The organism is Salmonella sp. SAL04162 (assembly GCF_046551535.1).
GTDB lineage: Bacteria > Pseudomonadota > Gammaproteobacteria > Enterobacterales > Enterobacteriaceae > Salmonella > Salmonella enterica.
In genome coordinates this window covers 123,845-179,448 of record NZ_JBGDVX010000010.1, presented here as the reverse complement: position 1 = coordinate 179,448, position 55,604 = coordinate 123,845, and the positions used below count along the sequence as shown (strand labels likewise).

Annotated in this window: 49 protein-coding genes and 2 tRNA genes; 34 read left to right on the top strand and 17 right to left on the bottom strand. The window is 52.2% G+C overall.

Going from position 1 to position 55,604, the window contains the following annotated elements; genetic code table 11:
* Positions 1 to 37 precede the first annotated feature (37 nt).
* The 5 genes from ACLJRH_RS19350 (at position 38) to ACLJRH_RS19330 (ending at position 8,719) form a co-directional block, all read left to right on the top strand.
* Positions 38 to 583 (top strand): recombinase family protein, encoded by a 546-nt coding sequence (locus ACLJRH_RS19350; protein ID WP_410958101.1) that lies wholly within the window; start codon positions 38 to 40, stop codon positions 581 to 583.
* A 962-nt stretch (positions 584 to 1,545) separates the two neighbouring features.
* Entirely contained in the window at positions 1,546 to 2,661 is a 1,116-nt protein-coding gene (iroB, locus tag ACLJRH_RS19345) for a salmochelin biosynthesis C-glycosyltransferase IroB (RefSeq protein ID WP_001221110.1), read from the top strand.
* Positions 2,662 to 2,741: 80 nt separating this feature from the next.
* On the top strand, positions 2,742 to 6,398 hold the full coding sequence (gene iroC, locus ACLJRH_RS19340) for a salmochelin/enterobactin export ABC transporter IroC (RefSeq protein ID WP_023136562.1): 3,657 nt from the start codon (positions 2,742 to 2,744) through the stop codon (positions 6,396 to 6,398).
* Positions 6,399 to 6,507: 109 nt separating this feature from the next.
* The gene (locus tag ACLJRH_RS19335; RefSeq protein WP_023136561.1) at positions 6,508 to 7,752 is read left to right on the top strand and encodes an esterase family protein; all 1,245 of its coding nucleotides are present in this window, start codon (positions 6,508 to 6,510) and stop codon (positions 7,750 to 7,752) included.
* 31 nt (positions 7,753 to 7,783) lie between these two features.
* Positions 7,784 to 8,719, top strand: a complete 936-nt coding sequence (locus tag ACLJRH_RS19330) for an alpha/beta hydrolase (protein WP_000274358.1) — start codon at positions 7,784 to 7,786, stop codon at positions 8,717 to 8,719.
* 41 nt (positions 8,720 to 8,760) lie between these two features.
* On the opposite strand, the gene ACLJRH_RS19325 is transcribed toward ACLJRH_RS19330, so the two are convergent.
* A complete protein-coding gene (locus ACLJRH_RS19325; RefSeq protein ID WP_023136560.1) occupies positions 8,761 to 10,935 on the bottom strand; it encodes a TonB-dependent siderophore receptor in 2,175 nt (724 codons plus the stop codon).
* 1,043 nt (positions 10,936 to 11,978) lie between these two features.
* Positions 11,979 to 12,971 carry a type III secretion system effector PipB2 gene (pipB2, locus tag ACLJRH_RS19320; RefSeq protein WP_023136559.1) on the bottom strand — a complete coding sequence of 331 codons (993 nt, stop codon included), beginning with the start codon at positions 12,969 to 12,971 and terminating at the stop codon, positions 11,979 to 11,981.
* A gap of 516 nt (positions 12,972 to 13,487) precedes the next feature.
* Between pipB2 and ACLJRH_RS19315 the strand changes: the two genes are divergently transcribed.
* Both ACLJRH_RS19315 and ACLJRH_RS19310 read left to right on the top strand, forming a co-directional pair.
* Positions 13,488 to 14,417, top strand: a complete 930-nt coding sequence (locus ACLJRH_RS19315) for a VirK family antimicrobial peptide resistance protein (protein WP_000178742.1) — start codon at positions 13,488 to 13,490, stop codon at positions 14,415 to 14,417.
* Positions 14,418 to 14,710: 293 nt separating this feature from the next.
* Positions 14,711 to 15,607 carry an antimicrobial resistance protein Mig-14 gene (locus ACLJRH_RS19310; RefSeq protein WP_000701508.1) on the top strand — a complete coding sequence of 299 codons (897 nt, stop codon included), beginning with the start codon at positions 14,711 to 14,713 and terminating at the stop codon, positions 15,605 to 15,607.
* Positions 15,608 to 16,328: 721 nt separating this feature from the next.
* Here the strand turns inward: ACLJRH_RS19310 and ACLJRH_RS19305 are convergent.
* The 3 genes from ACLJRH_RS19305 to tctD form a co-directional block, all read right to left on the bottom strand.
* Positions 16,329 to 17,342 (bottom strand): HoxN/HupN/NixA family nickel/cobalt transporter, encoded by a 1,014-nt coding sequence (locus tag ACLJRH_RS19305; RefSeq protein ID WP_001059351.1) that lies wholly within the window; start codon positions 17,340 to 17,342, stop codon positions 16,329 to 16,331.
* Between the two features lie 132 nt (positions 17,343 to 17,474).
* Positions 17,475 to 18,890 (bottom strand): sensor histidine kinase, encoded by a 1,416-nt coding sequence (locus tag ACLJRH_RS19300; RefSeq protein ID WP_000872340.1) that lies wholly within the window; start codon positions 18,888 to 18,890, stop codon positions 17,475 to 17,477.
* Complete coding sequence (gene tctD / locus ACLJRH_RS19295) at positions 18,877 to 19,551, bottom strand: transcriptional regulator TctD (RefSeq protein ID WP_001237934.1); 675 nt, start codon at positions 19,549 to 19,551, stop codon at positions 18,877 to 18,879. Before tctD ends, ACLJRH_RS19300 begins: the two co-directional genes overlap by 14 nt.
* A 154-nt stretch (positions 19,552 to 19,705) precedes the next feature.
* Between tctD and ACLJRH_RS19290 the strand changes: the two genes are divergently transcribed.
* The 9 genes from ACLJRH_RS19290 to csiR all read left to right on the top strand — a co-directional run bounded on the left by ACLJRH_RS19290 (position 19,706) and on the right by csiR (position 30,245).
* On the top strand, positions 19,706 to 20,683 hold the full coding sequence (locus ACLJRH_RS19290; protein ID WP_000744413.1) for a Bug family tripartite tricarboxylate transporter substrate binding protein: 978 nt from the start codon (positions 19,706 to 19,708) through the stop codon (positions 20,681 to 20,683).
* 11 nt (positions 20,684 to 20,694) lie between these two features.
* Positions 20,695 to 21,129 (top strand): tripartite tricarboxylate transporter TctB family protein, encoded by a 435-nt coding sequence (locus tag ACLJRH_RS19285; protein ID WP_077905333.1) that lies wholly within the window; start codon positions 20,695 to 20,697, stop codon positions 21,127 to 21,129.
* A 10-nt stretch (positions 21,130 to 21,139) separates the two neighbouring features.
* Positions 21,140 to 22,654 (top strand): tripartite tricarboxylate transporter permease, encoded by a 1,515-nt coding sequence (locus ACLJRH_RS19280; protein WP_000382034.1) that lies wholly within the window; start codon positions 21,140 to 21,142, stop codon positions 22,652 to 22,654.
* A gap of 302 nt (positions 22,655 to 22,956) precedes the next feature.
* Complete coding sequence (gene glaH / locus ACLJRH_RS19275) at positions 22,957 to 23,934, top strand: glutarate dioxygenase GlaH (RefSeq protein WP_015406327.1); 978 nt, start codon at positions 22,957 to 22,959, stop codon at positions 23,932 to 23,934.
* Positions 23,935 to 23,959: 25 nt separating this feature from the next.
* Positions 23,960 to 25,228, top strand: coding sequence for an L-2-hydroxyglutarate oxidase (gene lhgO / locus ACLJRH_RS19270; RefSeq protein ID WP_023136556.1), 1,269 nt, complete (start codon positions 23,960 to 23,962; stop codon positions 25,226 to 25,228).
* Positions 25,229 to 25,249: 21 nt separating this feature from the next.
* Positions 25,250 to 26,698 (top strand): NADP-dependent succinate-semialdehyde dehydrogenase, encoded by a 1,449-nt coding sequence (gene gabD / locus ACLJRH_RS19265; RefSeq protein ID WP_023136555.1) that lies wholly within the window; start codon positions 25,250 to 25,252, stop codon positions 26,696 to 26,698.
* Positions 26,699 to 26,712: 14 nt separating this feature from the next.
* Positions 26,713 to 27,996 carry a 4-aminobutyrate--2-oxoglutarate transaminase gene (gene gabT, locus ACLJRH_RS19260; RefSeq protein ID WP_023136554.1) on the top strand — a complete coding sequence of 428 codons (1,284 nt, stop codon included), beginning with the start codon at positions 26,713 to 26,715 and terminating at the stop codon, positions 27,994 to 27,996.
* A 129-nt stretch (positions 27,997 to 28,125) separates the two neighbouring features.
* Entirely contained in the window at positions 28,126 to 29,526 is a 1,401-nt protein-coding gene (gene gabP / locus ACLJRH_RS19255; RefSeq protein ID WP_000531288.1) for a GABA permease, read from the top strand.
* A gap of 41 nt (positions 29,527 to 29,567) precedes the next feature.
* Positions 29,568 to 30,245, top strand: a complete 678-nt coding sequence (gene csiR / locus ACLJRH_RS19250) for a DNA-binding transcriptional regulator CsiR (protein ID WP_000126152.1) — start codon at positions 29,568 to 29,570, stop codon at positions 30,243 to 30,245.
* Between the two features lie 21 nt (positions 30,246 to 30,266).
* Here csiR and lysM read toward each other — a convergent pair whose 3' ends face one another.
* Complete coding sequence (lysM, locus tag ACLJRH_RS19245; protein WP_000522406.1) at positions 30,267 to 30,716, bottom strand: peptidoglycan-binding protein LysM; 450 nt, start codon at positions 30,714 to 30,716, stop codon at positions 30,267 to 30,269.
* A gap of 99 nt (positions 30,717 to 30,815) precedes the next feature.
* Positions 30,816 to 30,974 (bottom strand): YqaE/Pmp3 family membrane protein, encoded by a 159-nt coding sequence (locus ACLJRH_RS19240; protein ID WP_000508175.1) that lies wholly within the window; start codon positions 30,972 to 30,974, stop codon positions 30,816 to 30,818.
* A 182-nt stretch (positions 30,975 to 31,156) separates the two neighbouring features.
* Here ACLJRH_RS19240 and ACLJRH_RS19235 point away from each other — a divergent pair, with 182 nt between their 5' ends.
* From ACLJRH_RS19235 to ACLJRH_RS19225, 3 genes are all read left to right on the top strand, one after another.
* Positions 31,157 to 31,456: an ArsR/SmtB family transcription factor gene (locus tag ACLJRH_RS19235; RefSeq protein WP_000137434.1), complete on the top strand. Its 300-nt coding sequence runs from the start codon at positions 31,157 to 31,159 to the stop codon at positions 31,454 to 31,456.
* A 9-nt stretch (positions 31,457 to 31,465) separates the two neighbouring features.
* Positions 31,466 to 31,993: a rhodanese family protein gene (locus tag ACLJRH_RS19230; RefSeq protein ID WP_000022011.1), complete on the top strand. Its 528-nt coding sequence runs from the start codon at positions 31,466 to 31,468 to the stop codon at positions 31,991 to 31,993.
* A gap of 77 nt (positions 31,994 to 32,070) precedes the next feature.
* Positions 32,071 to 32,250: a hypothetical protein gene (locus ACLJRH_RS19225; RefSeq protein WP_000494936.1), complete on the top strand. Its 180-nt coding sequence runs from the start codon at positions 32,071 to 32,073 to the stop codon at positions 32,248 to 32,250.
* Positions 32,251 to 32,339: 89 nt separating this feature from the next.
* On the opposite strand, the gene stpA is transcribed toward ACLJRH_RS19225, so the two are convergent.
* Positions 32,340 to 32,741, bottom strand: a complete 402-nt coding sequence (stpA, locus tag ACLJRH_RS19220) for a DNA-binding protein StpA (RefSeq protein WP_001051100.1) — start codon at positions 32,739 to 32,741, stop codon at positions 32,340 to 32,342.
* A gap of 900 nt (positions 32,742 to 33,641) precedes the next feature.
* On the opposite strand from stpA, the gene alaE reads away from it, so the two are divergent.
* Positions 33,642 to 34,091 (top strand): L-alanine exporter AlaE, encoded by a 450-nt coding sequence (alaE, locus tag ACLJRH_RS19215; protein ID WP_000492669.1) that lies wholly within the window; start codon positions 33,642 to 33,644, stop codon positions 34,089 to 34,091.
* Positions 34,092 to 34,125: 34 nt separating this feature from the next.
* Here the strand turns inward: alaE and ACLJRH_RS19210 are convergent, their stop codons facing one another.
* Positions 34,126 to 34,476: a DUF2002 family protein gene (locus ACLJRH_RS19210; RefSeq protein ID WP_000281304.1), complete on the bottom strand. Its 351-nt coding sequence runs from the start codon at positions 34,474 to 34,476 to the stop codon at positions 34,126 to 34,128.
* Between the two features lie 161 nt (positions 34,477 to 34,637).
* Here ACLJRH_RS19210 and ACLJRH_RS19205 point away from each other — a divergent pair, with 161 nt between their 5' ends.
* Complete coding sequence (locus ACLJRH_RS19205; protein ID WP_001519557.1) at positions 34,638 to 34,964, top strand: DUF883 domain-containing protein; 327 nt, start codon at positions 34,638 to 34,640, stop codon at positions 34,962 to 34,964.
* Positions 34,965 to 35,047: 83 nt separating this feature from the next.
* Here the strand turns inward: ACLJRH_RS19205 and ACLJRH_RS19200 are convergent, their stop codons facing one another.
* Complete coding sequence (locus tag ACLJRH_RS19200) at positions 35,048 to 36,382, bottom strand: PLP-dependent aminotransferase family protein (protein WP_023223176.1); 1,335 nt, start codon at positions 36,380 to 36,382, stop codon at positions 35,048 to 35,050.
* 88 nt (positions 36,383 to 36,470) lie between these two features.
* Between ACLJRH_RS19200 and ACLJRH_RS19195 the strand changes: the two genes are divergently transcribed.
* The 12 genes from ACLJRH_RS19195 (at position 36,471) to emrB (ending at position 49,822) form a co-directional block, all read left to right on the top strand.
* Positions 36,471 to 36,902, top strand: a complete 432-nt coding sequence (locus tag ACLJRH_RS19195) for a carboxymuconolactone decarboxylase family protein (protein ID WP_000209816.1) — start codon at positions 36,471 to 36,473, stop codon at positions 36,900 to 36,902.
* A gap of 271 nt (positions 36,903 to 37,173) precedes the next feature.
* Positions 37,174 to 37,419: a glutaredoxin-like protein NrdH gene (nrdH, locus tag ACLJRH_RS19190; RefSeq protein ID WP_000028870.1), complete on the top strand. Its 246-nt coding sequence runs from the start codon at positions 37,174 to 37,176 to the stop codon at positions 37,417 to 37,419.
* The gene (gene nrdI, locus ACLJRH_RS19185; RefSeq protein ID WP_001275401.1) at positions 37,416 to 37,826 is read left to right on the top strand and encodes a class Ib ribonucleoside-diphosphate reductase assembly flavoprotein NrdI; all 411 of its coding nucleotides are present in this window, start codon (positions 37,416 to 37,418) and stop codon (positions 37,824 to 37,826) included. The genes nrdH and nrdI overlap by 4 nt, the downstream gene beginning before the upstream one ends.
* Positions 37,799 to 39,943 carry a class 1b ribonucleoside-diphosphate reductase subunit alpha gene (gene nrdE, locus ACLJRH_RS19180; RefSeq protein ID WP_024147810.1) on the top strand — a complete coding sequence of 715 codons (2,145 nt, stop codon included), beginning with the start codon at positions 37,799 to 37,801 and terminating at the stop codon, positions 39,941 to 39,943. The genes nrdI and nrdE overlap by 28 nt, the downstream gene beginning before the upstream one ends.
* A 10-nt stretch (positions 39,944 to 39,953) precedes the next feature.
* Entirely contained in the window at positions 39,954 to 40,913 is a 960-nt protein-coding gene (gene nrdF / locus ACLJRH_RS19175; protein WP_000777908.1) for a class 1b ribonucleoside-diphosphate reductase subunit beta, read from the top strand.
* A gap of 354 nt (positions 40,914 to 41,267) precedes the next feature.
* On the top strand, positions 41,268 to 42,470 hold the full coding sequence (gene proV, locus ACLJRH_RS19170; protein WP_000985529.1) for a glycine betaine/L-proline ABC transporter ATP-binding protein ProV: 1,203 nt from the start codon (positions 41,268 to 41,270) through the stop codon (positions 42,468 to 42,470).
* Positions 42,463 to 43,527: a glycine betaine/L-proline ABC transporter permease ProW gene (gene proW / locus ACLJRH_RS19165; RefSeq protein WP_000775021.1), complete on the top strand. Its 1,065-nt coding sequence runs from the start codon at positions 42,463 to 42,465 to the stop codon at positions 43,525 to 43,527. The genes proV and proW overlap by 8 nt, the downstream gene beginning before the upstream one ends.
* 69 nt (positions 43,528 to 43,596) lie before the next feature.
* Positions 43,597 to 44,592: a glycine betaine/L-proline ABC transporter substrate-binding protein ProX gene (gene proX, locus ACLJRH_RS19160; protein ID WP_001216613.1), complete on the top strand. Its 996-nt coding sequence runs from the start codon at positions 43,597 to 43,599 to the stop codon at positions 44,590 to 44,592.
* Positions 44,593 to 44,756: 164 nt separating this feature from the next.
* Positions 44,757 to 45,941 (top strand): MFS transporter, encoded by a 1,185-nt coding sequence (locus tag ACLJRH_RS19155; protein WP_000165775.1) that lies wholly within the window; start codon positions 44,757 to 44,759, stop codon positions 45,939 to 45,941.
* A 496-nt stretch (positions 45,942 to 46,437) separates the two neighbouring features.
* Positions 46,438 to 46,968, top strand: a complete 531-nt coding sequence (gene mprA, locus ACLJRH_RS19150) for a transcriptional repressor MprA (protein ID WP_000378431.1) — start codon at positions 46,438 to 46,440, stop codon at positions 46,966 to 46,968.
* A 126-nt stretch (positions 46,969 to 47,094) separates the two neighbouring features.
* Positions 47,095 to 48,267, top strand: a complete 1,173-nt coding sequence (gene emrA / locus ACLJRH_RS19145; RefSeq protein ID WP_001275603.1) for a multidrug efflux MFS transporter periplasmic adaptor subunit EmrA — start codon at positions 47,095 to 47,097, stop codon at positions 48,265 to 48,267.
* Positions 48,268 to 48,283: 16 nt separating this feature from the next.
* Positions 48,284 to 49,822 (top strand): multidrug efflux MFS transporter permease subunit EmrB, encoded by a 1,539-nt coding sequence (gene emrB, locus ACLJRH_RS19140; RefSeq protein ID WP_001187298.1) that lies wholly within the window; start codon positions 48,284 to 48,286, stop codon positions 49,820 to 49,822.
* Positions 49,823 to 49,870: 48 nt separating this feature from the next.
* On the opposite strand, the gene ACLJRH_RS19135 is transcribed toward emrB, so the two are convergent.
* From ACLJRH_RS19135 to yqaB, 5 genes are all read right to left on the bottom strand, one after another.
* Positions 49,871 to 51,241 carry a carbohydrate porin gene (locus tag ACLJRH_RS19135; protein ID WP_000645133.1) on the bottom strand — a complete coding sequence of 457 codons (1,371 nt, stop codon included), beginning with the start codon at positions 51,239 to 51,241 and terminating at the stop codon, positions 49,871 to 49,873.
* Between the two features lie 345 nt (positions 51,242 to 51,586).
* Positions 51,587 to 52,102, bottom strand: coding sequence for an S-ribosylhomocysteine lyase (luxS, locus tag ACLJRH_RS19130; protein ID WP_023136493.1), 516 nt, complete (start codon positions 52,100 to 52,102; stop codon positions 51,587 to 51,589).
* Positions 52,103 to 52,251: 149 nt separating this feature from the next.
* A complete protein-coding gene (gshA, locus tag ACLJRH_RS19125; protein ID WP_080187416.1) occupies positions 52,252 to 53,808 on the bottom strand; it encodes a glutamate--cysteine ligase in 1,557 nt (518 codons plus the stop codon).
* 76 nt (positions 53,809 to 53,884) lie between these two features.
* Complete coding sequence (locus ACLJRH_RS19120) at positions 53,885 to 54,310, bottom strand: YqaA family protein (protein ID WP_001279499.1); 426 nt, start codon at positions 54,308 to 54,310, stop codon at positions 53,885 to 53,887.
* Complete coding sequence (gene yqaB, locus ACLJRH_RS19115; protein WP_001528554.1) at positions 54,307 to 54,873, bottom strand: fructose-1-phosphate/6-phosphogluconate phosphatase; 567 nt, start codon at positions 54,871 to 54,873, stop codon at positions 54,307 to 54,309. Before yqaB ends, ACLJRH_RS19120 begins: the two co-directional genes overlap by 4 nt.
* A 239-nt stretch (positions 54,874 to 55,112) precedes the next feature.
* On the opposite strand from yqaB, the gene ACLJRH_RS19110 reads away from it, so the two are divergent.
* Positions 55,113 to 55,250, top strand: coding sequence for a hypothetical protein (locus ACLJRH_RS19110; RefSeq protein ID WP_153260283.1), 138 nt, complete (start codon positions 55,113 to 55,115; stop codon positions 55,248 to 55,250).
* Between the two features lie 6 nt (positions 55,251 to 55,256).
* Here ACLJRH_RS19110 and ACLJRH_RS19105 read toward each other — a convergent pair.
* Positions 55,257 to 55,333 (bottom strand) — tRNA-Arg (locus ACLJRH_RS19105).
* A 194-nt stretch (positions 55,334 to 55,527) separates the two neighbouring features.
* Positions 55,528 to 55,604 (bottom strand) — tRNA-Arg (locus ACLJRH_RS19100).

The window sequence follows — 55,604 nt, the reverse complement described above, 5'->3', positions numbered from 1 at the left end:
TGAATGGGTTCATGTGCAGCTCCATCAGCAAAAGGGGATGATAAGTTTATCACCACCGACTATTTGCAACAGTGCCCTTACTAGTGCAAATTGTGACCGCATTTTTGAGGACCGTATCAGTGGCAAGATTGCAAACCGCCCCGGCCTGAAACGAGCGCTAAAGTATGTAAATAAAGGCGATACTCTTGTCGTCTGGAAATTAGACAGACTGGGCCGCAGCGTGAAAAACCTGGTGGCGTTAATATCAGAATTACATGAACGTGGAGCTCACTTCCATTCTTTAACCGATAGTATTGATACCAGTAGCGCGATGGGGCGATTCTTTTTTCATGTAATGTCAGCACTGGCCGAGATGGAGCGAGAATTAATTGTCGAGCGAACCCTTGCCGGACTGGCTGCCGCCAGAGCGCAAGGACGACTGGGAGGGCGCCCTCGGGCGATCAATAGACATGAACAGGAACAGATTAGCCGGCTATTAGAGAAAGGCCATCCTCGGCAGCAATTAGCTATTATTTTTGGTATTGGCGTATCCACCTTATACAGATACTTTCCGGCAAATCGTATAAAAAAACGAATGAATTAAAATAAAAGTCACAACAGGATGGATATAACATTTTTGTAATACAGACGTATGGCATGAATAAACCGAAAGGGTATACGAAAAAGACAGCATCTAATAAAAAAGAGAAAAAATTCAACGCATTAACATATATAGTATAACACACTCACGATAAAGCCTATGTTATATCCAGCTATAGACGACATCGCTCAAAACACTACCAGACGCAGTGTTCACATAGAAAGGCTTTTTAATCAAACTGTTAGATGTAAGCATTTACGGATAGAAAAAGTAGTAAAGTTTATGCCTTAAGTGTCGATAACCTGGATGACACAGGTAAGCCTGGCATAACATTGGTTATCAAAAACCTTGGTTTTCAAGAACCAATAAATCGTGTGGCTGATGCGCTATAAAAATCGCAGAGCGGTGACGATATTCCGCATAAGGAGCTGTTCGTTCGCAACATTCGAACGGTGACGTTAAAGCCGGTTTTATTGGCTAATGAAGACGAAGGGGACAAAATTACTACAGAGTTGATACCACAGAGATAGTCCAGGCTCGCAGGTGATACGGGATTTAACGCCGGAAAGTCTGCACAGAACACGATCTGCCGCCGGATACCATTAAATTGCCCCGCAACGCGTTATCAATACTACTACCGACGTTTCCCGTTACCTTGTTGTCGGTACGCTTACCTCATTGTCTGAAAGGTTATTTACGAAGTTATGATTAATAATCAACGGGCGTCTGGTATGCGAATCCAGTTCCCCAATCCTGGCGCTTTGCCTGTGCGACCATACGCACATAAATAAGCCTGAAACCAAACTTCACCGCTTAACGCTCTCCTCTTTCCCGATTTTTACGCAAAAAATCATCACATGATCAAGTGTCGTATTAGTTATTGCATTTTACAAATGATATTGGTAATTATTATCATTCTCATTAACAGCTTGTTCGATTTATGACGTGGAGAGAGAGGATTTCTCATGCGTATTCTGTTTGTCGGTCCACCACTGTATGGACTGCTATACCCTGTGCTGTCCCTGGCGCAAGCGTTTCGTGTTAATGGCCATGAAGTACTGATTGCAAGCGGTGGAAAATTTGCACAGAAAGCAGCCGAAGCTGGGTTGGTGGTATTTGACGCTGCGCCTGGTTTCGATTCGGAAGCGGGTTATCGCCGTCAGGAGGCATTGCGAAAAGAAAATAACATTGGAACAAAAATGGGGAACTTCTCATTCTTCAGCGAAGAGATGACTGACCCGCTGGTCGCGTTCGCCGGGCAGTGGCGACCAGATCTCATCGTCTACCCTCCCCTTGGGGTCGTTGGACCACTGATTGCCGCTAAGTATGACATTCCGGTAGTGATGCAAACCGTCGGCTTCGGTCATACGCCCTGGCACATCAAAGGCGTGACGAAATCACTTTCTAACGCCTACCGCCGCCATGGGGTCAGCGCGCCACCAAGAGATCTGGCGTGGATAGACGTCACACCGCCCAGCATGAGCATACTGCAAAATGACGGAGAGCCGGTTATCTCCATGCAATACGTCCCGTATAACGGCGGCGCCGTCTGGGAAGAATGGTGGGAACGTACACCTGATCGCAAGCGTCTTCTGGTCAGCCTCGGCACCGTCAAACCGATGGTGGATGGCCTGGATCTGATTTCCTGGGTAATGGATTCTGCCGGCGAAGTAGATGCCGAAATCATCCTGCATCTTCCGGCAAACGCCCGCTCGGATTTACGTTCGCTGCCGCCGAATGTCCGTCTGGTCGACTGGCTTCCGATGGGCGTTTTCCTTAACGGCGCCGACGGTTTTATCCACCATGGCGGCGCAGGCAACACCCTGACGGCGCTACATGCCGGCATTCCGCAGATAGTCTTTGGTCAGGGTGCCGACAGACCCGTCAATGCCCGCGCCGTGGTCGAGCGCGGATGCGGCATTATTCCCGGTAAGAGCGGGCTTACCAGCAGCATGATCAATACCTTCCTCGGTAATCGCGCGCTTCGCGAGGCGTCGCAGGAGGTCGCGGCGGAAATGGCGGCCCAGCCTTGCCCGACCGAGGTGGCAAAAAAACTGATCGCCATGCTGCAACACGGCTAACCGCGGCAGCGCAATGACAATATGGCGGCTGAGCCCAGATTGCGTCGCCATATCTCATCTTTCACCGATAAGGAGGCTTAATGCCCGCGACTCATTCCCCCATGCCCGCTCGTGCCTGGATAGTTCGCCTTGCCCGCGTGTGTTGGGAACGTAAAACACTGAGCATCATTGTCATCGTAGCATCAGTATCGACCATTTTACTGGCTGCGCTGACGCCGCTAATAACGCGTCAGGCCGTCAATGACGCGATAGCAGGCGATACGACCCACCTGCCGTTACTTGCCTGCGGCCTGATATTAATTGCCCTTTTTGATTTTATCGGGAATTACGTGCGCCGCGGCTATGCCGGAGAACTCTCGTTGTGGGTTCAGCATACGTTACGTAGCCGTGCGTTCGACAGTATTCAAAAACTGGACGGCGCAGGCCAGGACGCCTTGCGTACCGGGCAGGTCATTTCGCGTACCAACAGCGATCTTCAACAGGTACACACCTTGCTACAGATGTGTCCGGTGCCGCTGGCGGTGCTCACTTACTATGTGGCCGGTATCGCGGTGATGCTATGGATGTCGCCATCCATGACGCTTATCGTGATTTGCGTACTGGCCGCCCTTGCTATTACCGCCCTGCGCGCCCGTCGCCGTGTTTTCGCGCAAACGGGGCTTGCCTCAGACCGGCTGGCGCACATGACGGAACATATGCGCGAAGTATTGGAACAGATCTCAGTGGTGAAGTCCTGCGTGGCGGAGTTACGCGAAACGCGTTGGCTCGATGGTCAGTCGCGGCAGATGGTGCGGGTACGCATCGGTGCCGCTATCTCGCAGGCGATGCCGGGCGCAACCATGCTGGCGCTACCGGTGATAGGGCAAATCGTCCTGCTGTGCTATGGCGGCTGGTCGGTAATGAATGGGCGCATCGATCTGGGAACCTTCGTTGCGTTCGCGAGTTTTCTCGCTATGCTGACCGGCCCCACCCGCGTACTGGCATCGTTTTTGGTTATCGCACAGCGCACACAGGCGTCGGTGGAGCGCGTCTTCGCGCTTATCGACACGCGTTCTCGCATGGAAGACGGTACTGAGTCGGTTGAGGGTCAGATTATCGGGCTGGACGTGGAGAAGATGAGTTTCCACTACGACAACGGTAACCGTATCCTCAATGAGATCTCGTTTTCCATTCACGCCGGTGAAACCGTGGCAGTGGTTGGCGCCTCCGGCTCCGGGAAATCAACATTGCTGATGTTGCTGGCGCGCTTTTACGATCCCACCTCCGGCGGGGTGTGGCTCAACACCACTGCGGGTCAACAGAATATTCGCGACCTGAAACTGACGGCGCTTCGTCGTCGCGTTGGCGTAGTGTTTGAAGACGCGTTTTTGTTTGCCGGTACGGTGGCGGAAAACATCGCCTATGGGCACCCGCAAGCGACTCAGGACGACATTCGACGCGCCGCCGATGCCGCAGGCGCCAGCGGGTTCATCAATGCGCTACCGCAGGGGTTCAACACCCGACTGGCCGAACGCGGAAGCAACCTCTCCGGCGGCCAACGCCAGCGTATTGCGCTAGCCCGGGCACTGATTACCGCGCCGGAACTGCTGATTCTCGATGACACCACCTCGGCGGTCGATGCCGGTACTGAAGCGGAAATTAACACGGCTCTTGGTCGTTATGCCGATAATGAGCATATGCTGCTGGTGATTGCACGCCGCCGTTCAACACTGCAGTTAGCCGATCGGATCGTCGTGCTGGATAAAGGCCGCGTCGTGGATATCGGTACCCAGGCGGAGCTGGATGCAAGGTGTCCGACGTTTCGCTCGCTGATGAGCGGCGAGGGAGATTTTCTCGCCCTCGCCCCGGCGGAACAACGTGCGCTATGGCCAACAACGCAGGCGGTAAAATCCGACGACGCGCATGAGCGCCAGACAACCGCCGGAAAAGGTTTTGTCGACCGGATGACGCGCGTTCCGGAACGCGCCGTACAGATGGCGCTGGCAGGCCACGGGCGTCAAGTCTCATCGCTGCTGACGCCAGTAGCCTGGATGTTCGTCATCGCCGCCCTGCTTATCGCGCTTGATTCCGCCGCAGGCGTTGGCGTGCTGGTGCTTTTGCAGCGCGGTATTGACTCAGGCGTTGCCGCAGGGGATATGTCGACTATTGGCATATGCGCTCTGCTCGCGCTGTGTCTGGTAGCGATCGGTTGGTGCTGCTATGCGCTGCAAACGATCTTCGCCGCCCGCGCGGCAGAGTCGGTACAGCATACGGTACGCTTACGCAGCTTCAGCCACCTGCTACGCCTGAGTCTTCCCTGGCACGAGAAGCACATCGACTCGCGTCTTACTCGCATGACCGTCGACGTTGATTCACTCGCCCGATTTCTGCAAAACGGTCTTGCCAGCGCGGCCACCAGCATCGTGACGATGGTCGCTATCGCCGCGGCAATGTTCTGGCTTGACCCCATTCTTGCGTTAACGGCATTAAGCGCCGTACCTGTAGTGATACTGGCGACGTGGATTTACCGCCGTTTGAGCTCGCCTGCCTACGCCCAGGCACGGCTGGAAATTGGTAAGGTGAACAGTACGCTTCAGGAAAAGGTCTCCGGTATGCGGGTAGTGCAGTCACACGGTCAACAGAAGCAGGAAGCCGCCAGGCTACGGGCGTTATCAGACAACTTCCGCGCCACCCGCGTGCGGGCGCAAAAATACCTTGCTGTCTATTTTCCGTTCCTGACCTTCTGCACCGAGGCCGCCTATGCCGCCGTGCTTTTAATCGGGGCGACCCGGGTCGCCGGAGGCGAAATGACGCCCGGGATACTGGCGGCGTTCTTCCTGCTACTAGGACAATTTTATGGCCCGGTACAGCAGTTGTCAGGCATTGTTGATTCCTGGCAGCAGGCGACCGCCAGCGGCAAACATATCAATGCGCTATTGGCGACTGAGGAAACGGAGAATATTGAACCGTCCTCCATAACGCCTGGCACTGGCGGCGCGCTACGTCTGGAGGCATTGACATTCCGCTATCCCGAAAAAACGCAACCTGTGCTTGATAAGCTCTCGCTCACCATTCCGCCAGGAACGGTAGTCGCGGTGGTCGGACGTAGCGGCGCCGGCAAATCGACGCTGATCAAACTGCTGGCCGGGCTCTACTCTCCCGGCAGCGGGCAAATCCGTGTCGGTGAGCGCCTAATTGATGCCGCGTCGCTTAGTGATTATCGTCGCCAGACGGGGCTGGTCACTCAGGATGTCGCATTATTTAGCGGCGATATTGCCGAAAATATCCGCTATTCGCGGCCAGACAGCAGCGACACGGAGGTGGAGATCGCGGCGCGACAGGCGGGACTCTTTGAAACTGTGCAACATCTGCCGCTGGGGTTTCGTACTCCGGTCAATAACGGCGGCACGGATCTGTCCGCGGGCCAGCGTCAGTTGATTGCCCTCGCCCGCGCCCAACTGGCACAGGCGCACATTCTGCTGCTCGACGAGGCGACAGCGCGTATCGACCGCAGCGCCGAGGAGCGCTTAATAACCTCGCTTACCGGAGTGACGCATACCGAGAAACGCATCGCGCTTATCGTCGCGCACCGACTGACCACCGCTCGCCGCTGCGATGTTATTGTCGTAATCGATAAAGGATGTATCGCTGAATATGGTAGCCATGAGCAGTTGATAGCGGCTCATGGCCTGTATGCTCGTCTGTGGCGGGACAGCATCGGCCAGACACGCGATACGCAAGGAGAGGTCATAGGATAGTTTTTATCGCCACGATTTACGCAAAAGAAAGCCCGCAAGCGGCTGTTCCTGTAACAGCCGCTTTAGCTATTGATACTGACCGAAATATAAATGAGATGGAATACAGAAAATGAGACTGAGCCCGCCCGTCGCTCCTGTCGCTATACAGACCGCTACGCGCCTTCGCCGCCAACTCGCCGCCGGAAGCCAGGTTGACGCTTCTCACTTCTGGCGAGAAGCAAACTCGCTCGCGCTGCCGCTGGTGACAGCCATTAACGACGCAGACGATGAACGGGAAGTCACCTTCCTGTGGCGTGCCGCCTCTCCTCTGCGGGGGGTTTATGTCCGCCTGAACCGTGTCACCGATAAAGATAACGTGGCGAAAGGTATGATGACGCAACTGCCCACAACGGATATCTGGCATCTGACGCTTCGCTTACCGGCATCCTACTGCGGTTCCTATACGATGGTCGAAATACCACCGGAAACCCCGGACGAGACGGTGTTGCAGCTTGGAAGCCGTTTCGCCTCCCTTGTCGGGAAGGCGGACCCACTGAACAGCACGCCGGGAATAAATGTTCGGGGCAATGCGCAGGAATCCGTTCTGGCGCTGGATCACGCCCCGGCACAGGAGGAGTGGTCAGGCTGTCGCGCTTACGCCGGGCAGCTTTTCACCTCAGAACATCGGCTCGCCGGACAACGTCGCCGTGTGCGGCTGTATCTTCCTGACGTTCCTGTCGTACAACCGCTGGGCTTACTGGTACTCACGGATGGCGAGATCTGGTTCGACCATCTTGGGGTAAGTGCCGCCATTGACGCTGCCATCCGCAGCGGACGCATCGCGCCGGTGGCCGTACTCGGCATTGATAACATCAACGCGCGTGAACGCGTCGCAATCCTCGGCGGTCGCCGCGAGCTGGTGCTCGACATTGCCGAACGCCTGCTGCCAACCCTTCGCGCCAAATACCCGGAACGGCGGTGGGCGGACCGTACACAAACGGTGCTGGCAGGGCAAAGCCTCGGCGGCGTGACCGCGCTGATGGCGGCCCGCCACGCGCCAGAGAGCTTCGGCCTGGTGCTGAGCCACTCCCCCTCAATATGGTGGACGCCGGACATCCGCAATCGCCCGCCCCATTTCAGCGCAGAAGAGCGCTCATGGGTCAGCGAACATGTGTTATCCGCGCCCTCGCCAGCCGTACGTACGCATCTGTGCGTGGGATCGCTGGAAGGTTCGACGGTCCCGCAGGTCAAACAGTTGCATGAAAAATTGCGCGCCGCCGGCGTCGAAAGCCATTGCAGCGTGTACACCGGCGGTCACGATTATGCCTGGTGGCGCGGCGCGCTGATTGACGGATTACGTCTACTGCCCCGATAAAACTTCACCTGCCAAAAAGGAATCACATCCGATGTATGGTCGCCAGTACCACAACAAGTGCTATCGCATGGCGCTATTTTTAGTGAGTTTTTGTTTTAGCGCGCTGAGTTATGCGCAGCCGGATATGCAGCCATTAGGGCCGAATATTGCTGATAAAGGTTCGGGATATTACCATTTTAGGGTCAATGACTTTCAATCTGCTGATGGCGCAAGACATTACCGGGTATGGACCGCTATTCCCAATAAAGCCGCCCCGCCGTCGGGTTATCCTGTCTTATATATGCTGGACGGCAACGCAGTGATGGACAGGCTGCCGGAGGCGCTGCTCAAACAACTGGCAGACCACTCGCCGCCGGTGATTGTGGCGATTGGCTATCAGACTAACCTGCCGTTTGATCTTAACGGCAGAGCTTATGACTATACGCCGGCGCCGGGAATCGATCGCGATGGCAGTGAAAATAACCCGCGTTTCCATCGTAAAACCGGCGGCGGGCCAGCGTTCCGCCAGCTACTGGAGAAACATATCGCGCCGCAGGTGGAACAAGGAATCACCATCAACCCCGAACAGCGCGGGGTATGGGGACATTCTTATGGCGGCCTGTTCGTTTTGGACTCCTGGCTGTCGTCATCCTTCTTTCATATCTATTACAGCGCCAGCCCGTCACTCAGCAGGGATAATTTTGCCCTGTTGAATCGCCTTACGACAGTGAAGCCGTCGCCGTTCTGCCATAAAAAACTCATCATAATGGAAGGTTCAGCGTCGAATGGGGATAGCAGGCAACGCCAGATGGCCGAGCTCCTGCAAAAAGTTCAGGAGACCGTGAGAACGCTTGAGAACAACGGCGTTAACGCGGCCCTGCAGCATTACCCGGGCCTGGGCCACGGGCCCATGTTTAACGCCTCTTTTCGCAGTGCATTGCTGGATATCAGTCGCGAACCGGCAAGCCAAAAACCACGCTGCCATTAACCCGCCGCCAGATTATGCCCGCCAGCGGCGGGCATAATCCATCAAAACGAGGCCGTCACACCGGCATAATAAGCCCGACCCGGTTCGTTATAGGTATTTGCCCCTTCGGCGGAGCGATAGATCTGTTTATCGAAGATATTGCTGATACCGACATTAAGACGCAGGTTCTTATTGATATCGTAATTAACGTTAGCGCCGACCAGTGAGTAAGCCCCCAGCGCTTTCCCGGACAATCCTTTGGTCTCTTCACTACGCGACTCCGCATGTGTTCGCGGTTTTTGCTTGCCGTATAACGTCCAGTTGACGTTAGCGGAGAGCGCGCTGGTAATAGTCCAGTCGAGGAAGGTATTCACCGTATATTTCGGGATTATCGATAAGGGATTGCCGGTATCTTTTTGCTCAGAAGCGATCATATAAGTCGCATTGGTATTCCAGTTCAGACGGTCCGGCATCAGCGGAACAGCCATGCTGGCTTCAATACCTTCAATCAGCGCTTTACCGCCGTTCTGCCACTGCAATACATAAGCGCCAGATGCGCTTCTGCCAATAATTTTATCACCTGCGACAATCTTATTCTGATAATCGTTACGGAAATACGTGACGCTTGCGTGGTAATCGTCTACGGTAAATTCCAGCCCAATCTCTTTATTGATACTAATTTCAGGATCGAGATTCTTATTACCGACCAGGTAACAGCCGCCCGACGTAATATCTTTTGGACAACCGTTGCCTTTCGAATAGAGTAAATACCCCTCACTGGTTTGATACAAGTTCGGTGCCTTAAAGGCCCGGGCAATACCGGCTTTCACCTTGACGTATTCACCTAACTCCTGGGAAAGGTTAAGACTGGGACTAAAATTACTCCCGGATTCGCTCAAATAGTCAAAACGCAGACCCGGAATAATATTGGTACCGGCCATGGGTTCGATATTATCTTCAACGTACAGCGCACTGATTTCCGATTTATTTTTGCTGCTACGGTTAGCCGCCGAACCGGGAATCCCGGCGATATTGCTATCCTTAACCGTCAGACTGGTAGAGGAAGGATCGTTCAGCTCATCGCGGTTCCACTCCGCGCCGACGGTGAGCGTTTGCTCAAATAGCCATATCACCGGGACATTCACCTCGCCGCTGGTGCGATACGAGGTCAGGCGGTTAGTGGTGAACGTCTGGTCGTTGGTAATACGCCCCTCGCCGCCGCCGGAGAGCCCCTCATTCATGCGGGTATTATCGGTTTTTTCATAGTAGAACCCCAGGCGGCTTTGCCCCCAGTCCCAGATGCCGTTATGAGTTAGACCGTAATTCTGCCGGTACAGGCGATTGGTCTCCCGCCCGGACTGCGCGAGACTTTTGGTAACCGCGTTTGAAGTACTGTTTTGCGTATCGCCGGCATAGATATTCCCCTGCCGACTGTATCCCGCTTCAAAATCAAGGATTTGCTGCGGGGTCATTTTCCATGAGAAGACGCTATTAATATCTTTATTGGTGACCCCCTCCCGTCCGGCGGCATTCTTGGTACCGGCGGAGGAGTTAATATCCCAGCTATCGGCATCGGTTCTGTTGAGATTACCGTACAGGCGCATCGTCAACGTATCACCAGCCAACGGGCCGCTAAGGCTAAAGTTACCCCGCCGGGTGTCGCCCTCTTTGCTGCTTTCCGGCTGGTTGGTATAGAGCGACAGCGAACCATGCCAGTCGTTAGTGGGGCGTTTGGTGATGATATTCACCACCCCACCTGCGGCACCGGAGCCATAGCGCGCGGCAGCGGGCCCACGGATCACTTCAATACGTTCTACCATCTCCGGCGGTACCCAGTTCGTATCGCCACGGGTGTCGCGTTCTCCGCGCCAGCTATAGCGAACCGAATTTCGCGACGTCACCGGCACGCCGTCAATCAGCACTAAGGTATTTTCCGGCCCCATACCACGAATATCAATTTGTCGGTTATTTCCGCGCGTCCCCGAGGCGCTATTGCCGGTAAGATTAACCCCAGGCATCTTACGAATAATATCGGCAAGATCGTTAACGGGAGGATTCTTCTGAATATCGTCACGAGTAATAATCGAAACGCCCGGCTGTTGCTTTAATACTTGCTCGGCGGTGGATTCAACCACCATCGTTTCGCCGTTGTCGTCAGTAGATTCTGCTGCTGATAATGGACTATTAACCCCTGTAGAAACCACGGTTATTAACCAGAGGAACTTCTTAACTCTCATACCCATTCCCTAAATAATGTCTAAAGTAGCGCTGTTGCCCTCAAGCTCACATCCTTGCCAGGTTACGGCTATATAGTAATTATTATCATATGATAATGATAATAATTATCATTCAATTAAGAAAAAGGCAATCTTTCGACCGCAAAAATCTGGTAATAAGAAAACGGAAACGGGATTTTGCAATATGACTCTCTGTCCGGGCTCCGCTTTGCCAGTAAATCCGGGAAGGGGGGCAGAATGCGCCTACTGAACGGAGGTTTTACAAAACAGGAGTAGAGAAATAAAACTATTTTTCAAAGCGTTAATGACAAGAAACACCCAGGTAAGATGGTATAGTGCGGCTCAGAGTCCACCGGCGCTTCCCTGCCGACGGCGAACCGTTCTTACAGTTTGCCAGCGACTTTCCGTCTGGGTAATGGTGGGATCGGATACGATTGTAGTCATTCGATATTTGATAATGAAAGTGATGTTGGTGCCAAAATACAAAGCGCCTGGTAATATTTATCAGGCGCTTTGCAGACAGAAAACCATCAAACATCGGTTTCTCGTTCTCCAGGAGCTACTGGAAAATATGACAACCCACAGTTAGTGGGTTTTACTGCCGTGTCTTGAGAAGTACCTTCTTGTATTCCCAAGTCGTCCAGGAGACGCCGCAACCAATAAAGTTCAATCGCCTGTATTTTTCTCTGTCGTCTGTCTTCCCTTTCAGAAGGCGGGCGAATATCAGACTCATGAGTACATGTAACACAATAACCTTTTAACTCTATCCACTTAGGCTTAGGGGGGCCCTTAGGCTCGGTAGGCGTCGAGCTGACAACGCACGAACAGGCACTTATACATCCAGGCATAACGTTTTCCTTTTCAAACAATTCGCTTTAGTTGGAAGTTCTACTTGAGAAAATAGAAATGGTTATTCAGATATTTTTACCGTCGCATACTCCTGTAATAATAAAAGATACTGTAAATAATTAACTCTCAGCTACTATTCAGTAGCAGATTGTTATTCTTACATTGCTTTTATTTTCGATTTACGTCAAAAAGGACTAAATATCTTCACTATAAAATTCGTTAAAAAGTGCTTGTGTACTTGTAGACATTGTGGCGTCTTCGGTACATGAACCGGTTAGTGTACAATCTTTAAAACTGGTATTTTTTAAATTAGCCTCGGACAAATCAACCTCGCCCAGGTTAGTAGAAATGAAACTCGCCTTTTGCAGGTTTGCCCGGGTTAAGACAGCGCCTTCCATATCAGTAGCCATTATAGTAGCACCCTTTAATGTCGCACCGCTCATATCGGCAAGTATAAGGTTTGCGCCTGAAACATTAGCGTGATTCATATTCGCACCGGAACAATTACATTCTACCATGCTACAGCCTAACAGACTCGCGTGTTGTAAATTGGCGCCAGTAAGATTAGCGTGATCGAGGATAGCGCCACACATAATAGTATCTTCCAGACAGGCGTTCGTTAAGTTACTGTTGCCTAATAATGCTCCCGATAGATTTGCGCCGCTTAAGTCTGCGTCACATAAATTTTCTGCCGTCAGATTTGCTCCGGGAAGGACAGCGCCTTTAAGATTCATGCCTCCCTGGGCAGTTAATATTACAGAATCCTGAGGGAGAGAAAACTCGGTTCTGAATAGTAAAGCTCGACATATTCTTTCAAAAGAGACAAGCGGAATTTCTCTTGTCTCAGAATTGTCGCCTTTACTGACTCGTACAATAACTTGTCCAGCTTCGTTATTCTCACCAGGAAGATTAAATTCGACACGACACCCGCCCATATCCTCCAGTATAATGTTTTCTGGCAACGGAGCACCTCTGCCAGGCATTGAACTATTCAATGTATCAGCCATAACCTCTATCAATTCCTTATACTGTGTTTCATTTCTCCGACGTACCCCACCACAGGTAAAAAAGTTAATGATATGTTCCAGAATAGTTTTGGGAGAGGTGGCTTGCCGCATAGCAGCATAAGTCCCCGCGCCAAAAGCAGATGTAGCCATACCGGCCAGACTACCGAGTGAACGCTGCATAATATTTTCTCCCAGAGAGCAACATAGTACATGATAAAATTTATCATATAGATTTGCATTTAGAGATAAGGTGAATACCCCCTTTGCGTCTGGTTACATAATCACGCATCACGACGCTTTGCTGTCTGACTTACACAATACCAGCCAAATAAATATATTGGCTTATACTCGTCATACTTCAAGTTGCATGTGCTGCGGCTGCGTTCCCTCACCCCAGTCACTTACTTTAGTAAGCTCCTGGGGATTCGCTCGCTTGCCGCCTTCCTGCAACTCGAATTATTTAGAGTATAAACATTATTTAAAATAATAAACGCGGCATTAGTTTTAATACTACGTTCAGGACTCATCCCACTCATTAGCAGAAAATCTATTAAAAAGCGTGTTCAGGCGTTTTATTGCTGCCATTGATAAACTGTTTAACAACGTCGTCTGTACAGGCCTTCTTCGTTGCCTTTACGTTTAACTCAATCAGGCTACCGTCTCGGTTATAAGTCTATCGAGTAGTAGGGACGTAGTATGACGATGCAGCAAAGTGATATGGAAAGATATAATCCATTATTAATGTTAAAAGAAGTCATGGCGCAGACGCCTTATCGCCATAAACGCTGGGGAGAGCGTAAGTTTCGCTATAAATTTGTATTACGTTGCCTTATTAACCCCGTAACGACAATTAAATACTTCAATGAATTATGCCATCTGTCTCAGCCCAGAACGCTGATCATTCATCGTCCCCTATTGCCGGCAAAAATCCAGCGGCCCTATTTGTATACCGGGCTTAGCATACGTTGCCGGGCAAGAGCTATTCTGGAACACTACCAGTTCGTTCAGTCCTTTCCGGAAAGTAAAATTAAAAAGATCCTTCTGTCCGAGGAACAAATCTTACTCGCTCACCTGGAAGGAAAAAACGGTGCTCTGGTAGATATCTACTGCGGTCCCTGTGGCTATGACAGAGAAGGTGAGCTGACATTAACGCTGTGCTTCAATGATACGCCGTTGGCACGTTTATCATTTTCCTTTATCCGCCATGAAGGGAAGCAAATAGCGCTGGTTGCCGGGTTACAAGGGCCCAGTAAACATATCGGCCCACAAGTCATACGTAACGCCACCAAAGATTGTTACGGTCTCTTTCCTAAACGGATGCTGTATGAAGCATTTGCGACATTGATGCAGGCCTGTAATGTCGACGAGATTTATGCGGTAAGTGAAAACAACCATGTTTATCGTCAACTCAGGTACTTATTCCAGAAGAAAAAAACTTTTGTGGCCAGCTATAGTGAATTCTGGGAGTCGCTAAACGGCGTTAAGAAAGGTGCCTTATATCATCTGCCATCACAGGTGATGCGTAAAGCTCCTGAAAGTATCCCCAGCAAAAAACGCGCAGAGTATCGGAAACGCTATCATATTCTGGATACAATAATACAAGAGGTTAACAGCCTCTCCCGGTAGAACTATTTCATACGCGGATGTGCAGATCCTGCTACCGTTCAGCGGATCTCTTTGAAATCTGTATCGCTACTGGATGGTTAAATACAGAATGGCTTGCGAGTGAAAAGCGCGGCATTAAACCGTCGCTTTCACTCATGCTATGATCAACATCTTAATCTTATTCCCTTCACCATAACGTCATCGATTAGCATGTTAACCATTAAATACAAGCTAAACATTTGTCACATTTTTATTTGGTTAAGCAAAAAAATAATACAAAATAGAATTTTCAGTAAGCCAAGTCAGGAGTTTTGGTGAAAATACAAGAAGTTAAGCGTATATTAACCCGCTGGCAGCCGTCTTCCTTTACCCTATACCGGGAGGTGTTTGCGCAATACGGCGGTAGTATCAATATGCACCCAGATATTGTTGATTATTTTATGAAGCGCCATAACTGGCATTTTAAATTCTTCCACTATGAAGAAGATGATAAGATTAAAGGCGCCTACTTTATTTGTAATGATCAGAATATTGGCATCCTGACGCGCAGAACCTTCCCGCTATCGTCAGATGAGATACTTATTCCGATGGCACCAGATTTACGCTGCTTCTTACCCGATCGTACTAACCGGCTTTCGGCGTTACATCAGCCACAAATACGCAATGCCATATGGAAACTCACCAGAAAAAAACAAAATTGTCTGGTCAAAGAAGCGTTCTCTTCTAAGTTTGAAAAAACACGCCGTAATGAATACCAGCGATTTCTTAAAAAAGGCGGAAGTGTAAAAAGCGTTGCTGATTGTTCTTCTGATGAACTGACTCATATTTTTATCGAGTTATTTCGGTCTCGTTTCGGCAACACTTCATCCTGCTATCCCGCTGATAACCTTGCCAACTTTTTTAGTCAACTGCATCACCTTCTGTTTGGGCATATTCTTTATATTGAAGGGATACCCTGTGCATTTGATATCGTACTGAAATCTGAAAGCCAGATGAACGTCTACTTTGACGTATCTAATGGTGCAATTAAAAATGAATGCAGGCCACTCAGTCCCGGCAGCATACTAATGTGGCTAAATATTAGCCGCGCCAGAAATTACTGCCAGGAAAGACAAAAAAAATTGCTTTTTTCCATCGGCATACTAAAGCCTGAATGGGAATATAAGCGCATGTGGTCGACCCCCTATTTTACCGGGAAATCGATTTGCTAAAAAGAAAGCCTGGACGTAAATATGTTTTTTACGTCCAGATTTTTCATAAATCCTGATGAACTGATAAAAAACTAAAATTTAATCAGAATTAAAAAAATAAGTTAACCACCATATAATCATAATGACAATTACTCGAAATTCACTTACACTATACTCGGTTTTATGGAATTGATTAACACGGTATGTTACAGATAACGTGCTAAAAAGCGTGCAGCGGTTATACATTTTCATATGTGTGTGTCATTAACCTGGCGTCAGGAACAGATGATGATGACAACCACCATTTTATCTCTTCTGGCCTGGCATACCGTCAGTAGATTAAAGGTGTAGCCTTGCTTTATGGCATTACAAAAATGCGGGTGGGGTCTATGCTCAATGCATACGTTATTTGTAACAACGCTCTTGTGCATAAACAATACGTTATTGTCAACAGCACTGAACGGGTACAGTGGTTCTTGCTGACAACAGGCTTAAAGATCGCCTTAACACGGGATACCTGATAACTGGATTATATTATGACACATGCAGACTGGCTGATTCTTGGGTATACAACTGTTATTATTATTTTTGGTATTGTATGTTATATCGGATTGCTTAAATTGATAACGAAAGGCAAGCATGAAAAATAACGCACTTACCGGGAAGAATATACTCTCAGGAGATAAAATGCTTCGGCAATGATATGACACCACTGCCGAAATGTTATTTTTACAGAAATCAATCAGGTATTGAGGGTGATTTTATCATAGCCGCGCCAGCGATAATTCAACAACGAGAGCAGCCAGAATAGCACAAAAGCGCCCACTACCCAGAAGCCCACATTCCCCATATGATCGTTAAGCGTGCTTACGGTCTGCCAAAATGTTCCGCTTAACTGTAACGCATCATCAATCAACCCCAGCGCCTCAAGCCCGCCAATCGCCAGCGCGACAATGACAGATGCGGCGGTAATGGTCATATTATAATAAAGCTTACGTAATGGATGCGAGAAAGCCCAACCGTAAGCGCCGACCATGACAAAGTTATCCAGGGAATCCACCAGCGCCATCCCGGCGGTAAACAGCACAGGAAAAATCATCATCGACCAGAGAGATAGCCCCTGGTTAGCTGCTGAAGCGGAAATGCCCAGCAGCCCAACCTCGGTTGCGGTATCAAATCCCAGACCAAACAGAAAACCGACAAAATACATATGCCAACTGGAAGTGACCAAACGAAACGTACGCTGAAATATACGCGTCATCAGCCCGCCAGGTATCGCCTCGTCATGCGCCCTCACTGACTCGCCGCGGGTAACCGAGCGAAATTGCCGCCAGACGTTGAACAAAATAAACAGGTTAAGCAGGGCCATCGCCAGCAGAAAAAAAGCGGAAACAGCCGTACCGATCAACGAACCATATTGATGCAAAACATCAATACGATCGCGAAATGCCATCGACGTCACAACAATCGCCAGACATGCCAGAACGACAATGGTCGAATGACCCAATGAAAAAAACGCCCCCACGCCTAAAGGCGTTTTACCCTGCTGCATCAGTTTACGGGTGACGGTATCGATGGCTGCGATATGATCGGCATCAACCGCATGACGCAGCCCAAAGCTATACGCCAGTATGGCTGCGCTTAGCATGACGGCATGGTGATGAAAAACACAGAACGCCCAAATCCAGGCCAGGATGTTAACCCCAACAAGAAAGACGGTTAATGCTATTCCCCGTCGTTTAGTATGATTATTCATGCCCCTGCACCCACTATATTTTTAATTAACGCTACGGTTTGTAGGGGGAATGTATGATCATTTGATTAAAACGTCACACCTCAAGATGCGACTTTTTGTAAACGTGCTTTACCGCTGACACATTTGTGCGCATTACTGCGGAACAAGGCTTAAAAAGCGTATCCGAACGTATAGCCCTCCCAACGCTTCGCTACGGGAAAAATGGGGATGAGTACGGTGCAGGCGTGCGATATCATTGACCAAAGCCAGACCAATGCCCGCCCCGGCCACATTTCCTACGTTATCGAGCCGGTGGAACGGCTGTAGCGCCAGATGGATGTGTTCATCATCAATACCGGGGCCGCTATCTTCGACAACCAGCGTCACGGCATCACTATCCCGTTCAAGCCGCGCGGTGACGATGCCTTGCTCAGGCGTGTATTTCAGCGCATTATCCAGCAAGTTTCCGCACAGCTCGCTAAGCAGTACCTCATCCCCCTCGATCCACATCGCTTCCTGTTCGCCTTCGTAGCCCAGGTCGATATGTTTACTCCGCGCCTGCGCCAGGCGGGTAAAACAGCCGCTCTGTACGATATCGTACAGATTCACCGGGGAAAAACGCCGCTCGCCCTGCTCTTTATGCTTTACCGCAGAAAGTTGCAACAATCTTTCCGTGAGCTGAATGGTGCTATCCAGCGTTACGCTCATCGCCTGCAGACTTTCGTACCAGTGATGAGGGTGCTGGCTGGCTAACGCCACCGCCGCCTGCGTTTTTAACACCGCCAGCGGCGTTTTTAACTGGTGAGAAGCATCGGCGCTAAAGCGTTCCTGCCGGGAGAGGATGCCGCGGAGCCTGTCAATGTAGCGATTAAACGCCACGATTAACAAGCGTGTTTCCGACCACGGCAGCAGTTCCGGCAGCGGCGTTAACAGACCCGGTTCGCGGCGTACCATTAATGACGAAAGTTGACGCATAGGGCGCAGGATCCGGCGTAATAACCAGCCAACCAGCACCAGGGTCAGCAACACCAGCAGCCCCTGTGAGATCCAGGAAGAGAACAGCAGTTGGCCCGCCAGATAACGACGGGACTGCAGCGTCTCTGCGACATAAATCTCCGCCATGCCGATAATGCCGCCTTCGTTGACCGGCTGTAGCAAACGCGCCACGCGGATCGCCTCGCCGCGATACTCGGTATGATAGAACCACGCCAGCGCCGGATAAAGCCGGGTACGAGGCGTAGCAGGCGGCATGGCGGGCAGATCGTCATAACCGGAAATGACCTTTCCGGAAGGGTCGACGACTTTGTAATAGAGTCGATCATTCATATTAAGCTCGAAGCTATCCAGCACCACCCAGGGCACGTTAACTTCCAGATGGTTATTGCGCACCACCAGCCGTTCCGATACCGTTCGCGCCGAGGAGAGCAACGTACGATCATAAGCCTGAGTGGCGGCCTGTAGCGCATTGACATAACTGTTAAACGCCGACAGCCCCCATAGCAGAATCAGCGGCAACCCCAGGAACAGTAAGAGTTGCAGGTACAACGATTGCGGCTTAACCCACTTCATCGCCGCGCTCCAGCACATAACCCAGGCCGCGCAGCGTCGTAATTCGTACATCGCTTCCCTGGAGTTTTTTACGCAGTCGATGAATATAAAGTTCGATGCTTTCAGGGCTTACCTCATCGTTCAGGCTGAACACCTGTTCAAAAAGCTGCTGACGCGAAACTGGTCGCGTTCGTCGGTACATCAATACGGTTAAGAGCGCCTGCTCACGCGGCGTCAGCGCTAACGGCTGTCCCTGTAACAGAAAATACCCTTCATCATGAAAGATCAATTCCCCCAGTTGCTGAACTTCATGAACCTGCCCAGCGCTGCGTCGGAGCAAGGCCCGTAAACGGGCATCCAGCTCTTCCAGTTCAAAGGGTTTCGGCAGATAGTCATCCGCGCCGACGTTGAGACCTTTTACGCGATCCGCCACCGCGCTTCGCGCCGTGAGCAGCAAAACGGGCAAGGTCTGACCGCGTTTACGCAGCCGTTGCACCACCTCCAGTCCATCCATTCCCGGCATATTGATATCCAGCACCGCCAGCGCGTACATTTCACTGTGCAGAAGATGGTCAGCCGCCAGGCCGTCAAATACGCAGTCCACGGCAAAGCCGTTTTGCACCAGCGCTTTCTCCAGCCAGTGAGCCAGCTCACGGTTATCTTCCGCCAATAAGAGACGCATATCACATCCTGTAAAGTTTCTGCCGCATTGAAAGGGAATTGAAAGGTTATTGTTTTAACAATCACGCAACCGAACTGCTACATGTCGGCTCACATAATCACAAAAATCTTCTTCCGAACCTGAAAAATCCGGACGTCCGGCGTGAGGATAAAAAATGAAAAAACAATTACTTCGTACCCTTACTGCAAGCATTTTATTAATGAGTACCTCTGTTCTGGCGCAGGAGGCGCCGTCGCGAACAGAATGTATCGCGCCAGCCAAACCTGGCGGCGGTTTCGACCTTACCTGTAAGCTGATTCAGGTGAGTTTGCTGGAGACTGGCGCAATCGAGAAACCCATGCGGGTAACGTATATGCCCGGCGGCGTCGGCGCTGTGGCCTATAACGCGATAGTCGCCCAACGCCCTGGCGAACCCGGGACTGTGGTCGCCTTTTCCGGCGGTTCGCTGCTCAACCTGTCGCAGGGGAAATTTGGTCGCTACGGCGTAGATGATGTGCGCTGGCTGGCAAGCGTGGGCACTGATTACGGCATGATCGCCGTGCGTGCGGATTCCCCGTGGAAAACGCTGAAAGATCTGATGACGGCGATGGAAAAAGATCCCAACAGCGTGGTCATTGGCGCTGGCGCCTCTATTGGCAGCCAGGACTGGATGAAGTCGGCGTTGCTGGCGCAAAAGGCGAACGTCGACCCGCACAAGATGCGCTACGTTGCCTTTGAAGGCGGCGGCGAGCCGGTGACAGCATTAATGGGCAACCATGTTCAGGTTGTCTCCGGCGATCTCAGTGAAATGGTGCCTTATCTGGGCGGCGACAAAATCCGCGTGCTTGCCGTCTTTTCAGAAAATCGTCTGCCGGGCCAGCTTGCCAATATCCCTACCGCTAAAGAACAGGGCTACGACCTGGTGTGGCCGATTATTCGCGGCTTCTACGTCGGGCCAAAAGTCAGCGATGCCGATTACCAATGGTGGGTGGATACCTTCAAGAAGCTCCAGCAAACCGACGAGTTTAAAAAGCAGCGCGATCTGCGCGGCCTGTTTGAGTTCGACATGACCGGCCAGCAGCTCGATGACTACGTGAAAAAACAGGTTACTGATTACCGTGAACAGGCGAAAGCCTTCGGACTCGCGAAATAATCGCGGAGGCAATGATGAGCGATCGTATCTTTGCGGGTATCTGGCTGTTGCTCTGTATCGCCGGGCTATTCATCGCCTGGCAGATCCAAAGCGAATACAGCTATGAACCCGTCGGCCCCCGCCCTTTTCCGCTGGGGATTATCGGCCTGATGGCGCTCTGCGCGCTGGCGCTGTTATTGCGCCATCCCGACACGGTGAGCTGGCCGCGCCGCCATGTTCTGCAAAAGCTAGTTACCATGATCATCATCCTGTTGATGTATGCCTGGGGATTCGAATGGCTGGGTTTTCCCATCGCCACCGCGCTTCTCACCATGGTTATCGGGATGCTGTTCGGCGCCACGATTCCAGCGGCGGGTATCTCCGGCGCGGTATTAGGCATTCTGCTGTGGTATGCCTTTGACCGGCTGCTTGATGTCACCTTACCTCTCGGCGCCTGGCTGAGTTAACGGAGCAACGATGGATACCTGGATATATCTTTCTCAGGGCTTTGCGGTGGCGATGACGCCGGAAAACCTGGTTATCGCGTTGATTGGCTGCTTCGTGGGCACGATCGTCGGTCTGCTGCCGGGCCTGGGACCGATCAACGGCGTGGCAATTTTACTGCCGCTGGCCTTTGCGTTGCATCTGCCTGCGGAGTCGGCGCTAATTCTGCTGGCGACGGTGTACATTGGCTGTGAGTATGGCGGCAGGATCTCCTCCATATTGCTCAACGTCCCCGGCGATGCGGCGGCGATCATGACGGCGCTGGACGGTTACCCGATGGCACAGCAAGGGAAAGGCGGCGTAGCGCTGTCGATTTCCGCAGTCAGCTCATTTTTCGGTTCATTAATCGCTATCGGCGGCATCATTCTGTTTGCCCCTTTACTGGCGCAATGGTCGCTGGCCTTCGGTCCGGCGGAATATTTCGCCTTAATGGTTTTTGCCATCGCCTGTCTTGGCAGCATGATGGCGCAAAACCCGCTTAAATCATTTCTGGCAGCGCTGATCGGTCTTGGCCTTGCGACCGTCGGCGTGGACGCCAACACCGGGGTTTATCGCTTTACCTTTGACAGCGTTCATCTTTCCGACGGCGTACAGTTTATCGTCGTGGTGATCGGCCTGTTCTCGGTATCAGAAATACTTTTAATGCTGGAACATACCAGCAGCGGGCAAACAATGGTCCGCAAAACGGGTCGAATGTTGTTCAACCTGAAAGAAGGCGCGCAGTGTATCGGCACCACCCTGCGTTCTTCGGTAATCGGCTTTTTTGTCGGCGTATTGCCCGGCGCCGGGGCGACCATCGCCAGCGCCATTACCTATATGACCGAGAAAAAACTCAGCGGCAACAGCGATAGCTTCGGCAAAGGGGATATTCGCGGCGTCGCGGCGCCGGAGGCGGCAAACAACGCCTCTGCCTGCGGCTCCTTCATCCCGATGCTGACGCTGGGCGTTCCCGGTTCCGGCACTACGGCAGTGATGATGGGGGCGCTGACGCTGTACAACATCACGCCAGGCCCGGCGATGTTCACCGAACAGCCGGATATCGTCTGGGGACTCATCGCTGCGCTGCTGATTGCGAACGTGATGCTGCTGATCATGAATATCCCGTTGATCGGTCTGTTCACCCGTATGCTCACCATTCCGCTGTGGTTCCTGGTACCCGCCATCGCTGCCGTATCGGCGGTAGGGGTGTATGCGGTACACAGCACCACCTTCGATCTGGTGCTGATGGTCGCGCTCGGCGTGTTAGGGTACATTTTACGTAAAATGCACTTCCCCATGTCGCCGCTGATCCTGGGATTCGTACTGGGGGAAATGCTGGAGCAGAACCTGCGTCGCGCACTCTCCATCAGTAACGGCAATATGGCGATTTTGTGGCAAAGCGGCGTTGCCAAAGCCCTGCTGATCATGGCGATCATGGTCATTGTCGTACCGCCAGTGTTACGTCTGATCCGTAAACACAGCCGTAAACCGCAGGTTGACGCCGGTTAATTGACTGCTGAAATACGTTGTACTTGTCCGGCCTACGCGCTCATGTGCCAGGCCGGGCAACCCCGCCAGCATCACTCTCCCCATAACTCACTCATTTTACCCCCCTTCTTGCCGTTGTCAGGCTCGTGGCGCCGTTAACCTCACCCTTCGCATTGTTAAATATTTGTTGTTTTTGATCACAATAATTAAACAAAAGCGGTTATTTCATACGCGTTCCTGGAAAATGTCGATATTTTTAATTTATGGCTACGAAATGAGCATCGCCATGTCTCCCTGACCATCTACCGAGAGGAATGATTCTGATGAATGCACTGACTGCCGTAAAAGCGAACACAGATGATTTAGCCCAATGCCATACTGGTTTCACCCTTGCCCCTTCGGCGCAGTCGCCGCGCCTGCTGGCGTTAACGTTTACGGCGGATACCACAAGACAATTTCTCCATCAGGTTGCGCAGTGGCCGGTGCAGGCGCTGGAATACAAATCTTTCTTACGTTTCAAAATCGGCAAGATCCTCGACGATCTGTGCGGCAATCAGCTACAACCGCTGTTGATCAAAACGCTCCTCAACCGTGCACAAGGCGCGCTGTTAATCAGCGCCGAAGGGATCGATGATGTCGCACAGGCAGAAGAGATGGTCAAACTGGCGACGGCGGTGGCGCATCTTATTGGTCGCTCCAACTACGATGCGATGAGCGGCCAGTATTACGCGCGTTTCGTGGTCAAAAACGTCGACAACTCCGACAGTTATCTGCGCCAGCCCCACCGCGTAATGGAACTGCACAATGACGGCACCTATGTTGAGGAGGTGACCGACTACGTGCTGATGATGAAAATCGACGAACAAAATATGGAAGGCGGTAATTCGCTGCTGCTGCACCTTGATGACTGGGAACATCTGGAGTCGTTTTTTACCCATCCGCTGGCGCGTCGCGTCATGCGCTGGGCGGCGCCGCCAAGCAAGAATGTTAGCCATGACGTCTGGCACCCGGTGTTTGATGTCGACCAACAAGGCCGCCCGGTCATGCGTTATATCGACCAGTTCGTCCAGCCAAAAGACTTTGAAGAAGGCGTCTGGCTCAGCGAGCTTTCAGACGCGCTGGAAACCAGTCAAAACATCCTCTCCGTACCGGTACCGGTCGGCAAATTCCTGCTGATTAACAATCTGTTCTGGCTACATGGACGCGATCGTTTTACGCCGCATCCTGACTTGCGTCGCGAACTGATGCGCCAGCGCGGTTACTTCGCCTACGCCGCCAGCCATTATCAAACTCACCAATAAGCGCCACGGCGAAGGAATTACGCGGATGTATGATTTTGTGATTATCGGCGGCGGCATTATCGGCATGTCGACCGCCATGCAACTTATTGATGTCTACCCGGATGCGCGCATCGCGTTGCTGGAAAAAGAGTCCGCGCCAGCTTGCCACCAGACCGGGCATAACAGCGGCGTGATCCATGCCGGGGTGTACTACACGCCCGGCAGCCTCAAAGCGCAGTTTTGTCTGGCAGGCAATCAGGCGACCAAAACCTTTTGCGATCAAAACAACATCCGCTACGACACCTGCGGCAAAATGTTGGTCGCCACCTCGGAGCTGGAAATGGCGCGGATGCGCGCGCTATGGGAGCGGACGGCGGCCAACGGCTTAGAGCGCGAGTGGTTAAGCGCGGCGGAGCTGCGTGAACGCGAACCCAATATCATTGGCCTGGGCGGGATTTTTGTCCCTTCCAGCGGGATTGTCAGCTATCGCGATGTCGCGACGGCCATGGCGAACCGCTTTCAGGCCAAAGGCGGCGAGATCATCTACCATGCCGAGGTCAGCGCGCTAACAGAACATGCCGCTGGCGTTGTCATTCGCACCTCGCAAGGTCGGGAAATCGAAACCGCTACGCTTATCGGCTGTGCAGGACTGATGGCGGATCGGCTGGTCAAAATGCTGGGCGTGGAGCCCGGTTTTATTATCTGCCCTTTCCGCGGCGAGTACTTTCGTCTGGCCCCGCGACACAACCGGATCGTTAACCATTTGATCTACCCGATCCCCGATCCGGCAATGCCGTTTCTCGGCGTCCATCTTACCCGCATGATCGACGGCAGCGTTACGGTCGGGCCGAATGCGGTGCTGGCGCTTAAACGCGAAGGCTACCGTAAGCGCGACGTTTCCTTCACCGACACCCTGGAGATTTTCCGCTCCGCCGGCATTCGCCGCGTACTGCAAAACCATCTGCTTTCCGGACTGGGCGAGATGAAAAACTCGCTGTGCAAAAGCGGCTATTTGCGGCGAGTACAAAAGTATTGCCCCAGCCTGACCGTCAACGATCTCCAGCCCTGGCCGGCAGGCGTGCGGGCGCAGGCGGTTTCGCCGGACGGCAAACTGATTGATGATTTTCTGTTTGTCACGACGCCGCGTTCCATTCACACCTGTAACGCCCCCTCCCCGGCGGCGACATCCGCGATACCTATCGGCGCGCATATCGTCAGCAAAGTTCAGGCGCTACGCGCAAGCCAGAGCAACCCCGGACGTGCGCTGCGTGCGGCACGCAGCGTGGACGCATTACACGCCGCATTTACCCGTTAACCCTTCAGACAGGAAGCAATTATGCAACTTAACGACTCTACCCTGTTCCGCCAGCAGGCCTTTATCGATGGCGACTGGCGCGACGCGCGCGGCGGCGATGTCATCCCCGTGAGCAACCCCGCCAACGGGAAACCGATCGGCAATGTGCCCAAAATGGGGGCGGAAGAGACTCGCGACGCCATCAATGCCGCCAATCGCGCCCTGCCCGCCTGGCGCGCGCTCACCGCCAAAGAGCGAGCCAATATCCTGCGTCGCTGGTTCAATCTGATGATGGAAAATCAGGACGATTTGGCGCGTCTGATGACGCTGGAACAGGGCAAACCGCTGGCGGAAGCGAAAGGCGAAATTAGCTACGCCGCCTCGTTTATTGAATGGTTCGCCGAAGAGGGGAAACGTATCTATGGCGACACGATTCCAGGTCATCAGGCCGATAAACGGCTGCTGGTGATTAAGCAGCCCATCGGCGTCACCGCCGCGATTACCCCGTGGAACTTTCCCTCGGCAATGATCACCCGTAAAGCCGGCCCCGCGCTGGCCGCAGGCTGCACAATGGTACTCAAACCCGCCAGCCAGACGCCGTTTTCCGCGCTAGCGCTGGCGGAACTGGCCCGGCGCGCCGGAATTCCCGCAGGCGTATTTAACGTCGTTACCGGTTCGGCAGGCGATATCGGCGGCGAGCTGACCAGCAACCCGCTGGTACGCAAACTGTCGTTTACCGGCTCGACGGAGATTGGCCGCCAGCTAATGGAACAATGCGCCAAAGACATTAAAAAAGTGTCGCTGGAGTTGGGCGGCAATGCGCCGTTTATCGTCTTTGACGATGCCGATCTGGATAAAGCCGTCGAAGGCGCGCTGGCTTCGAAGTTTCGCAACGCCGGGCAGACCTGTGTCTGCGCCAATAGATTGTATGTACAGGACGGCGTTTACGATCGTTTTGCGGAAAAACTCAACCAGGCGGTAAATAAGCTCGCGGTCGGCGACGGCCTGCAAGCCGACGTTGCTATCGGGCCGCTGATTGATGAAAAAGCCGTGGCGAAAGTCCAGGAGCATATCGCCGATGCGCTGGAAAAAGGCGCCCGCGTCATTACGGGTGGTGAAGCGCACAAATTGGGCGGCAACTTCTTTCAACCGACCATTCTGGCGGATGTTCCTGATAACGCGAAAGTCGCCAAAGAAGAGACATTCGGGCCGCTCGCGCCTCTGTTCCGCTTCAGCGACGAGGCGGATGTCATCAGGCAGGCTAACGATACCGAGTTCGGCCTGGCAGCCTATTTTTATGCACGCGATTTAAGCCGCGTTTTCCGCGTCGGCGAAGCGCTGGAATACGGCATCGTCGGTATTAATACCGGCATTATCTCCAACGAAGTCGCGCCTTTCGGCGGTATTAAGGCCTCCGGATTAGGCCGTGAAGGTTCCAAATACGGCATCGAAGATTATTTAGAAATCAAATATATGTGCATCGGCCTTTAACAGGAGAGTCGCTAATGAATACCAATAACGCTTTAATGCAGCGCCGTCATAACGCCGTTCCTCGCGGCGTGGGCCAGATTCACCCGATTTTCGCCGAGCGGGCGGAAAATTGTCGGGTCTGGGATGTCGAAGGCCGTGAGTATCTCGATTTCGCGGGCGGCATTGCCGTCCTGAACACTGGTCATTTACATCCGGGCATTGTTTCAGCGGTCGAAGCGCAGTTGAAGAAATTGTCGCATACCTGTTTTCAGGTGCTGGCCTATGAACCGTACCTGGCGTTGTGCGAACGCATGAACCAGAAGGTACCGGGCGATTTCGCCAAAAAAACGTTGCTGGTCACGACCGGTTCAGAAGCGGTTGAAAACGCCGTGAAAATCGCCCGCGCGGCGACAAAACGCAGCGGTGCTATCGCGTTTAGCGGCGCTTACCACGGTCGTACCCACTACACGCTCTCTCTGACCGGGAAAGTACACCCGTACTCTGCTGGTATGGGATTGATGCCAGGCCACGTCTACCGCGCGCTTTATCCTTGCCCGCTTCACAACATCAGCGATGACGACGCGATCGCCAGCATTGAACGCATCTTTAAAAATGATGCCGCGCCGGAAGATATCGCCGCCATTATTATTGAGCCGGTACAGGGCGAAGGCGGATTTTACGCCACCTCTCCCGCGTTTATGCAGCGACTGCGCGCGCTATGCGACCAACACGGCATTATGTTGATTGCCGACGAAGTGCAAAGCGGCGCGGGCCGGACCGGTACGCTGTTCGCCATGGAACAGATGGGCGTTGCGGCAGATATTACCACGTTTGCGAAATCGATCGCCGGCGGCTTTCCGCTGGCAGGCGTTACCGGCCGGGCAGACGTGATGGACGCTATCGCGCCGGGCGGTCTGGGCGGCACCTATGCCGGAAACCCGATTGCCTGCGCCGCCGCGCTGGCGGTACTGGACATTTTCGAGCAGGAAAATCTACTGCAAAAGGCAAATACGCTTGGCAAAACGCTGCGCGATGGCCTGATGGAGATAGCGGAAACGCACCGTGAGATTGGCGACGTGCGCGGACTGGGCGCCATGATCGCCATTGAGTTGTTCGAAAATGGCGACCCCGGCAAACCGAACGCGGCTCTGACCGCCGACATTGTGGCCCGCGCCCGCGAGAAAGGGTTAATTCTGCTCTCCTGCGGTCCTTACTACAACATCTTGCGCATCCTCGTTCCACTCACTATTGAGGCCTCGCAGATTCGGCAAGGCCTGGAGATTATCGCCCAGTGCTTTGATGAGGCGAAACAAGCGTAATGTCCAATAAGCAGCGTCGGATGGCGACGTAACTGTCTTATCCGGCCTACAAAATCCGTTTCGATTGTAGGCCGAATAAGCCAGGCGCCATCCGGTAAACGAGCGCAATAACAATAAAGAGGTTTTAGGATGGGGCAATTGTCAGAATCACATGCATTAGGGGGCGGGCTGAAATCACGCCACGTCACCATGTTATCGATCGCCGGCGTCATCGGCGCCAGCCTGTTTGTCGGCTCCAGCGTGGCGATTGCGGAGGCCGGCCCTGCGGTACTGCTGGCCTATCTGTTCGCAGGACTTTTAGTCGTCATGATTATGCGAATGCTGGCTGAAATGGCCGTCGCCACGCCGGATACCGGTTCTTTTTCCACCTATGCGGATAAAGCGATCGGCCCCTGGGCCGGGTATACCATCGGCTGGTTATACTGGTGGTTTTGGGTGCTGGTTATTCCGCTGGAGGCCAATATTGCCGCCATTATTCTGAATTCATGGATACCGGGTATTCCGGTGTGGCTATTTTCATTAGTGATTACGCTTGCCTTAACCGGAAGCAATTTATTGAGCGTCAAAAATTACGGCGAATTCGAATTCTGGCTGGCGCTATGTAAAGTGATTGCTATCCTGGCGTTTATCGCGCTGGGCGCGACGGCGATTAGCGGTTTTTATCCATATGCCGAGGTAAGCGGTATCTCCCGGCTATGGGATCACGGCGGTTTTATGCCTAACGGCTTCGGCGCGGTGTTAAGCGCCATGTTGATCACCATGTTCTCTTTTATGGGCGCGGAAATCGTCACTATTGCTGCCGCGGAATCCGATACGCCGGATAAACATATCGTACGCGCCACCAATTCTGTTATCTGGCGAATTTCCATCTTTTACCTGTGTTCCATTTTTGTGGTGGTGGCGCTGATCCCGTGGAATATGCCGGGTCTGAAAAGCGTAGGTTCGTACCGTTCGGTACTGGAGCTGCTTCATATTCCGCACGCAAAATTCATTATGGACTGCGTGATTTTGTTGTCGGTGACCAGTTGTCTGAACTCCGCATTATATACCGCCTCCCGGATGCTCTATTCCCTTAGTCGCCGCGGCGATGCGCCTGCGATAATGGGAAAAACTAATCGTAGCAAAACGCCCTGGGTGGCGGTTCTCCTCTCTACCGGCGCGGCCTTTTTAACCGTTGTCGTCAATTATTACGCCCCGGCAAAAGTGTTTAAATTTCTTATCGACAGTTCTGGCGCCATCGCGCTGCTGGTCTATCTGGTGATTGCGATTTCGCAATTGCGGATGCGTAAAATTCTGCTGGCGCAGGGCGGAGAAATTAAGTTGAAAATGTGGCTTTATCCGTGGCTCACCTGGCTGGTTATCGGCTTTATCTGCTTTGTTCTGGTGGTGATGCTATTTCGACCGGCACAGCAATTAGAAGTCATTTCGACGGGGCTGTTAGGGCTGGGCATAATAGGTACTGTCCCCATTATGTCTCGCTGGAAAAAACTGATAAGGTGGCAAAAAGCCCCCCTGCAAAACCTACGTTAGTTATTCCCGGCGTCAGCCGGGAAGCTTCTCAGGAGTAAAAGATGACCGCCCTTTCCCAACCGACGGCCATAGATGGCTATCGCTGGCTTAAAAATGACATTATTCGCGGCACTTATCAGCCGGATGAGAAACTGCGGATGAGTTTATTAACCGCCCGCTATGCGCTCGGCGTAGGGCCGCTGCGCGAGGCGCTGTCACAACTGGTGGCGGAACGGCTGGTCACCGTGGTGAATCAAAAAGGCTATCGCGTGGCATCCATGTCAGAGGCGGAACTCCTCGATATTTTTGACGCGCGCGCCAATATGGAAGCGATGCTGGTACGCCTGGCGATTGAACGCGGCGATGATGCGTGGGAGGCGGAGATCCTGGCGCGAGCGCATATGCTCAGTAAACTGGAAGCCAGCGATGCCAGTGAACATATGCTCGATGAATGGGACCAGCGCCACCAGGCGTTCCATTCCGCCATTGTCGCCGGGTGCGGCTCCCACTATCTGCTACAGATGCGTGAACGCTTATTTGACCTGGCGGCCCGCTACCGCTTTATTTGGTTACGTGAAACCGTTCTGTCCGTCGAGATGCTGGAAGATAAACATATTCAGCATCACACGCTAACCGAAGCGATACTGGCGCGCGAGGCGGCACGCGCCAGCGAATTAATGCGTCAGCATTTGCTGACGCCGATTCCCATTATTCGCCAGGCGATGGCAGGAAAAATGTAGCCTGGCGCGGCCTGATAGCCATTATTCTTCAGGAATACGCAACACTTGTCCCGGATATATTTTTTCCGGGCTTTTCAGCATCGGTTTATTTGCCTCGAAGATTTTATTATACAGATTGGCGTTACCATACACTTGCTTTGAAATAGCGCTCAGGGTGTCGCCTGATTTTACGGTATAAAACTGACTTTCAGCCGCCGGCGTCGTGGTTTTAACCTGATCGTCAACGCTGCTAATCCCGGCGATATTCCCCACGGCAACCAGAATTTTTTCTTTTGCCTCCTGACTCAGCCCATCACCCGTCACTGTCGCTTTTCCATCCGCAATTTGCACATTCACTTTGTCAGCGTCGGGTATTCCCGTTTTATTTAAATGTTCCTGAACTTTTTTCGCCTGATCGTCCTTATCATGATTAGCGGTTACCGCGTCCCAGAGTTTTTCACCTGCATCTTTTACAAAATTGAAAAGTCCCATATTCACCTCGCTTGTCAAAAATACACACAAAGAAAAGTGTAGCAGAGGGAATGAGGTTATCCTGATAAGCGGCGCTTATGCGCCGCCGGTGGCCGGTAATTAATGACGCATCTGAACCCAAAATGCGTGGATAAGCCCCGGAATATATCCGAGTAATGTCAGCAGGATATTAAGGATAAATGCCCAACCGAACCCTTTTCCTAAAAGTACGCCGAGCGGAGGCAAAATAATCGTAAATACAATTCTCCAGAAACCCATATACACTCCATACAAGCAAAATTAGTCGTTGTTTAAAAAGAGATTTTATCTCTAAGCATAGTCAGTTTACCTGAGCCTGCCAGTCACGCGCCGCGCTTTTACCCTCCTTTACGCTCTTTACGCTGGCATTAGGTTGACGTTTATTTTAGAATTAACTAAATTTAGAAAATACTTAAATAACTATGACAGAGCTTGAACAACTTCAGGCCAGCGCAGAACAGGCGGCGGCCCTGCTCAAAGCGATGAGCCACCCAAAAAGATTACTGATTTTATGTATGCTTTGCGGTTCGCCAAAAACCAGCGCAGGCGAACTGGCGCGCATTACCGGGCTAAGCCCCTCCGCGACATCGCAACATCTGGCGCGGATGCGGGAAGAAGGGCTGATTGATAGTCAACGCGATGCCCAGCGCATTCACTATTTCATTAAAAATAAGGCGGTTAATACGATTATCGCCACGTTAAAGAATCTCTATTGTCCATAAGGAGGCACGATGTCCATTGGGATAGTTTCCCCCCGTGAGGCGCAAGCGCTGATAGCGCAAGGCGCGAAACTGATTGATGTGCGCGACGCCGATGAATATCTGCGCGAGCATATTCCACATGCGCAACTGGCGCCGCTTTCCCGGCTTGAACAGGGCGATTTGCCCGCCAACCTGCGAGCGGAACAGATTATTTTTCACTGTCAGTCAGGTAAACGAACCAGCAGCAATGCAGCAAAACTACAGGCCATTGCCGCCCCTGCTCAGGTCAGTCTACTGGAAGGCGGCATCGACGGATGGAAAGCGGCAGGATTGCCCGTCACAGAAGACAAATCGCAACCGTTGCCGCTGATGCGTCAGGTGCAAATCGCCGCCGGCGGGTTGACGTTGCTTGGGGTGATTCTGGGCTATACGGTCCACGGCGGCTTTTTCCTCATTAGTGGTTTTGTCGGGGCCGGGTTAATGCTGGCAGGCATGACCGGCTTCTGCGGAATGGCGCGACTACTGGAAAAAATGCCCTGGAATACCCGTACTCATTAAGCGGTACCTTCACCACGCGTCGGTAAGTGTGAGTAGACTGAAGGCGGGTTTATAGCATTGTTCAACAGGAGGGCGTGATGTTCACACCAGGCGATTTTGTACAACCCCGAATGGGGGGGCCGAAACTGAAAGTGATTGAAGTCAACGAGGATCATATTGTCGCGGTACAGGTCGGTAATGAGCAGGGCGAAAAATTGATCCTCAAAGCAGCAGATGTCACCCCCTATTGCGAAGAGGGCGATTTTGGCGTGTGCTGATTTATCAGAATGAGCATGGCGCAACGTTCCCTGAGTCCCGGTTAATAGAGACAGGAAACGCAGCGCCATCTGTTAAAGGTTATCCGTGATTAGATTAAGAAATCATCCAGAGATTTCCCCGCCGCCAGCGCCTGGGCAATCGGTTTAGGCGTACGACCTTGTCCGGTCCAGGTTTTTTCTTCGCCATTGAAATCAGTAAAACGATATTTTGCCGGACGCGGCTGGCGCTTTTTAGCAGAACGCGGCATTGCTGAATCCATGGCAAATAACTCTTCCGGGTTAATACCGTCTGCTTTCATCAGCTCCAGAAAGGCATTAATTTTCTCCTGCTTCTCGGCAAGCTGGCGTTGCTGCAATTCTTCTTCTTCGCGTCTTTCTTTAGTGACAACCCTGAATTTTTCGAGCATTTCTTCAAGAACGTCAATGGAGAATTCGCGAGCCATAGCGCGCAGCGTGCGGATATTATTTAAGTTCTGTAACATCAAATTCATATCAATAAAAACCTTTTAACGCAGAAAACAAAAAACTATTACAGGCGGTATTGTATGCGATTATTGATTATATTTCCAGATCCTAAAGTTCATACAGATATACTCAGTATAACTCGATTAATTATATTAATCTGTTAACCAGAAGGTTATATTCATTACCCCCTGTGTGTTTCAGGTTATTCTGCCTACGGTATATCTGTAGGTTTCCCGTTCGGCTGTTTATACCCTTCATTCTTCAAGTTGCTTATGTGTTGGCTACGGATTACCCGGCCCATCCATGGGTCTCGCCCTGACGGGCCGTCGCTCGCGACGTTCAAATCTGCTCCCGGCAGATTTGTCGTTCACCCCAGTCATATCGTTATCTATGCTCCTGGGATTCACTCTCTTGCCGCCTTTAAGCAATTCGAAATCCATAGAATATATAGCGTATTGCGTATCTCACAGTAGCCACGGTGACCCTCACGGTGGCTGACCTTATACAGAAGTGAATATTTCATCATAATAAGAGATTAACCATTCAAAAATTATCATCAGAGCTTTATGCTAAAAATCACCCTGCAATAGCTATGATTATGCTGAGAAAAGTAGAACGCGTGCCGTTAGCCGAGAATAGATCGCATCTGACAACATTTGGAATGTGGCTGAAAATCGCCAGAAAAACAATGCATTATAATACATTGATTTAAAAGTAATTAATGACTAACAACAACGAAAATCTCGCCGCGAGCAAAAAACACACAATCGTAGAGTATTTTATCGACAAAAAGCCTATAAATAAAAATATTACACTAGTTGATAGTTATTATATAGGGATATACTCTATGCAAAGACAAAAGTGCTTTATGATTTCACTACCAACCATCACCTCATTCTGATCGATACGCTACAAGGAGCATTAACATGTTCTCTCCACAGTCACGCTTGCGTCATGCCGTAGCAGACACGTTTGCGATGGTTGTTTACTGTTCTGTTGTGAACATGTTGATCGAGATATTCCTCTCCGGAATGAGCTTTGAGCAGTCGCTTTCTTCCAGGCTGGTGGCGATACCTGTCAACATTTTGATTGCATGGCCATACGGCGTTTACCGCGATCTGATTATGCGCGTCGCGCGTAAGGCAAGCCCGGCGGGATGGGCCAAAAACCTGGCGGATGTATTGGCTTATGTCACCTTTCAGTCACCCGTTTATATTATCATCTTGCTGACCGTCGGCGCCGGCTGGCATCAGATAGTGGCCGCCGTGAGTTCAAACATTGTTGTTTCAATGTTAATGGGCGCGGTTTATGGCTACTTCCTGGATTATTGTCGTCGCCTGTTTAAAGTGAGCAGCTATCATCAGGCTAAGGCATAAGTTAACGTCGCGACTGGCATTGCCAGTCGCGCTTTTAGTCGCTTTTTTCGTCGCCAAAAAGCCCGTTCAGATAACGTTCTAACGCTATTCGGGAGCTAAAGCCGTGGGGAATACCGTAATGTTCGTGGGTCTCGCCGCCTAAATAGAGCGGAAAATTTTGGTAGTGATCGCAGGTTTTAATATCCGAAGCCGGGTCAGCCAGTGATGAGCTACGGTCTTTTAATCTGGGGTGAATGATCAGCGCGGTACGCCCCATACGCGCCTCGCGGTTAACATAAACATAATTTTCGCCGCGTCGATAACCATACGTCTTATTCGTCACCACATCGACGGTAAACCCTGCCTTTTCCAGTACCCGCGCCACCTCGTCAGGTCGTAAATACATATTTTATCCTCATTCTCTTTTACTGCGGGCTTACCTTACCCGATAGCGCGTTATCAACGCTTTCAGAAAAGTCCAGAAACGCATGATATCGCCGTAACAAGCCTCAGCAGGTAAAAATATGAACTACACTGAAAGCTACATCGAAATCAATGGAGGATCATATGCTTAACAAACCGAACCGAAACGACGTCGATGATGGTGTTCAGGATATTCAGAATGATGTCAATCGATTAGCCGACAGTCTGGAAGATGTCCTTAAATCCTGGGGAAGCGATGCGAAAGACGAAGCCGAGGCTGCGCGACGTAAAGCACAGGCGTTGTTGAAAGAGACCCGGGCGCGGATGCAGGGTCGTACTCGCGTAAAACAAGCCGCCTGTGATGCGATGGGGTGCGCGGATACGTTTGTGCGTGAAAAACCCTGGTGTAGCGTAGGAACCGCCGCAGCGGTAGGGATTTTTATCGGGGCGCTGCTCAGCCTGCGTCGCTAACGACGTGCGTTGCCGGATGGCGACATACTTTATTGGGCCTGCATCATTGCCGCAGGCCCAGGTCGCGCCATTCGGCGAAACGGTTACTGTATCGCCTGTCGCAGCTGCCATGCGACCTGTTTCGCCATGCCAGCGGAAGTAATATTGGTAAACGACAGTAAAATGCCCCCCTTTCCTGATGAAACCACTCGCCAACGGCTTAGCGCCTGTACCGCCAGTCCGGCCTGATTCGCTTTCGCTACCTGCGCTTTATCATCGCCTTCAACCTCAATAACCAATTGAATACCGCCTTTCTGTAATGTCACAACAAATCCCTGTTCTGCCAGCGCCTCTTCAATCCATAACCATCGCTGAGCATAATGTTGACGCATCTTTTTCAGATGTCGCCAGAAATGGCCATCACGGATAAAATCAGCCAACGTGTGCTGCCATAACAACGGTACGCTACAGGGCATCAGCGACGCCTGCTGGCGGAAATGCTCAATCTGCTTTATCGGCACCACCAGCCAGGCGGTACGTAATGCCGGAAAGAGCGACTTACTGAACGTTCCGGCGTAAATCACTCGCTGCGGGGCATCCAGACTCTTGAGCGGCGGAAGCGGTTTACCGTGATAACGAAATTCGCTGTCGTAGTCATCTTCAATAATCCAGGCCTGCACATTCGCCGCCCATGCCAGAAGTTGCCGTCGGCGAGTTAACGACAGCGCTACCCCCAACGGACTTTGGTGGGCGGGCGTCACCAATGCAAAGCGCCCCTGCGGGCAATCCCGCATCCCCGCCGCGACATTCAGCCCATCGGCATCGACCGGAATCGGCGCCAGCGTAATCCCCTCCTGCGTTATCACCGGGCGAATTAACGGAAAGCCGGGATCTTCCACCCACATGCTGTCTCCCGGCACAGACAATGTACGCAGGATCAGCCGCATAGAATCCGCATATCCGGAGGTAATAAATACCTGTTCCGGCAGGCATTCAATGCTACGCGAAACCCGCAGGTAATCGACTATCGCCTGGCGCAAAATCGCCTCGCCGCAGACGTCGCCTAATGCCAGATCGAAGCGCGTCTGCGTGCGCAACCGACGCCCCATCACTCGCGCCCACTTCTCGCGCGGAAAGAGATCCAGTGCCGGTAACCCCATCTGAAAGGGTTTCGGTTCCGGACTTTCTCCGGCAAAAACAGCGGGTATCGGCGGCGCCGTCTCAAACCGTAGAGCGTTGCTCACAAACGTGCCTGCCTGGCCACGTCGCTCCAGCCAGCCCTGCGCCACCAGCTCGCCATAGGCATTTTCCACCGTGGCGCGAGAAACGCCCAGTTCCTGCGCCCACGTCCGACTGGACGGCAAACGCGTTCCGGGCGAGAGTTCTCCTTGCTCAATGGCCGTTTTTAACTGACGAGCGATGTGTTGATAGCGCGGCATATGGTCTGCTTTTTCTGTAAAAATATGGCTCTCTTTTACAGACCATTATAGTGCTACAGTGCTCGTCATCAACACGAGGAGAAACATGATGACGACGTTACGCCAACCCTATTATGAACTGAGCCCGGAGGTTTACAGCGCTCTGGTGCAGGCGAAAAACGCGCTGGAAAAGAGCACGCTTGACCCCACGCTGATGGAGCTGATTTACCTGCGTGTTTCGCAAATAAATGGCTGTGCATTTTGCCTGGAGATGCACAGTAAAGCGCTGCGTAAGGCTGGCGTGAATCAAGCTAAATTAGATGCGCTGGCAGGATGGCGGGTAAGTCACCATTTCAGCGAGCAAGAGTGCGCGGCGTTAGCCTGGGCGGAATCGGTGACGCACATTGCTGAAACCCACGCCGAAGATAATGTTTACCTGCCGCTGCTCGATCATTTCAGCGCGCGTCAAATCAGCGATCTGACCTTCGCCATCGGTTTAATGAACTGCTTTAACCGTCTGGCGATCGGTATGCGAATGTGACGCATTGTTGCCGGATGGCGCTGATGTCAGCCAACTCTGTTATGCGTGAACCTGCAGGCCGGATCTGGCATTCACGCCGCCATCCGGCAAAAATTAGCCATGCCGCCCCTACCCCACTGCGTTCATCAGCGGCGTTAAAACCAATCGAAAATTCCCATATCTTGTATGGTTGAATCTTAATTCAACTACATCTAGTATTTCGTGTATCAACACACGACAATCCGACGCGTTTCATCGCGCCGTTTTCTCATTTTAAATGGAAATACGAATCATGAGCATTACTATTTACACTCGCAATAACTGTGTTCAGTGCCACGCCACAAAGCGGGCGATGGAAAGCCGTGGATTTGAATTTGAGATGGTGAACGTCGATCTGGTGCCGGATGCAGCGGATACGCTCCGGGCGCAAGGGTTTCGTCAATTACCGGTGGTGATGGCGGGCGATTTGAGCTGGTCTGGCTTCCGCCCGGACATGATTAACCGTCTGCACCCGACACCCCACGCGGCAAACGCATGAGCGCGCTCGTCTACTTCTCCAGCAGCTCTGAAAATACGCACCGTTTTATGCAGCGTCTGGGGCTGCCTGCCACGCGTATTCCGCTCAATGAACGGGAGCGTATTCAGGTAGACGAACCGTACATTCTGGTTGTGCCGTCATACGGCGGCGGCGGGATGGCCGGTGCGGTGCCGCGACAGGTGATCCGCTTTTTAAATGATGAACACAACCGGGCGCGCATTCGCGGCGTCATTGCCTCCGGTAATCGCAATTTCGGCGATGCCTGGGGATGCGCTGGCGATGTGATAGCACAAAAATGCGGCGTACCCTGGCTGTACCGCTTTGAGCTCATGGGCACACAACGCGACATCGATAACGTCCGAAAAGGAGTAAATGAATTTTGGCAACAACTACCCCGGAGCGCGTAATGCAGGAAACCATGGATTACCACGCCCTGAACGCGATGCTGAATCTTTATGATAAAGCAGGCCATATTCAGTTCGACAAGGACCAGCAGGCGATCGACGCCTTCTTTGCCGCCCACGTCCGCCCGCATTCCGTGACATTTGCCAGCCAGCATGAACGTCTGGAGACGCTGGTTCGGGAAGGGTATTACGATGACGCTGTCCTCGCGCGTTACGACCGCGCCTTCGTCCTCCGCCTGTTCGAGCACGCCCACGCCAGCGGCTTTCGCTTCCAGACGTTTCTTGGCGCCTGGAAGTTCTATACCAGTTACACGCTGAAAACCTTCGACGGCAAACGTTATCTGGAACACTTTGAAGATCGGGTGACAATGGTGGCGTTGACGCTGGCGCAGGGTGACGAAACGCTGGCCACCCAACTGACCGATGAAATGCTTTCTGGTCGCTTTCAGCCCGCTACCCCGACTTTTTTAAATTGCGGCAAACAGCAGCGTGGGGAACTGGTCTCCTGCTTCCTGCTCCGTATCGAAGACAATATGGAGTCGATCGGGCGAGCGGTGAATTCGGCGCTGCAACTCTCCAAACGCGGCGGCGGCGTTGCGTTTTTACTCTCCAATCTGCGCGAGGCGGGCGCGCCGATCAAACGCATTGAGAATCAGTCTTCCGGCGTGATCCCGGTGATGAAAATGCTGGAAGACGCATTTTCGTATGCCAACCAGCTTGGCGCGCGCCAGGGGGCCGGCGCGGTTTATCTCCATGCGCACCACCCGGATATTCTGCGTTTTCTGGATACCAAACGGGAAAATGCTGACGAAAAAATCCGGATCAAAACGCTCTCTCTCGGCGTGGTGATCCCGGGTATCACCTTCCGGCTGGCGAAAGAAAACGCGCAAATGGCGCTCTTTTCGCCCTATGACGTACAACGACGCTACGGCAAACCGTTTGGCGATATCGCCATTAGCGAACGGTACGATGAATTAATTGCCGATCCACACGTGCGTAAAACCTATATTAACGCCCGTGACTTTTTTCAAACACTGGCGGAGATTCAGTTCGAATCCGGGTATCCCTACATCATGTTTGAAGATACGGTAAACCGCGCGAATCCCATTGCTGGTCGCATTAATATGAGCAATCTGTGCTCGGAAATTTTACAGGTCAATAGCGCCTCCCGTTACGACGATAACCTTGACTATACCCACATCGGGCATGACATCTCCTGCAATCTCGGCTCGCTGAATATCGCTCACGTCATGGATTCACCGGACATTGGTCGTACCGTAGAAACCGCTATTCGCGGCCTGACGGCGGTGTCGGACATGAGCCATATACGCAGCGTGCCCTCAATAGCCGCCGGTAATGCCGCCTCTCATGCCATCGGTCTGGGCCAGATGAATCTGCATGGCTATCTGGCGAGAGAAGGCATTGCCTACGGTTCGCCGGAGGCGTTGGATTTCACCAATTTCTATTTTTACACCATTACCTGGCATGCCGTGCATACTTCAATGCGGCTGGCCCGCGAACGCGGCAAAACCTTCGCCGGATTTGCGCAGTCGCGCTATGCCAGCGGCGACTATTTTACGCAGTATTTACAGGACGACTGGCAACCGAAAACGGCGAAAGTCAGGGCGCTATTTGCCCGCAGCGGCATTACGCTGCCCACACGAGAAATGTGGCTAAAGCTGCGCGACGATGTGATGCGCTATGGCATCTATAACCAAAATTTGCAGGCGGTGCCGCCGACCGGTTCGATTTCTTACATTAATCATGCGACTTCCAGCATTCATCCGATTGTGGCCAAAATTGAGATTCGCAAAGAGGGCAAAACCGGGCGTGTGTATTACCCCGCGCCGTTTATGACCAATGAAAATCTGGACATGTATCAGGATGCCTACGATATCGGTCCGGAAAAAATTATTGATACCTATGCCGAGGCCACGCGCCACGTCGATCAAGGACTGTCGCTCACCCTGTTTTTCCCCGATACCGCCACGACCCGCGATATCAACAAAGCGCAGATCTATGCCTGGCGAAAAGGTATTAAGTCACTGTATTACATCCGGCTTCGCCAGTTGGCGCTGGAAGGTACTGAAATTGAAGGCTGCGTATCCTGCGCGCTATAAGGAAAGCCATATGAAATTATCTCGTATTAGCGCCATCAACTGGAACAAGATCCAGGACGACAAAGATCTGGAGGTGTGGAACCGGCTGACCAGTAACTTCTGGCTGCCGGAAAAAGTGCCGTTATCGAATGATATTCCGGCCTGGCAGACGCTGAGCGCCGCCGAACAGCAGCTCACCATTCGCGTGTTTACGGGTCTTACGCTGCTTGACACTATCCAGAACATCGCAGGCGCGCCGTCGTTAATGGCAGATGCCATCACGCCGCATGAAGAGGCAGTACTGTCGAACATCAGCTTTATGGAAGCGGTACACGCCCGCTCTTACAGTTCTATTTTTTCCACGCTGTGCCAGACAAAAGAGGTTGATGCCGCCTACGCCTGGAGCGAAGAAAACCCGACGCTACAGCGTAAGGCGCAGATTATTTTGGCTCATTACGTCAGCGATGAACCGCTAAAGAAAAAGATTGCCAGCGTCTTTTTAGAGTCTTTTCTGTTCTATTCCGGCTTCTGGCTACCGATGTATTTCTCCAGCCGCGGTAAGCTCACGAACACTGCCGACCTGATTCGTTTAATCATTCGCGATGAAGCGGTTCACGGTTATTATATTGGCTATAAGTATCAGATAGCGCTACAAAAACTATCGGCAATCGAGCGTGAAGAGTTAAAGCTTTTCGCGCTGGATTTGTTAATGGAACTGTACGACAACGAAATCCGCTACACAGAAGCATTATATGCGGAAACCGGCTGGGTTAACGACGTCAAAGCCTTCTTGTGCTACAACGCCAATAAAGCCTTAATGAACCTGGGTTATGAGGCGTTATTTCCGCCGGAGATGGCAGACGTGAATCCCGCAATCCTTGCCGCGCTCTCGCCGAATGCCGACGAAAACCATGATTTCTTTTCCGGCTCAGGTTCATCTTATGTGATGGGGAAAACAGTCGAAACCGAAGACGAAGACTGGAATTTTTAATCTTACGGGCATGGGAAATAACGTTACATTTTCCATGCCTTTATTTCAAGCAATACCGTGTTAAATCGCGCAAATATTACAACATGTCCTACACTCAATACGAGTGACATTATTCACCTGGATTCCCCCAATTCAGGTGGATTTTTGCTGGTTGTCTCAAAAAATATCTCTCCCTCCCCATTCGCGTTCAGCCCTTATATCATGGGAAATCACAGCCGATAGCACCTCGCAATATTCATGCCAGAAGCAAATTCAGGGTTGTCTCAGATTCTGAGTATGTTAGGGTAGAAAAAGGTAACTATTTCTATCAGGTAACATATCGACATAAGTAAATAACAGGAATCATTCTATTGCATGGCAATTAAATTAGAAGTGAAGAATCTGTATAAAATATTTGGAGAGCATCCGCAGCGTGCCTTCAAATATATTGAAAAGGGACTATCGAAAGAGCAAATACTGGAAAAAACGGGGCTATCGCTTGGCGTTAAAGACGCCAGTCTGGCCATTGAAGAAGGCGAGATATTTGTCATCATGGGATTATCCGGCTCGGGTAAATCCACAATGGTACGCCTTCTCAATCGCCTGATTGAACCCACCCGCGGGCAGGTACTGATTGACGGTGTTGATATTGCCAAAATATCAGACGCTGAGCTTCGCGAGGTGCGCAGGAAAAAGATTGCGATGGTCTTCCAGTCATTTGCGCTCATGCCGCATATGACCGTGCTGGATAATACGGCATTCGGTATGGAATTAGCGGGCATCGCGGCGCAAGAGCGTCGCGAAAAAGCGCTGGACGCCTTGCGTCAGGTAGGGCTTGAGAATTACGCTCACGCCTACCCGGATGAACTTTCCGGTGGGATGCGTCAGCGTGTTGGGCTTGCCCGCGCGCTGGCAATCAACCCTGATATCTTATTAATGGATGAAGCATTTTCCGCCCTCGATCCATTAATTCGTACCGAAATGCAGGATGAGCTGGTGAAATTACAGGCGAAACATCAGCGCACCATTGTCTTTATTTCCCACGATCTTGATGAGGCTATGCGTATTGGCGACAGGATTGCCATTATGCAAAATGGCGAGGTCGTACAGGTTGGTACGCCGGATGAGATCCTGAATAATCCGGCAAATGATTATGTCCGCACGTTCTTCCGTGGCGTGGATATTAGTCAGGTCTTTAGCGCCAAAGATATTGCCCGTCGCAGTCCGGTCGGATTAATTCGTAAAACGCCAGGTTTTGGTCCCCGTTCGGCACTGAAATTATTACAGGATGAAGACCGTGAATATGGTTACGTCATTGAGCGTGGCAATAAATTCGTGGGCGTCGTGTCCATCGACTCATTAAAAGCGGCATTAAGCCAGGCGCAAGGGATTGAAGCGGCGCTTATCGACGACCCTTTAGTCGTTGATGCGCAAACCCCACTCAGCGAGTTGCTCTCTCACGTCGGCCAGGCGCCCTGCGCGGTGCCGGTTGTCGATGAAGAACACCAGTATGTTGGCATTATTTCAAAACGTATGTTGCTACAGGCTTTAGATCGCGAGGGGGGTAACAATGGCTGATCAAACGAATCCGTGGGATACCGCACAGGTGGCCGATACTACGACGCAAACGGCTGATGCCTGGGGAACACCGGCAGGCGTAGCCACGGACGGCGGCAGTACCGACTGGTTGAACAGCGCGCCCGCGCCAGCCCCTGAACACTTTTCTCTTCTGGACCCGTTCCATAAGACGCTGATCCCGCTGGATAGCTGGGTCACAGAGGGAATCGACTGGGTCGTCACCCATTTCCGTCCCCTTTTTCAGGGGATTCGTGTGCCGGTGGATTACATTCTTAACGGCTTTCAGCAACTGCTGCTGGGAATGCCCGCCCCTGTGGCGATTATTCTCTTTGCGCTGATTGCCTGGCAGGTTTCCGGCGTGGGCATGGGGATCGCAACGCTGATATCGCTGATCGCGATCGGCGCGATCGGTGCCTGGTCGCAGGCGATGATTACCCTGGCGCTGGTGTTGACCGCCCTGTTGTTCTGCGTCGTGATCGGATTACCGATGGGAATCTGGCTGGCGCGCAGCCCGCGCGCAGCCAAAATAGTTCGTCCGCTGCTGGATGCGATGCAGACCACGCCCGCGTTTGTCTATCTGGTGCCGATTGTCATGTTATTCGGCATCGGTAACGTGCCGGGCGTGGTGGTGACGATTATTTTTGCTCTACCGCCGATTATACGCCTGACGATCCTGGGCATTAACCAGGTGCCTGCCGACTTAATTGAAGCGTCGCGCTCGTTCGGCGCCAGCCCGCGCCAAATGTTGTTCAAAGTGCAACTACCGCTGGCGATGCCCACCATTATGGCAGGCGTTAATCAGACGCTGATGCTGGCTCTCTCAATGGTCGTCATCGCCTCGATGATTGCGGTCGGCGGGCTTGGCCAGATGGTATTACGCGGCATTGGTCGTCTTGATATGGGGCTGGCAACCGTGGGCGGCGTCGGCATTGTGATTCTCGCCATCATTCTGGACCGTCTGACGCAGGCCGTCGGGCGCGACTCGCGTAGCCGCGGTAACCGTCGCTGGTATACCACCGGTCCTGTTGGGCTAATCACCCGCCCTTTCGTTAAGTAACTCTCCTGACGCCCGGTGACATTGCGCTTACCGGGCTTACAACTCCCTACCATAATTAAAGGAACAACGATGCGACATACTGTGATATTTGCCTCAGCGTTTGCCACCCTTGTCACCGCCAGCGCTTTCGCTGCCGACCTGCCTGGCAAAGGCATTACCGTCCAACCAATCCAAAGCACGATTTCTGAAGAGTCCTTCCAGACGTTACTGGTCAGCCGGGCGCTGGAAAAGTTGGGTTATACCGTAAATAAGCCGAGTGAAGTCGATTACAACGTAGGCTATACCTCCATCGCCTCTGGCGATGCGACGTTTACCGCCGTGAACTGGCAGCCGCTGCATGATGATATGTATGCCGCAGCAGGCGGAGACAAAAAGTTTTACCGCGAGGGTGTCTTCGTCTCCGGCGCTGCGCAGGGCTATCTGATCGATAAAAAAACCGCCGAGCAGTACAACATCACCAATATCGCTCAGCTAAAAGATCCGAAAATCGCCAAAATCTTCGATACCAATGGCGACGGCAAAGCGGACATGATGGGCTGCTCGCCGGGCTGGGGCTGCGAAGCCGTGATCAATCACCAGAATAAAGCGTTTGATCTGCAAAAAACCGTTGAGGTCAGCCACGGTAACTATGCGGCGATGATGGCTGATACCATTACCCGTTTTAAAGAAGGCAAGCCGGTGCTGTATTACACCTGGACCCCGTACTGGGTGAGCGACGTAATGAAGCCGGGTAAAGATGTCGTCTGGCTACAGGTGCCGTTCTCCTCCCTGCCGGGCGAACAGAAAAATATTGATACTAAACTGCCGAACGGCGCGAACTATGGGTTCCCGGTTAATACCATGCATATTGTCGCCAATAAGGCATGGGCGGAGAAAAACCCGGCGGCGGCGAAACTGTTCGCCATCATGAAGCTGCCGCTGGCGGATATCAACGCGCAGAACGCCATGATGCATGCCGGTAAATCGTCTGAAGCCGATGTTCAGGGCCATGTGGACGGCTGGATCAACGCCCACCAGCAGCAGTTTGACGGCTGGGTGAAAGAAGCGCTGGCCGCGCAGAAATAAGATCGTTTTTTATGCCGGATAAGGCGCAGTTCATGCGCCGCTATCCGGCCAACGCAATCTCTCCTCAAAGCGCACGATTCATCACGTCACCGTTCCCCTTTATTCATCAACATCCGCTATGATTGTTTTCCCAGGAAATAATTATCTGAATCACGATTACCATCATGACGAAACCCACCCATGGGCTTAGCCCGGCGCTGATCGTTTTAATGTCTGTGGCCACGGGTCTGGCGGTCGCCAGCAACTACTACGCCCAGCCGCTGCTTGATACCATCGCGCATCACTTTTCGCTTTCCGCCAGCTCCGCAGGGTTTATCGTTACCGCCGCGCAGTTGGGCTATGCCGCTGGCCTGTTGTTTCTGGTGCCGCTCGGCGACATGTTTGAACGCCGAACGCTGATTGTCTCCATGACGTTGCTGGCGGCTGGCGGAATGCTGATCACCGCCAGCAGTCAGTCGCTTAGCATGATGATACTCGGAACGACCTTAACCGGACTGTTCTCCGTGGTGGCGCAGATTCTGGTTCCGCTGGCCGCCACGCTTGCGACGCCCGCCACCCGCGGTAAAGTGGTCGGCACCATTATGAGCGGCCTGTTGCTGGGGATCCTGCTGGCGCGAACGGTCGCCGGACTGCTGGCAAACCTCGGCGGTTGGCGCACCGTATTTTGGGTAGCGTCGGCGCTGATGGCGCTGATGGCCGTCGCGTTGTGGCGCGGACTGCCAAAGCTCAAATCCGACACCCATCTTAACTACCCGCAACTGTTGGGTTCTGTATTCAGCCTGTTTATTCACGATAAGCTGCTGCGTACCCGCGCGCTGCTGGGCTGTCTGACCTTTGCTAATTTCAGCATCCTCTGGACATCAATGGCCTTTTTGCTCGCCGCGCCGCCGTTTAGCTATTCCGAGGGAATGATTGGCCTGTTTGGCCTGGCGGGGGCCGCCGGCGCTTTAGGCGCGCGTCCGGCTGGCGGATTTGCCGATAAAGGTAAATCTCACCTCACCACCACGTTCGGCTTACTGCTGCTGTTACTCTCCTGGCTGGCTATCTGGCTTGGGCACACCTCGGTACTGGCGCTGATTATTGGCATTCTGGTACTGGACCTCACCGTTCAGGGGGTACATATCACCAATCAGACGGTCATCTATCGTTTGCATCCGGATGCGCGTAACCGGCTCACCGCCGGCTATATGACCAGCTACTTTATCGGTGGCGCTGCAGGGTCGCTGATTTCCGCCTCCGCCTGGCAACATGCCGGCTGGGCCGGCGTTTGTCTGGCGGGTGTCACGGTAGCCTTACTTAATTTACTGGTCTGGTGGCGAGGTTTTCACCGACAGGAAGCCGTAAATTAAGCGGATAGTGAGCGTTTACCTTTGTTTAAGCTCCTTAGGGTGTTAAGGAGCTCCCCAGTCTGTTAAGGTTATGCTATTCATTTATCATGGTTATTTTTATACCGGTGAAGAATAATATAATTCTATGGAAAGCCCTGCATCCCCATCTGCTCCCAGGCCAATAGCGCCCGTTCAAGGATTCGAAGGTCGTTCACCGATAGCTATCCGTGATATTCCGGTGGCTTTTGCATCGGGTTGTAAGGCCGTTTACCCGGCTTTCGCCCCTCCCGCTTATCGTTCTCTCCTGATTTTTTCATGCAGGCACTCACGCTTTTCTCGTCATTCCTGGATTTGCCGCAGGCGGCGCTTTACCGGGCCCAATGTTCCCGCTGGCGTCTCAGTCTGCGTATCATTGGTTGCTTTATAGCCTGAAAGAATGATTTTGTATTAATAATACATTTACTTTATTTGTCACTGTCGTTACTATATCGGCTGAAATTAATGAGGTCATGCCCAAATGGATAGTTCGTTTACGCCCATTGAACAAATGCTAAAATTTCGCGCCAGCCGTCACGAAGACTTTCCTTACCAGGAAATTCTTTTGACTCGTCTTTGTATGCACATGCAAGGCAAGCTCCTGGAAAACCGCAATAAAATGCTGAAGGCTCAAGGGATTAACGAGACGTTGTTTATGGCGTTGATTACGCTGGAGTCTCAGGAAAACCACAGTATTCAGCCGTCTGAATTAAGCTGCGCGCTGGGTTCATCTCGCACCAATGCGACACGCATTGCAGATGAGCTGGAAAAACGCGGCTGGATTGAGCGTCGTGAGAGCGATAACGACCGCCGTTGCCTGCATCTGCAATTAACGGAGAAAGGCCAGGCATTTTTGCAAGAAGTGCTTCCACCTCAGCATCATTGTCTGCATCAACTCTGGTCATCACTTAGCACTGCCGAAAAAGATCAACTTGAGCACATCACTCGTAAACTCCTGACGCGTCTTGATCAAATGGAGCAGGAAGGCACTGTTCTTGAGGCGCTGCGCTAAAGCGCCGACCCGCTCAAAAATCCAGATTAATAACAGGAAAGCGGACAGGCCGGCACGCGTTACTGCTGGCCTTTCTGACAACAGGTCGGCTCAGCCGATGTGAATAATAAGATCGTGGAGAACAACATGAGCGCAAATGCGGAGATCCAAACCCCGCAGCAACCGGCTAAGAAGAAAGGCAAACGCAAAACAGCGCTGCTACTTCTTACCTTGCTCTTTGTTATTATTGCCGTGGCATATGGAATTTATTGGTTTTTAGTATTGCGTCATATTGAAGAGACAGATGATGCTTACGTGGCAGGGAACCAGGTTCAAATCATGGCGCAGGTGTCAGGCAGCGTGACGAAAGTCTGGGCTGATAACACCGACTTTGTAAAAGAGGGCGATGTTCTGGTCACGCTCGATCAGACTGACGCCAAACAAGCGTTTGAAAAAGCCAAAACGGCGCTGGCCTCCAGCGTGCGCCAGACGCACCAGTTGATGATTAACAGCAAGCAGTTGCAGGCGAATATCGACGTGCAAAAAACCGCCCTGGCGCAAGCGCAAAGCGACCTTAACCGTCGTGTGCCGCTGGGTAACGCCAATCTTATTGGCCGTGAAGAGCTGCAACACGCCCGCGATGCCGTCGCCAGCGCGCAGGCACAGCTGGATGTCGCCATTCAACAGTACAATGCCAACCAGGCAATGATACTCAACAGTAATCTGGAAGATCAGCCTGCGGTTCAACAAGCGGCGACCGAAGTGCGTAACGCCTGGCTGGCGCTGGAGCGTACTCGCATCGTCAGCCCAATGACTGGTTATGTCTCCCGCCGCGCTGTCCAGCCTGGCGCGCAAATCAGCCCCACCACGCCGCTGATGGCCGTGGTGCCTGCAACCGATCTGTGGGTGGACGCTAACTTTAAAGAGACCCAATTAGCGAATATGCGCATTGGGCAGCCAGTGACGGTGATTACTGATATTTATGGCGACGACGTAAAATACACCGGTAAAGTCGTCGGTCTGGATATGGGAACAGGCAGCGCCTTCTCCCTGCTGCCCGCGCAAAATGCGACGGGTAACTGGATTAAAGTGGTTCAACGTCTGCCGGTACGCGTCGAACTGGACGCCCGCCAGTTAGAACAACATCCGCTGCGTATTGGTTTATCGACGCTGGTCACCGTGGATACCGCTAATCGCGACGGTCAGGTACTGGCCAGCCAGGTACGAACGACGCCGGTTGCCGAAAGTAACGCACGCGAAATTAATCTCGCGCCGGTCAATAAACTGATCGACGACATCGTACAGGCTAACGCGGGTTAATCCTGAGGTGCGTGTGATGCAACAGCAAAAACCGCTGGAGGGCGCGCAGCTCGTCATCATGACGATCGCGCTGTCGCTGGCGACATTCATGCAGGTGCTGGACTCCACCATTGCCAACGTAGCGATTCCGACCATCGCCGGGAACCTGGGTTCTTCCCTAAGCCAGGGGACATGGGTTATCACCTCTTTCGGGGTGGCGAACGCTATCTCGATTCCCTTAACCGGCTGGCTGGCGAAACGTTTTGGCGAAGTCAAACTGTTCATGTGGTCGACGGTCGCCTTTGCCGCGGCCTCCTGGGCCTGTGGCGTATCCAGCAGCCTGAATATGCTGATCTTCTTCCGCGTGGTGCAGGGCGTGGTCGCCGGGCCGCTGATTCCGCTCTCGCAAAGCCTGTTGCTGAATAACTATCCGCCTGCAAAGCGCTCCATTGCGCTGGCGCTCTGGTCAATGACCGTCATTGTCGCGCCGATTTGCGGCCCGATTCTGGGGGGCTATATCAGTGATAATTACCACTGGGGATGGATTTTCTTCATCAACGTGCCGATTGGCATCGCCGTCGTCCTGATGACGTTACACACGCTGCGCGGGCGTGAAACGCATACCGAACGGCGACGTATTGACGCCGTCGGGCTGGCGTTACTGGTGATTGGCATCGGCAGCCTGCAAATTATGCTCGACCGCGGTAAAGAACTGGACTGGTTCTCCTCGCAGGAAATTATCATCCTGACCGTGGTCGCCGTCATCGCCATCAGTTTCCTGATCGTCTGGGAACTGACCGACGATCACCCTATCGTCGATCTTTCTCTTTTTAAATCGCGTAACTTCACTATTGGCTGCTTGTGCATCAGCCTTGCCTATATGCTCTATTTCGGCGCCATTGTTCTACTGCCGCAGCTTTTGCAAGAGGTGTACGGCTATACCGCAACGTGGGCAGGTCTGGCGTCGGCGCCAGTCGGTATTATTCCGGTAATTTTGTCGCCGATTATCGGACGCTTCGCGCATAAACTGGATATGCGCAGGCTGGTCACGTTCAGCTTCATTATGTACGCCGTCTGTTTTTACTGGCGCGCCTGGACGTTCGAACCGGGTATGGATTTCGGCGCTTCCGCATGGCCGCAGTTTATTCAGGGATTTGCCGTCGCCTGCTTCTTTATGCCGCTGACCACCATTACGCTCTCCGGGTTACCGCCCGAACGGCTGGCGGCGGCATCAAGCCTGTCGAACTTCACGCGAACGCTGGCGGGCTCCATCGGCACCTCGATTACCACCACTATGTGGACCGATCGTGAGTCGCTACACCATGCTCAGCTCACGGAGTCGGTTACAGCGTATAATCCAAACGCTCAGGCTATGTACGATAAACTGGAAGGCTTAGGGATGACGCACCAACAGGCGTCAGGCTGGATAGCCCAGCAAATCACGAATCAGGGGCTGATTATTTCCGCCAACGAAATCTTCTGGATGTCGGCGGGGATCTTCCTGGTGCTGCTCGGCCTGGTGTGGTTCGCCAAACCGCCCTTCGGTGCGGGCGGCGGCGGTGGCGGCGCGCACTAACTATCTGATAAAAGGGATCTGCGGATCCCTTTTTTAGTAGACCAACAATCAGAAGAAATATTTGAATCTCAGACGCCCGCCGTAACGCGCATCTTCACTGTTATCGCCATTATTCGGATTGGCCTCTACCCATGAAGCATAGGCACCGAGGTAGATGTTAAAGTTTTTCATATCCATCACGTTGGGGAATAAATATGAGGCATGAATAGTGTGAATGTCATAATTGCCGGGATCGGTGATCCAGCAATCGTCCTCACAAACGGCATCGATATTGGTAGCATTGAAGGCTTCGATTTTGTTATGCGCATAGATATAACCCAGTTCAAATCGATGCCACAGCGCATTCACCCCAGCGGTAAAATCTGTCTCATCGGTCGCATCCATATAGGCGGTATTCAGGTTAATCACTGCGCCATCTTCCGGGTCAGTTTTTTGACCATTCCAGGTCATGGTAAAACCATAGCCCGTACGATCTGACTGATCGATCCACTTCCCATTCTCATAATAGCCATAGGCGTTGTTAACGACGTTACTTTCCATCGCTATCGCCGTTGAAAAACGCCCGTTTTGCCAGGCGATAACCGGACGGACGTAAGCCACGTTTTTATCGTTGCTTAAATCCATTCCATGGTACTGCTTCTCGGTATATAACGTACTGCCATTTTCCAGCAATGTGTTAACTTCGAAATACCAGTTGTCGATAGTTTTACTCAGCAGGAAGTTACCCCCACTGTCGCTACGTCCCCGTCCTTCTTTCATCATATAGATATAGCCGTAACCGTCACTGTAAAGATCGTTCGCTGTATTCCCCGAATATTCAATAAACGTATCCTGATTCAGCGGGAACATATCGTAGGCTTCAAAACGACCAACCTTAATTTTCCAGTCATTCTCACGACCAAAGAAGAAAACGGCATCATCAAGGTTCATTTTTCCGGTCAGGTCCGCCAGAGGCTGTACAGAGAATCCGGCAAAATTACCGTTGTCCAGCCGCTGGTAGCCATCAAAGCCCAGCAACAGGCGTCCGTTAATATCCCAGCGTTCATTGGTTCCTGATGCCCAATCTTTATTCGCTGACGTTCTCATCGAGGTCAGGCTACCGGAACGGCTTGCCGCATCCATATTAAATTCGACATCGCCATAGAACTTAATATCGCTGAATCCGGATAAGGTCAGCTTCGGCGGCGTTTTATCTGCTGCAATGGGCTCGGCGGACTGGACATTCACCGTCGGCGTAGCGGCGACCTGCTGCTGTTTCAGCGAGCGAATTTGCGCCTCGGCATCGGATGCCCGTTTTTCAGCATTAACAACACGTTGCTCCAGTTCAGCCAGACGCTGCTCAATAGTGATATTATTCGCTGCCCAAAGGTTATGAGAAAAGCAAGCACCGATCATCAGCGCCAAATATTTAGCCTTCATTTTTTATCCCTTAAGTTTGATGTATACCAGATAAGATTTGCTAAAAACCCCATCGACCGGCTATTAGTAGAGTCTTGTTATTACCTGGATATCTGGCGCATTCCATTATGTTTTTCTATTAATTATTTATGATTTTTAGTTTATGTGATCAATACACTCTGGCATCGTGAGTTATCCGCCTTTTCTGTTTGCCAGATCACATTTTATTATTTAACAGGCCAGGCATTACTTAATTTAAAACGTATTCTCGCCGCAAATATAATAAACGCAAATTATATTAAGCAATAAAAAACCCCGGCCATAAACCGGGGTTAATTTAAATACTGGAACCGCTTACCAATAAGACTAAATATGCAGTTCCTGCAGTTTTTCTTTCGGTAGCGCCAGCTCTTTATTGATGTTCACGCGTACATCACGCTCCAGAATATGACGGGCAATGTCCTGCGCTTCACTGAGCGAGTGCATCTGATACGTACCGCACTGGTAAACGTTCAGCTCCGGGATCTGGTTTTGATCCTGCACTTTCAGCACATCCGCCATCGCCGCTTTCCACGCGTCGGCAACACGCTGCTCGTCCGGCGTGCCAATCAGGCTCATGTAGAAACCGGTACGGCAGCCCATCGGCGAGATATCGATAATCTCAACGCCGTTACCGTTGAGGTGGTCGCGCATAAAGCCAGCAAACAGATGCTCAAGCGTATGAATCCCTTTTTCCGGCATCACTTCTTTGTTCGGAATGCAAAAACGCAGATCAAACACGGTGATTGCGTCGCCATGCGGGGTGTTCATCGTTTTTGCAACCCGGACCGCCGGCGCTTGCATCCGGGTATGATCGACTGCGAAGCTATCTAATAATGGCATTTAGTCACCTCCGATAATTTTTTAAAAATAAACTGAACTCTTTGTTCCGGGGCGAGTCTGAGTATATGAAAGACGCGCATTTGTTATCATCATCCCTGTTTTCAGCGATGAAATTTTGGCCACTCCGTGAGTGGCCTTTTTCTTTTGGGTCAGGCGTGTTTCGCAAGCCACGCGGCAAACGGCTCGGTATCCGCCGCCTCAATCTCCTGCTGACGACGTACTGAAGCGTCACGTTCAGCAATAAACTCTTCTTCCTGTAAAATCTCCAGCGGCTCTTCGCGTAACAGATTACGGTAAGCCTCACCGAACGCTTTCCCGGTGCCGCCAATGCCTTCATCAATCATAGACCGTAGGATCCGGGCGGAGAATGTCAGTTCAGGATTATCAAAGCAGGCGACCAACTCATCACACACCTTTTGATACTCCTCTCCCCCGTGGATACTGTCCAGCGTTTGCGCCACGCGTTTCAGATCGCGGAAGAGATCTTTCCCTACGTTGGGCAGCGGGAACTGCGCAGTTTCACAGCCAATGCCTAACGTCAGGCCCGGCTTACGCCCTTCCAGAATAACGCGATTCCAGTTTGTACGCGTACATAACAGCTCATCGCTACTCATTTCCGGCGCATCGGCCAATACGCACCAGACCATAAACAGATCGAGGAAGCGCACCTGTTGCTCGTCTACGCCGATCGGTGAGAACGGGTTAATATCGAGAGAACGAACTTCAATATACTCAATACCACCACGCAGAAGCGCGTCAGAAGGCGATTCGCCGCTGCGCGTCACGCGCTTGGGACGAATGGGCGCGTACAGCTCATTTTCAATTTGCAGAACGTTGCTGTTAATCTGTAGCCGCTTACCGTCTTTTTCCACACCAATCCGCGCGTACTCCTCGGAAGGGGTTTTAATCGCGCGCTTCAGACCTGCCACATACTCATGCAAATCGTTAAACGTAATTCCGAGATTGCTTTGCGACTTATTGGTATAACCCAAATCGCTCAGACGTAGCGACGTCGCGTACGGCAGGTAGTACATGCCGCAGTCCGTTTTTTCAAACGGTAATGTGGTTGGCTTTCCTTGCAGGAAAGAGGAACAAATGGCCGGAGACGCGCCAAACAGATAGGGGATGACCCAGCCAAAACGGTAATAGTTGCGAATCAGACGAAAATAGCCGGCAGAAATTTTTTCTTTTGCCGCTTCGCCTTCCGTAACGCCGCATTTCGCCTGCCAGAACGCCATCGGTAATGAAAAATTGTAATGTACGCCGGAGATGGTTTGCATCAAGGCGCCATAACGATTTTTCAGCCCTTCGCGATAGAGCGTTTTAAAACGCCCGGTATTGGATGTGCCGTACTGCGCCAGCTCTATGTCCTGCCCTTCCGCAATATAGCAGGGCATACTTAATGGCCACATCCGCTCATCGCCCAGTTTCCTGGCCGTATACCGATGGAGATCGCGCATAAAAGTGAGCATATGCTGGATATCGCCATCGACTGGCGTAATAAACTCCAGTAGGGCTTCCGCAAAATCCGTGGTAATCCATTTATGGGTCAGCGCTGAACCTAACGCTTCAGGATGACCTGTTGTCGCCAGCGTGCCATCAGCATTGACACGCAGCGTTTCGCGCTCTAACCCGCGCTGTATCCCCTTTAACGCCTGAGGATGTTTTTCCAGCCAGGCCAGAGCCTGTGATACGTCCGGGATCAAATTGACCTCCCGCCTGTCCAAATCGTTTTAATAAGCATAACTGTAATGGCGGCCATACATGCCAAACCTACAATTATTACCACCACATCATGCCCTGAACCGTCGCCGCTGCGAGCGCAACATAGCGCAGCGCCTTACCAAGACACAAAAAAAAGATCGTCCGCCCCCACGGGATGCGCATCCATCCCGCTAACAGGCACAACAAATCACCGATGACCGGCATCCAGCTTAATAATAGTGTGGCTGCGCCATAACGCTTTAGCCAGCCAGTCGCTTTTTCCTGCCAGCGCGACGTTTTGCGCAGCGGAAAGAAACGCCCAAGAATAACGTTAGTTACCCCTCCAAGGCTATTACCCATTGTTGCTGTTAAGACTAAGACCCAGGGATGACTGACGCCGGAGACCAGCATAGCAACCAAAACCACCTCAGAATTACCGGGTAACAGCGTTGCGCTGAGAAAACTACTGGCAAACAGAGACAGGAGCGACAGTCCGTCACTCACAATAGTCGAACATCCACGGCATCCATTCCCGCCGTCCGCGCCGCCTGTAAACCAAAATCGGCATCTTCAAATACCACGCACTGCGTCGGCATGACGCCCATCCGCTGGGCGCACAGTAGGAAGGTGTCAGGCGCGGGTTTGTGATGCTGTACGTGATCTGCCGCCACAACCGCATCAAAATAACGACGCAGCCCCAGATGCGCTAACAAGGCTTCCGCGATAGCGCTTTCGCTACCGGTACCGACCGACATGGGGCGCCGCCCATGCCACGCTTTAACCACCTCAACCAGCGGCAGTGGTTCTACGCAGTCCAGCAGGATGCTTTTTACCGCGTCGGTTTTCTCACGCGCCAGTGACAGGGGATCAAGATCGGCATGGTTAAGCTCAATGATTGACTGGGCGATAAGCCAGGTTGGCGAACCGTTAAGCGCGACCATTGCCTGTTCATCAAAACGAAGACCATAGCGCCCCAAAACCTCACGCCACGCTTTGCGATGCGTGGGTTCGGTATCCAGGAGAGTACCGTCCATATCAAAAATCAAACCAGCATAACGTGCGTACATCGTGTTCTCGCAAACCGAATAACCAGACAGTACTTTATCGCAATTGGTTGATTTTGTCGCTAATAGAGATGAAGAGGTATGTTCAGGATAAGGGGAAAAGCGATTGCAGGGCAGTAACGTATCCGGGAGGATTATTCGCCTTATGGGCCGTTGCTGACGCAACGTTATCCTTCTGATGCCAGCGGTGATTACCGCTATCTTATCTGCATCTTCATCGCTGAAAGTATGGAGAATAAAGTATGGAGAATATGGTGCATCCGGGAGGATTACTCGCCTTACGGCTCGCCCTTCGGGCCGTTGCTGACGCAACGTTATCCTTCCTGGTGCCAGCGGTGATTACCGCTATCTTATCTGCATCTTCATCGCTGAAAGTATGAAGAATATGGTGCATCCGGGAGGATTCGAACCTCCGACCGCTCGGTTCGTAGCCGAGTACTCTATCCAGCTGAGCTACGGATGCATTGGAAATGATGTTTACTACAAGATTTGATGTCGCATTTACTGCCACACTAAATAAGATGGTGCATCCGGGAGGATTACTCGCCTTACGGCTCGCCCTTCGGCGCCGTTGCTGATGCAACGTTATCCTTCCTGGTGCCAGCGGTGATTACCGCTATCTTATCCGTATCTTCATCACTGAAAGTACGGAGAATATGGTGCATCCGGGAGGATTCGAACCTCCGACCGCTCGGTTCGTAGCCGAGTACTCTATCCAGCTGAGCTACGGATGC

What these genes read in the sequence shown, in the direction of transcription:
- ACLJRH_RS19350 (WP_410958101.1), top strand. Translation starts at nt 38, where the DNA reads ATGATAAGTTTATCACCACCGACTATTTGCAACAGTGCCCTTACTAGT.
- iroB (WP_001221110.1), top strand. Translation starts at nt 1,546, where the DNA reads ATGCGTATTCTGTTTGTCGGTCCACCACTGTATGGACTGCTATACCCT.
- iroC (WP_023136562.1), top strand. Translation starts at nt 2,742, where the DNA reads ATGCCCGCGACTCATTCCCCCATGCCCGCTCGTGCCTGGATAGTTCGC.
- ACLJRH_RS19335 (WP_023136561.1), top strand. Translation starts at nt 6,508, where the DNA reads ATGAGACTGAGCCCGCCCGTCGCTCCTGTCGCTATACAGACCGCTACG.
- ACLJRH_RS19330 (WP_000274358.1), top strand. Translation starts at nt 7,784, where the DNA reads ATGTATGGTCGCCAGTACCACAACAAGTGCTATCGCATGGCGCTATTT.
- ACLJRH_RS19325 (WP_023136560.1), bottom strand. Translation starts at nt 10,935, where the DNA reads ATGAGAGTTAAGAAGTTCCTCTGGTTAATAACCGTGGTTTCTACAGGG.
- pipB2 (WP_023136559.1), bottom strand. Translation starts at nt 12,971, where the DNA reads ATGCAGCGTTCACTCGGTAGTCTGGCCGGTATGGCTACATCTGCTTTT.
- ACLJRH_RS19315 (WP_000178742.1), top strand. Translation starts at nt 13,488, where the DNA reads ATGACGATGCAGCAAAGTGATATGGAAAGATATAATCCATTATTAATG.
- ACLJRH_RS19305 (WP_001059351.1), bottom strand. Translation starts at nt 17,342, where the DNA reads ATGAATAATCATACTAAACGACGGGGAATAGCATTAACCGTCTTTCTT.
- ACLJRH_RS19300 (WP_000872340.1), bottom strand. Translation starts at nt 18,890, where the DNA reads ATGAAGTGGGTTAAGCCGCAATCGTTGTACCTGCAACTCTTACTGTTC.
- tctD (WP_001237934.1), bottom strand. Translation starts at nt 19,551, where the DNA reads ATGCGTCTCTTATTGGCGGAAGATAACCGTGAGCTGGCTCACTGGCTG.
- ACLJRH_RS19290 (WP_000744413.1), top strand. Translation starts at nt 19,706, where the DNA reads ATGAAAAAACAATTACTTCGTACCCTTACTGCAAGCATTTTATTAATG.
- ACLJRH_RS19285 (WP_077905333.1), top strand. Translation starts at nt 20,695, where the DNA reads ATGATGAGCGATCGTATCTTTGCGGGTATCTGGCTGTTGCTCTGTATC.
- ACLJRH_RS19280 (WP_000382034.1), top strand. Translation starts at nt 21,140, where the DNA reads ATGGATACCTGGATATATCTTTCTCAGGGCTTTGCGGTGGCGATGACG.
- glaH (WP_015406327.1), top strand. Translation starts at nt 22,957, where the DNA reads ATGAATGCACTGACTGCCGTAAAAGCGAACACAGATGATTTAGCCCAA.
- lhgO (WP_023136556.1), top strand. Translation starts at nt 23,960, where the DNA reads ATGTATGATTTTGTGATTATCGGCGGCGGCATTATCGGCATGTCGACC.
- gabD (WP_023136555.1), top strand. Translation starts at nt 25,250, where the DNA reads ATGCAACTTAACGACTCTACCCTGTTCCGCCAGCAGGCCTTTATCGAT.
- gabT (WP_023136554.1), top strand. Translation starts at nt 26,713, where the DNA reads ATGAATACCAATAACGCTTTAATGCAGCGCCGTCATAACGCCGTTCCT.
- gabP (WP_000531288.1), top strand. Translation starts at nt 28,126, where the DNA reads ATGGGGCAATTGTCAGAATCACATGCATTAGGGGGCGGGCTGAAATCA.
- csiR (WP_000126152.1), top strand. Translation starts at nt 29,568, where the DNA reads ATGACCGCCCTTTCCCAACCGACGGCCATAGATGGCTATCGCTGGCTT.
- lysM (WP_000522406.1), bottom strand. Translation starts at nt 30,716, where the DNA reads ATGGGACTTTTCAATTTTGTAAAAGATGCAGGTGAAAAACTCTGGGAC.
- ACLJRH_RS19240 (WP_000508175.1), bottom strand. Translation starts at nt 30,974, where the DNA reads ATGGGTTTCTGGAGAATTGTATTTACGATTATTTTGCCTCCGCTCGGC.
- ACLJRH_RS19235 (WP_000137434.1), top strand. Translation starts at nt 31,157, where the DNA reads ATGACAGAGCTTGAACAACTTCAGGCCAGCGCAGAACAGGCGGCGGCC.
- ACLJRH_RS19230 (WP_000022011.1), top strand. Translation starts at nt 31,466, where the DNA reads ATGTCCATTGGGATAGTTTCCCCCCGTGAGGCGCAAGCGCTGATAGCG.
- ACLJRH_RS19225 (WP_000494936.1), top strand. Translation starts at nt 32,071, where the DNA reads ATGTTCACACCAGGCGATTTTGTACAACCCCGAATGGGGGGGCCGAAA.
- stpA (WP_001051100.1), bottom strand. Translation starts at nt 32,741, where the DNA reads ATGAATTTGATGTTACAGAACTTAAATAATATCCGCACGCTGCGCGCT.
- alaE (WP_000492669.1), top strand. Translation starts at nt 33,642, where the DNA reads ATGTTCTCTCCACAGTCACGCTTGCGTCATGCCGTAGCAGACACGTTT.
- ACLJRH_RS19210 (WP_000281304.1), bottom strand. Translation starts at nt 34,476, where the DNA reads ATGTATTTACGACCTGACGAGGTGGCGCGGGTACTGGAAAAGGCAGGG.
- ACLJRH_RS19205 (WP_001519557.1), top strand. Translation starts at nt 34,638, where the DNA reads ATGCTTAACAAACCGAACCGAAACGACGTCGATGATGGTGTTCAGGAT.
- ACLJRH_RS19200 (WP_023223176.1), bottom strand. Translation starts at nt 36,382, where the DNA reads ATGCCGCGCTATCAACACATCGCTCGTCAGTTAAAAACGGCCATTGAG.
- ACLJRH_RS19195 (WP_000209816.1), top strand. Translation starts at nt 36,471, where the DNA reads ATGACGACGTTACGCCAACCCTATTATGAACTGAGCCCGGAGGTTTAC.
- nrdH (WP_000028870.1), top strand. Translation starts at nt 37,174, where the DNA reads ATGAGCATTACTATTTACACTCGCAATAACTGTGTTCAGTGCCACGCC.
- nrdI (WP_001275401.1), top strand. Translation starts at nt 37,416, where the DNA reads ATGAGCGCGCTCGTCTACTTCTCCAGCAGCTCTGAAAATACGCACCGT.
- nrdF (WP_000777908.1), top strand. Translation starts at nt 39,954, where the DNA reads ATGAAATTATCTCGTATTAGCGCCATCAACTGGAACAAGATCCAGGAC.
- proV (WP_000985529.1), top strand. Translation starts at nt 41,268, where the DNA reads ATGGCAATTAAATTAGAAGTGAAGAATCTGTATAAAATATTTGGAGAG.
- proW (WP_000775021.1), top strand. Translation starts at nt 42,463, where the DNA reads ATGGCTGATCAAACGAATCCGTGGGATACCGCACAGGTGGCCGATACT.
- proX (WP_001216613.1), top strand. Translation starts at nt 43,597, where the DNA reads ATGCGACATACTGTGATATTTGCCTCAGCGTTTGCCACCCTTGTCACC.
- ACLJRH_RS19155 (WP_000165775.1), top strand. Translation starts at nt 44,757, where the DNA reads ATGACGAAACCCACCCATGGGCTTAGCCCGGCGCTGATCGTTTTAATG.
- mprA (WP_000378431.1), top strand. Translation starts at nt 46,438, where the DNA reads ATGGATAGTTCGTTTACGCCCATTGAACAAATGCTAAAATTTCGCGCC.
- emrA (WP_001275603.1), top strand. Translation starts at nt 47,095, where the DNA reads ATGAGCGCAAATGCGGAGATCCAAACCCCGCAGCAACCGGCTAAGAAG.
- emrB (WP_001187298.1), top strand. Translation starts at nt 48,284, where the DNA reads ATGCAACAGCAAAAACCGCTGGAGGGCGCGCAGCTCGTCATCATGACG.
- ACLJRH_RS19135 (WP_000645133.1), bottom strand. Translation starts at nt 51,241, where the DNA reads ATGAAGGCTAAATATTTGGCGCTGATGATCGGTGCTTGCTTTTCTCAT.
- luxS (WP_023136493.1), bottom strand. Translation starts at nt 52,102, where the DNA reads ATGCCATTATTAGATAGCTTCGCAGTCGATCATACCCGGATGCAAGCG.
- yqaB (WP_001528554.1), bottom strand. Translation starts at nt 54,873, where the DNA reads ATGTACGCACGTTATGCTGGTTTGATTTTTGATATGGACGGTACTCTC.
- ACLJRH_RS19110 (WP_153260283.1), top strand. Translation starts at nt 55,113, where the DNA reads ATGGAGAATATGGTGCATCCGGGAGGATTACTCGCCTTACGGCTCGCC.